This window comes from Paenibacillus taichungensis (assembly GCF_047302525.1).
In the GTDB taxonomy this organism is placed as follows: domain Bacteria; phylum Bacillota; class Bacilli; order Paenibacillales; family Paenibacillaceae; genus Paenibacillus; species Paenibacillus taichungensis_B.
Genome location: NZ_CP168020.1, coordinates 3,282,194 through 3,339,864 on the forward strand (window position 1 = coordinate 3,282,194; position 57,671 = coordinate 3,339,864).

General features: G+C 42.1%; 41 protein-coding genes and 4 pseudogenes (2 of these 45 running past the window's edge). 6 read left to right on the forward strand and 39 right to left on the reverse strand.

All coding sequences use genetic code 11. The features are described from left to right. Window positions 1–718, forward strand: partial view of a PIN-like domain-containing protein gene (locus ACDJ58_RS14730; RefSeq protein WP_413379122.1) — the final stretch only. The gene continues 773 nt to the left of window position 1, outside the view; only the last 718 of its 1,491 coding nucleotides appear in the window; the start codon falls outside the window, past its left edge; it ends in the stop codon at window positions 716–718. 57 nt (window positions 719–775) lie between these two features. Here ACDJ58_RS14730 and ACDJ58_RS14735 read toward each other — a convergent pair whose 3' ends face one another. The 21 genes and pseudogenes from ACDJ58_RS14735 to ACDJ58_RS14835 form a co-directional block, all read right to left on the reverse strand. Then, on the reverse strand, window positions 776–1,264 hold the full coding sequence (locus ACDJ58_RS14735) for a hypothetical protein (protein WP_413379124.1): 489 nt from the start codon (window positions 1,262–1,264) through the stop codon (window positions 776–778). Between the two features lie 283 nt (window positions 1,265–1,547). Next, window positions 1,548–6,110, reverse strand: a complete 4,563-nt coding sequence (locus ACDJ58_RS14740; RefSeq protein WP_413379126.1) for an NACHT domain-containing protein — start codon at window positions 6,108–6,110, stop codon at window positions 1,548–1,550. A 103-nt stretch (window positions 6,111–6,213) separates the two neighbouring features. Then, the gene (locus tag ACDJ58_RS14745; RefSeq protein WP_413379128.1) at window positions 6,214–10,287 is read right to left on the reverse strand and encodes a helix-turn-helix transcriptional regulator; all 4,074 of its coding nucleotides are present in this window, start codon (window positions 10,285–10,287) and stop codon (window positions 6,214–6,216) included. A 920-nt stretch (window positions 10,288–11,207) separates the two neighbouring features. Next, window positions 11,208–11,643: pseudogene (gene tnpA, locus ACDJ58_RS14750) on the reverse strand (IS200/IS605 family transposase). 442 nt (window positions 11,644–12,085) lie between these two features. Further along, window positions 12,086–12,571, reverse strand: coding sequence for a hypothetical protein (locus ACDJ58_RS14755; RefSeq protein ID WP_413379130.1), 486 nt, complete (start codon window positions 12,569–12,571; stop codon window positions 12,086–12,088). A 422-nt stretch (window positions 12,572–12,993) separates the two neighbouring features. Further along, the gene (locus ACDJ58_RS14760) at window positions 12,994–13,470 is read right to left on the reverse strand and encodes a hypothetical protein (RefSeq protein WP_413379132.1); all 477 of its coding nucleotides are present in this window, start codon (window positions 13,468–13,470) and stop codon (window positions 12,994–12,996) included. Then, complete coding sequence (locus ACDJ58_RS14765) at window positions 13,436–15,496, reverse strand: site-specific integrase (protein WP_413379134.1); 2,061 nt, start codon at window positions 15,494–15,496, stop codon at window positions 13,436–13,438. The genes ACDJ58_RS14760 and ACDJ58_RS14765 overlap by 35 nt, the downstream gene beginning before the upstream one ends. Window positions 15,497–15,499: 3 nt before the next feature. Next, on the reverse strand, window positions 15,500–16,627 hold the full coding sequence (locus tag ACDJ58_RS14770) for a tyrosine-type recombinase/integrase (RefSeq protein ID WP_413379137.1): 1,128 nt from the start codon (window positions 16,625–16,627) through the stop codon (window positions 15,500–15,502). A gap of 553 nt (window positions 16,628–17,180) precedes the next feature. Then, window positions 17,181–17,684: a hypothetical protein gene (locus ACDJ58_RS14775; protein ID WP_341177024.1), complete on the reverse strand. Its 504-nt coding sequence runs from the start codon at window positions 17,682–17,684 to the stop codon at window positions 17,181–17,183. 23 nt (window positions 17,685–17,707) lie between these two features. Next, entirely contained in the window at window positions 17,708–18,559 is an 852-nt protein-coding gene (locus ACDJ58_RS14780) for a hypothetical protein (protein ID WP_413379139.1), read from the reverse strand. 2 nt (window positions 18,560–18,561) lie between these two features. Next, window positions 18,562–19,182: a hypothetical protein gene (locus ACDJ58_RS14785; RefSeq protein WP_413379141.1), complete on the reverse strand. Its 621-nt coding sequence runs from the start codon at window positions 19,180–19,182 to the stop codon at window positions 18,562–18,564. Between the two features lie 257 nt (window positions 19,183–19,439). Then, the gene (locus ACDJ58_RS14790) at window positions 19,440–19,571 is read right to left on the reverse strand and encodes a hypothetical protein (protein ID WP_413379143.1); all 132 of its coding nucleotides are present in this window, start codon (window positions 19,569–19,571) and stop codon (window positions 19,440–19,442) included. A 457-nt stretch (window positions 19,572–20,028) separates the two neighbouring features. Next, complete coding sequence (locus ACDJ58_RS14795) at window positions 20,029–20,382, reverse strand: hypothetical protein (protein WP_413379145.1); 354 nt, start codon at window positions 20,380–20,382, stop codon at window positions 20,029–20,031. Between the two features lie 547 nt (window positions 20,383–20,929). Beyond that, the gene (tnpA, locus tag ACDJ58_RS14800; RefSeq protein ID WP_413372396.1) at window positions 20,930–21,403 is read right to left on the reverse strand and encodes an IS200/IS605 family transposase; all 474 of its coding nucleotides are present in this window, start codon (window positions 21,401–21,403) and stop codon (window positions 20,930–20,932) included. Window positions 21,404–21,617: 214 nt separating this feature from the next. Continuing rightward, window positions 21,618–22,094 (reverse strand): annotated as a pseudogene (locus ACDJ58_RS14805) (zinc-binding dehydrogenase); the annotation flags it as partial. Window positions 22,095–22,518: 424 nt separating this feature from the next. Beyond that, the gene (locus ACDJ58_RS14810; RefSeq protein ID WP_413379147.1) at window positions 22,519–22,923 is read right to left on the reverse strand and encodes a VOC family protein; all 405 of its coding nucleotides are present in this window, start codon (window positions 22,921–22,923) and stop codon (window positions 22,519–22,521) included. Between the two features lie 229 nt (window positions 22,924–23,152). Beyond that, window positions 23,153–23,548: a tyrosine-type recombinase/integrase gene (locus tag ACDJ58_RS14815; protein WP_413379149.1), complete on the reverse strand. Its 396-nt coding sequence runs from the start codon at window positions 23,546–23,548 to the stop codon at window positions 23,153–23,155. A gap of 25 nt (window positions 23,549–23,573) precedes the next feature. Then, entirely contained in the window at window positions 23,574–23,957 is a 384-nt protein-coding gene (locus tag ACDJ58_RS14820) for a site-specific integrase (protein WP_413379151.1), read from the reverse strand. A 617-nt stretch (window positions 23,958–24,574) separates the two neighbouring features. Continuing rightward, window positions 24,575–24,976, reverse strand: coding sequence for a DUF3888 domain-containing protein (locus tag ACDJ58_RS14825; protein WP_413379153.1), 402 nt, complete (start codon window positions 24,974–24,976; stop codon window positions 24,575–24,577). Between the two features lie 167 nt (window positions 24,977–25,143). Beyond that, window positions 25,144–25,500 carry a GNAT family N-acetyltransferase gene (locus ACDJ58_RS14830; RefSeq protein WP_413379155.1) on the reverse strand — a complete coding sequence of 119 codons (357 nt, stop codon included), beginning with the start codon at window positions 25,498–25,500 and terminating at the stop codon, window positions 25,144–25,146. Between the two features lie 602 nt (window positions 25,501–26,102). Then, window positions 26,103–26,867, reverse strand: coding sequence for a YheC/YheD family protein (locus ACDJ58_RS14835; RefSeq protein WP_413379157.1), 765 nt, complete (start codon window positions 26,865–26,867; stop codon window positions 26,103–26,105). A 203-nt stretch (window positions 26,868–27,070) separates the two neighbouring features. Here ACDJ58_RS14835 and ACDJ58_RS14840 point away from each other — a divergent pair, with 203 nt between their 5' ends. Together ACDJ58_RS14840 and ACDJ58_RS14845 are read left to right on the forward strand one after the other, a co-directional pair. After that, window positions 27,071–27,880: a DUF6492 family protein gene (locus ACDJ58_RS14840; protein WP_413379159.1), complete on the forward strand. Its 810-nt coding sequence runs from the start codon at window positions 27,071–27,073 to the stop codon at window positions 27,878–27,880. Window positions 27,881–27,897: 17 nt separating this feature from the next. Continuing rightward, the gene (locus tag ACDJ58_RS14845) at window positions 27,898–29,277 is read left to right on the forward strand and encodes a sugar phosphate nucleotidyltransferase (protein ID WP_413379161.1); all 1,380 of its coding nucleotides are present in this window, start codon (window positions 27,898–27,900) and stop codon (window positions 29,275–29,277) included. Window positions 29,278–29,747: 470 nt separating this feature from the next. Here ACDJ58_RS14845 and ACDJ58_RS14850 read toward each other — a convergent pair whose 3' ends face one another. The 3 genes from ACDJ58_RS14850 to ACDJ58_RS14860 all read right to left on the reverse strand — a co-directional run bounded on the left by ACDJ58_RS14850 (window position 29,748) and on the right by ACDJ58_RS14860 (window position 34,175). After that, entirely contained in the window at window positions 29,748–30,632 is an 885-nt protein-coding gene (locus ACDJ58_RS14850) for a tetratricopeptide repeat protein (protein WP_413379163.1), read from the reverse strand. Between the two features lie 644 nt (window positions 30,633–31,276). Beyond that, complete coding sequence (locus tag ACDJ58_RS14855; RefSeq protein ID WP_413379165.1) at window positions 31,277–31,999, reverse strand: class I SAM-dependent methyltransferase; 723 nt, start codon at window positions 31,997–31,999, stop codon at window positions 31,277–31,279. Window positions 32,000–33,344: 1,345 nt separating this feature from the next. Then, window positions 33,345–34,175: a helix-turn-helix transcriptional regulator gene (locus ACDJ58_RS14860; protein ID WP_413379167.1), complete on the reverse strand. Its 831-nt coding sequence runs from the start codon at window positions 34,173–34,175 to the stop codon at window positions 33,345–33,347. Between the two features lie 126 nt (window positions 34,176–34,301). On the opposite strand from ACDJ58_RS14860, the gene ACDJ58_RS14865 reads away from it, so the two are divergent. Further along, window positions 34,302–35,075, forward strand: a complete 774-nt coding sequence (locus ACDJ58_RS14865) for an SDR family NAD(P)-dependent oxidoreductase (RefSeq protein ID WP_413379169.1) — start codon at window positions 34,302–34,304, stop codon at window positions 35,073–35,075. A 33-nt stretch (window positions 35,076–35,108) separates the two neighbouring features. Next, window positions 35,109–35,352 (forward strand): annotated as a pseudogene (locus tag ACDJ58_RS14870) (IS30 family transposase); the annotation flags it as partial. Window positions 35,353–35,439: 87 nt separating this feature from the next. Here the strand turns inward: ACDJ58_RS14870 and ACDJ58_RS14875 are convergent. The 3 genes from ACDJ58_RS14875 to ACDJ58_RS14885 all read right to left on the reverse strand — a co-directional run bounded on the left by ACDJ58_RS14875 (window position 35,440) and on the right by ACDJ58_RS14885 (window position 40,055). Continuing rightward, window positions 35,440–36,399: an L-threonine 3-dehydrogenase gene (locus ACDJ58_RS14875; protein WP_413379171.1), complete on the reverse strand. Its 960-nt coding sequence runs from the start codon at window positions 36,397–36,399 to the stop codon at window positions 35,440–35,442. Window positions 36,400–36,436: 37 nt separating this feature from the next. Then, window positions 36,437–37,627, reverse strand: a complete 1,191-nt coding sequence (locus ACDJ58_RS14880; protein WP_413379173.1) for a glycine C-acetyltransferase — start codon at window positions 37,625–37,627, stop codon at window positions 36,437–36,439. Window positions 37,628–39,149: 1,522 nt separating this feature from the next. Further along, window positions 39,150–40,055: a LysR family transcriptional regulator gene (locus ACDJ58_RS14885; RefSeq protein WP_413379175.1), complete on the reverse strand. Its 906-nt coding sequence runs from the start codon at window positions 40,053–40,055 to the stop codon at window positions 39,150–39,152. 144 nt (window positions 40,056–40,199) lie between these two features. Here ACDJ58_RS14885 and ACDJ58_RS14890 point away from each other — a divergent pair, with 144 nt between their 5' ends. Next, window positions 40,200–41,219 (forward strand): alpha/beta fold hydrolase, encoded by a 1,020-nt coding sequence (locus ACDJ58_RS14890; protein ID WP_413379177.1) that lies wholly within the window; start codon window positions 40,200–40,202, stop codon window positions 41,217–41,219. 709 nt (window positions 41,220–41,928) lie between these two features. Here the strand turns inward: ACDJ58_RS14890 and ACDJ58_RS14895 are convergent. From ACDJ58_RS14895 to ACDJ58_RS14950, 12 genes and pseudogenes are all read right to left on the reverse strand, one after another. Beyond that, window positions 41,929–42,990 carry an alpha/beta hydrolase gene (locus ACDJ58_RS14895; RefSeq protein WP_413379179.1) on the reverse strand — a complete coding sequence of 354 codons (1,062 nt, stop codon included), beginning with the start codon at window positions 42,988–42,990 and terminating at the stop codon, window positions 41,929–41,931. An 896-nt stretch (window positions 42,991–43,886) separates the two neighbouring features. Further along, window positions 43,887–44,075 (reverse strand): annotated as a pseudogene (locus ACDJ58_RS14900) (alpha/beta fold hydrolase); the annotation flags it as partial. A gap of 817 nt (window positions 44,076–44,892) precedes the next feature. Beyond that, on the reverse strand, window positions 44,893–45,519 hold the full coding sequence (locus ACDJ58_RS14905) for a glycoside hydrolase family protein (RefSeq protein ID WP_413379180.1): 627 nt from the start codon (window positions 45,517–45,519) through the stop codon (window positions 44,893–44,895). A 94-nt stretch (window positions 45,520–45,613) separates the two neighbouring features. Then, complete coding sequence (locus tag ACDJ58_RS14910; RefSeq protein ID WP_236703501.1) at window positions 45,614–45,844, reverse strand: hypothetical protein; 231 nt, start codon at window positions 45,842–45,844, stop codon at window positions 45,614–45,616. 225 nt (window positions 45,845–46,069) lie between these two features. Further along, entirely contained in the window at window positions 46,070–48,364 is a 2,295-nt protein-coding gene (locus tag ACDJ58_RS14915; protein WP_413379182.1) for a chondroitinase-B domain-containing protein, read from the reverse strand. A 134-nt stretch (window positions 48,365–48,498) separates the two neighbouring features. Further along, window positions 48,499–49,629 carry a glycoside hydrolase family 88 protein gene (locus ACDJ58_RS14920; RefSeq protein ID WP_413379184.1) on the reverse strand — a complete coding sequence of 377 codons (1,131 nt, stop codon included), beginning with the start codon at window positions 49,627–49,629 and terminating at the stop codon, window positions 48,499–48,501. 21 nt (window positions 49,630–49,650) lie between these two features. Next, window positions 49,651–50,526 carry a carbohydrate ABC transporter permease gene (locus ACDJ58_RS14925; protein ID WP_053782204.1) on the reverse strand — a complete coding sequence of 292 codons (876 nt, stop codon included), beginning with the start codon at window positions 50,524–50,526 and terminating at the stop codon, window positions 49,651–49,653. A gap of 12 nt (window positions 50,527–50,538) precedes the next feature. Then, window positions 50,539–51,420, reverse strand: a complete 882-nt coding sequence (locus tag ACDJ58_RS14930) for an ABC transporter permease (RefSeq protein WP_413379676.1) — start codon at window positions 51,418–51,420, stop codon at window positions 50,539–50,541. 174 nt (window positions 51,421–51,594) lie between these two features. Then, the gene (locus ACDJ58_RS14935; RefSeq protein WP_413379186.1) at window positions 51,595–53,265 is read right to left on the reverse strand and encodes an ABC transporter substrate-binding protein; all 1,671 of its coding nucleotides are present in this window, start codon (window positions 53,263–53,265) and stop codon (window positions 51,595–51,597) included. A gap of 174 nt (window positions 53,266–53,439) precedes the next feature. Beyond that, window positions 53,440–55,794 (reverse strand): AraC family transcriptional regulator, encoded by a 2,355-nt coding sequence (locus tag ACDJ58_RS14940; protein WP_413379188.1) that lies wholly within the window; start codon window positions 55,792–55,794, stop codon window positions 53,440–53,442. Window positions 55,795–55,815: 21 nt separating this feature from the next. Further along, window positions 55,816–56,997, reverse strand: coding sequence for a polysaccharide lyase 6 family protein (locus ACDJ58_RS14945; RefSeq protein ID WP_413379190.1), 1,182 nt, complete (start codon window positions 56,995–56,997; stop codon window positions 55,816–55,818). A gap of 282 nt (window positions 56,998–57,279) precedes the next feature. Continuing rightward, window positions 57,280–57,671, reverse strand: the 3' portion of a protein-coding gene (locus ACDJ58_RS14950; RefSeq protein WP_413379192.1) for a metallophosphoesterase family protein. It continues 319 nt past the right edge of the window; only the last 392 of its 711 coding nucleotides appear in the window; its start codon lies off the right edge, out of view; the stop codon is at window positions 57,280–57,282.

Consider the following 57,671-nt stretch of genomic DNA (forward strand, 5'->3'; position numbering starts at 1 on the left):
AATCGTTGGTGAGAAGTTTATAATGTCAACAGGACAGAACCTATTTAGATATATTTCAAGTATAAATCAAATCGCAATCGATACACATCTAATGTTCCTTGAAGAAAACTCAGATGATTTAATTGAAGAATTGTTTGACGGAGAAGATTGGAGTATTATTCTCAATAATAAAAATGATCTGGATTTTTATCTGGTCCATAGTGGCGATCTTCAACCTTACATTGATGATGCAATCTCAGATGTAGAAATTATCGGTTACCCGGAGGATATCACCGATGTAGAGCTTACCGTCGAATCATTTGATTATCATCATGAAAAGGCATTTATTCAAGGAAGTTTTGCTACAGACATTGAAATTGCAGTTAGTTCATTCTTCTATGGTGAAGAAATCACATCAACAGAAGGGAAATGTTCAATTAACGGTAGTTTCTCAATCGAGTTCACTTTAGATGATACTGATGATGAATTGTCAATAAAAGAAGGAATATCAAAGTTCACAGTTGGTGGATTTGGTATTAGTGGATACAAGGAAACAAAAAGCTACCTGAATGACTATAACGATAGTTGCTCACATTGTAATTCAGATGTAGTCTATTACACGGATTCAGGGGATGGAGTTTGCGAAGATCACAAAGATTTATATGACTATTGCCCTGGCTGTAATACCTTATTCGAAAAAGGTTCCCTCCCTGGCGGTTTGTGCAATAGCTGTGATTAATTAAAACAAAGTAAAACCACGACCATTTTAAATAGGTCGTGGTTTTTTACAACTAGACTATACTTCAACATATACCGGACGACATGCGCCGGTTCTGGCATTAAAATTAGCGTAGTTTACCTGGATCGAATGATTACTAAACAATTCATTTAGTATTGTCGAAATATGAAAGACCAAAAATTCATTTGCAATCATACGTTGAGGCTGATGGGGCTCCAACCCACAATTATGGGATGGAGGAATCAAATCATTCTTATCGTTGGGGTAAATTGAATCCAGCGGGGCAAGAATTTCTTTTCCGTTTTTCTTCATGCCTACAACCACTTGGCCAGAATACCCACTCTCCGAACTCTCTTCTCTATCTTTTTGGCTCCACGACTCTCCTTCAGGAACATAAACACCCTCAATACCGGCATCGATATAAATCAGATCATCGGTATTCTTAAAATAGTCATGCATAGTAGTTTGAACGATCTCCGATTTAGAAATTTTCGGTAGCCACTTTAAATTGGTATTCCGTTCCAGGTTGTGCGTTCTTAATGCCAAATTCAGATCCTGTTACATCCGCTCTATTGCACTGTTCATCCGTGATCCAGTACCGCATGCTGTTTTATCTATCTTCTTCCCAGCCCAGCGTCATTTCTGTTTCACCGACCGACTTCACCTCTAATGATGCTGGTCGTACTGGCTTAGTCAAAAAGTGGAATGATGTTGTCTCGCTCCATCCGGAACTTTTCCCAGCTTGTATCGTTCCGCTATACTCTGTACACCTTGAAGTGGTGAGAAAACGTAGTTTCAATCATTTGTCAGGTTATTCGCATTATCCTCCCTAACGACGATCCCACTCTGCAAGGACACCCTGGGCATGCATGGAAAAAGAATTCATTAATATATCGAATATATCCATTGCTCGGTTCTGTAGGACCTCATCTGATAAGGGATCTGTGTAGATGTTTATTATGGCAAGTATTAAGTTTTTTGAATCAAGGTACCAATTATCTCTATTACGAAGATGCTCATTACCCATAATCTCACTGATAACTAGAAGGGTCCACTCTGGATAATCGGTAGCATGTTGCCATAAGATTGCACCTAATTTTCCTCCGTATGTCATTGATCTTGAGCCTGCAAATGCCATAAGTATCGTCCGAATTTCTTGTCTTAGTTCTTTGCAGTTTTTCTTAATATCGAGCAATAAAAAACTAATCTGACGCTGAACTTCTTCGTCCTCATCGTTCATTAGCTGGAGTAATCCATCCACAAGAATAGAGGAGACATTATCCGGAAAATTATATGAAAGTATTCGCGCAACACCTCGACGATGATAAGGATTACCATTTATCGTTTTTGTTAGTAAGGTCATAACTTGCTCTTTAACATATTGACTCTCAAAGAGATTCTCAGAAATTAAAGATAAAGCAACAAGTTCAGCTCCGCGTTGTTGAATCTCATCCTTCTCATCAGTGATAAATGCGTCTAACTTAGAAACGAGACGTTCAAATGGCTGCCCCATTGCCCAATAACAAAAATCATTTGTATAAGCTATACGATATAACTGAGGATTCCCTTCAATTGCTTTCTCAAATAAATCTAATGAACGTTCACGATCTATTCGAATCATATATATCAATTCATAAATCGCACCAGCCCTTAAAGAAATATCCTCGCAACCGACAGCATAATCAAGAATTTTCCACTTTTCCTTTTCCTTCTCACGATATATCTTCATCAACGCATTCATGGCAGCTCCACGAACTGAATTATGATAACCTGATACCGGGTCTTCAGTATAAGATTCTTTTATTAAGGATGTATCGTAAAAATAACTAATTAAGAGGCCTATAATCCGTTCCGGTACTTCTTCATCTGCTCGTTTTTCAACAGCCCAAGCTATAGTCCTTCGTATACTTCGATCTTCATAATCTTCGAAGAGACTGATAGCAGCAAAGAATTCACTTCCTGAAATGGTAGATTCCGTTAGTCCATTTAACACTGCCTGCACATAGTTGTGGTCAAACCCATCTTTATTTACTGAGAAAAAGTTAATAAACCGTTCAGGTTCTTTCCTCACTTGCTCCTGCAGCAGTCGAGCCAGAGATTCAGCCCCTCCCTTTGACCAATCAGAATGTCTGACTCCTCTTTGGTATTTAGCCATCGCCTTTTTCCATTGCTGATTTGTCATTTTCCTCACTGCCTCAGCATCGATAGGCGATCCCACTACTCCACCTCTAATCAGGCGGGGGTTATCAGATGCTTGGTACTCTGGAAATTTCCTCTCCAACTCCATTAATCGTTGTTTTCCATGCGAACTGAGGTATTCACTAGATATCGAATTTAGAATTCTATACTGACTAAGGTCATGATACATATATCCATCTAGTTTCCACTTTTTATTTAAGGGCAAACGGGTTATTATGAAATCTTCTAATTCCTGACGTTCTGATTCCTGAAGATAAGGCATAATTGATTTAATCAGATACCTACTTTCAAAATCTTCATTACCAATTGTTAATCTACGCGGATCAGCTAAGATGAAATTAAGAGCTGTTATGGAATGTTGTTCTGGTACCTGCCGCAGTATATGCGCTATTAGAAACTGTATAGAATCATGAGGAATGTTAGACAGATAGTTAATATTCTCCACAAATATTTGCGGGTGTTCTTTGGCTAACAGAATAAAACCTTTTACCAAGGTATCATTCAGTACAACATCAAATTCAACTTGGATCCTGTCATACCAATTACGAAATAGAGAATCAGGGATAAAGTCCTCTTCCGTTTCTGGAACCTCGTAGCTTTCAATCTTTACCGCTTCTATCAGCCAAGGAATGATAATTTCCAAGAAGTACAGTGCCGATTTGTTCACGACAATTTGAAGAGCTTCATCCATCAATGTTGAACCCAGTTTATTCATTTCTTTATTGAGAGAAATAAAATTAAATTGATACGATTCTGTTTGAATTTGATTTCGCTCTTCTTTTTTTCTTCTATAGTTCTTTATAGCCTGGTTCATAAAATTCCGCAGAATACGGCAAAATGCCTTCGAATCGTACTGGGCCAGTTCCTTCCAACCAAGGTATGAAACGCGGTTGTCAAGTTCACTTTTCTCCATCACAACTTCAAATAACTTCACAGCTTCCTCGCATTTCCACGAGCGAATCTGCAAAACTAGATTTTCAACAAGTTGTTCTAAACATTGACTTTTGTTGTAATAAGGAAGAACTAACTCTATGATTTCACTTTGCCGCAAATCAATCATTGAAGTTAAATAGCCGAATACTTCCTCTAAAAATCTTTCATCTTGCCCATCCATTATTTCAGGGATTACTTGAGTTCTCCAATATTCGAACCATCCCGGATTAAGATATGAGAATCGTAAGAGCTGAGAGCGCATATTCAAGTCTGCTGACGTCCGCTTCATTAATCTCCATTCTTGCTCTGTAGGGGAAGCGAGTGCAGCAAACCAACGGTAAAGATGATTTTTCAAATGGTATCGCAAATCGTCAGATTTTAAGAGCGCATTAAGCTGCATAAAGTAGGAACGTTTATCATCCTGCCCTCGCAAGAATGATAAAACTTGCACCAATTGTGGCCGCTGAAATAAGCCTTGTGGAGAGGCGACTAAAACATCAACAAGAGAGTAACCCTGTTGAACGAAGTTTCTGGCATAGCAATAATCAAAAAACGTTTGATGAAAAAAACTCAGTTCTTTACCTTCATTAAGTATAATTCCTTCGCTGGATAACCAGTGGAATGCGCGTTCTAAAGCGTTTGTCTCCTTCTGACTAAGAAGAAACTTTGGCACCGTAATTCTTTGCTTATGGTCCATATATTGTGCGATAAGGAACAGAGCCCGTTCGCGTTCCCAAGCAGGTGGGGCATCGGCGTGTTGCTTCATAATCACGCAGACCCATACAAGCTGGTACAGTTCTTGGAGGCTTGAAAGACTACGGTCTTGCAGCAACTCTTTACTTCCGTCTGATTCGTAAGCCATTAGGAAGAGATTTAGATGTAAGGGGATTCTCAACAAATTCTGTGTTGTGGGTAGTAACTGTTTGTAATCCACACCCACATCGCATAGAAAATTCCCGACTTCTTCATTAGAAAACTCTTCAAGAGAAAAAGCTTTACAATTCTCAAGATTTTTAAGACGAGGATCACTATCAAAATCAAATTTACGACAACTGATAATGATACGCACGCCTGGGATGGAACGCAGTCTAGAAATCAAATCTAATGCCAAATTTAATGAACCTTGATCATGGGCCATTGATAGGGAAAGAGCGTCAATTTGATCAATTAATACAACAAATCGCCCCTGTTTAGCTAACGTATCTGCGAGTCTTTCCACTCGCACAGGAAGATCCAATTTGCTTTGTACATCCTTCAGGCTCTGGGCATCTAATAGTTGCTGATCTGCTTTGATCGCCAGAACATCGACTTGCCGGCTCTCTAATTCCTCGAGGACCTCTTGAATAACAATCGTTTTTCCTGTACCTGCTTGATCCAAAAGTATTCCTACAGGCTCCTTGTCTGAAGTTTCCAAAAGCCACTTAGAGATATCTTTGTAGTTATCACGCAAAAGCTTTTTCCCCGTATTCCCTATTGTGTTCTTCTGATGTCTTATAATAGAACTACAGGAATAGACAGCAGAACGCAATTCTGAGAGTGATACTGATTCAGATATTACAATCTGATTGTCTTGCAGCCACTCCTGGAGACTTTTAAGCGTATGTGATCCTCTAATCCGAGCATCACCCCCTACTTTATCCCGAAGGATTGAAAACAAAACAGTAGGTGACAAATTAGATTCTGGTATCCAGTATCTCATCTTATCTTTCTCAACTGTCTGCCTAGGCTCTATTTTTACATCTATGCTCATAAAAAATTGTAATATTAAATCATTATTCTCTTTTAATTCTAAAGATAAGAATTTGCTGAGATGTTCAAAGAATACGAGCTGATTTGTCGTAAGCCTTCCTTGCCATTCCTCGTAACTTTCGCAACTTGAAGCTCGTTCTACTAAGTCCTTAGCATCATATATTTCATCCTTGTATGTGCCACAGATTAATTGTAATCTGTCTTTCCCCTTTTTGAATGAAGGATGGATAAACTGTATCTCAAAATCCTTCCACAATTTCCCCCATGTACTTTCTGCACCATTACCTTTAGAGATAGATTCTTTGGCTTGGATGTACCACTTTACTTCATTTGAAAATGTAATTACGATATCATCAACACTCTCAGGAGCCTCTACTCTAACTTTAGCCACTTTCTCAGATTCAGAAAAAGATCTTGAATCAAGCATTCTACCTAAGTATAACGCTGCGATGGCGTTTTGATATGAAATTCCTGCCTGAGTTGTTGGTCCTCCGGATTCAGCAATTGCCACATCTCTCCCCCCTTCCACTTCCTTTTAAAAAATTTAGACCTTATATTTTCAATTAATTCAATAGTTGGTGTTGACGTTTGAAAAATGTTGTCACTAACAATAATTATTCAAGCAAACGTCTACTCACCCCTGCTCGTTCATCTTCCCATATAGCATCACGCTCATAGGACTTGGCCATTTGTTTATGAATCTCAGCGACGTATGGATAGCTGAATTCTAATGCAGAAGCCCATTGCAAATACTTTTCAGCCAGATCCCTCTCTGCGTCACCACCTTCACTACTACTCCAATGTACACCTCGACTGTTGTAAAGCCCCGTACATATACCTTTGGCAAATTTTTCTGTCCAGATTCGCTCAATGACTTCACGAACAGGTTCACAGGGCCAAATGTCATCTTTACCAACTGGAGCCTTAGAGAATAGGGTTCCTAAACAATTATCGCAAATATCTTTACGAGATAGCTCGCCTGCTAACTCACGAACTTTTTGAACCCACTGCTCAATTAGTTCTGGGTCCAGTTCCCCATTATTGTCGTGTCCCGGGATTGAAGACAACTTTTCCAAGAGGCGATATCCTCCCTTTGCGCGTTGCTCTCCTGTTCGTTGATCTGGTGCTTGCAATTCTTTAGGGTCCTCTCCCCCATCACCTCTTCTATACGCCATGACTAATGCTTGTACAAAAAGTTCTGGATGAGCCTCGACATATTTCTCGAGATTTGGGATACTTGCTTCTTCTCCAGAAAGGGCCTCAATAAATTGAAATTCTAGGCCTGCCATTTGATCAACAGGTATCTCTCCACTAGCTGTCAATACTTTAAATGCCTTTTTTAAGTGATAGCTATCAACTAAGTAGCTTCCCGTAGCTTCATCATTAGTAGCTATAGCCGCCACAACTCTATATAAGAGCTCTGGTGGAACTATATCCAAACAATACTGTATTGATCTAAAGGCAGCTCTAGGCCGGTTAACACTGATTAGATGATCAAGGGCATATTGAATATAATCCTTCTTTTCATTTCGAAAGGAAAATGACGGAGTGATTTTCTTCCAGTAGCTCTCCTTTACTTCGGAACCCACTGTTTCGATAATATCCCAAATTTCTTTAGAAAAGGGTGCCTGAAGCAATAAAGATACACTCATTTCATTATCTTTGGGATCAATCAATTCGTGGATAAGATCAGCTTGTCCTTCATTTACTAAACCTAACATCAATCCTGAAATTATCAACTGGCGAACGTGCGAATCGTCCAGTATCCCACTCGCAAGAATATTCTTGCATAAATCGAGCGCCTTACGATGATCGCATACAATTTTGAAAAGTATGTCCCCAATGAGATATGCGGTTTCCCCACGGCCTGCAAGTTCTAATACTCCATCTAGTCCTCTCTCACACATTACTGTCTTAATTGCTTCTAATCTCAGAGCCTCAATTCTGGTAGAATATGTGTTATAGTCAAACTCATCACTTTCCATTTCAGCATAGGATTCTTCAACCCACTGATTCTTAAACAACCATTCGTGACGGACGACTACATCTTTGGGTTCTAAGATATGGTATGCTTTTCGCGCACGTAGTTCCAAATTGTTTTTGTTCATCTTCCCACGTCGCGTGAAAGTGGTTGTCCTAATTTTTTCTCTAAGTATTGCCTTTTCCTCTTCATTCGCACCACCACTCCAGGCTTCAACAAGATTCCAGATTTGCTCCTGATACTCATGAGGCAGGTGTCCACTTCGAGATACAAGATCTCCTAATGTATCTACTGAATGGGACTCCCACCCAATTGCACATTCAAGTGATATCAAAACAAACTCGTTACTTTCATGGTACTGTACCGGTTGCCCAGCGCCATGAGCGCCAGTTCTCCAACGAGGCTTATAGCTGTACGAACCAATCTTTGAATATGAACTAATTTGCTCCATACACAGAGGCCATGCAACCTTAGGATATTTTCTAACCAAAAATTTAAATGCTGCAATTCTTGCGACTATAGGCGCAGTAGTCTGGGGCATCCAGCTACGAAAGATGGCACCAAGACTGGCAATTGGTTTATTGGCCAAATTATCATTCAATTCTGGCTCCGAAAGTTTTCCTAGAATGTCGACAGTTCTTATAAGATACTCTGGTGACCATGCAACACTTTCTAAGGCCCAGAGTAATCCAGTCCTTGAATGCCGCCCAAAAAATCCTGAATTTACAGGTTTCATTAGTCTAAGAGACTGAGGATCTTCTGATCTTAAATCATTCTCAAGAATTTTAAGGAAAATGTCTGGAGCTGCTTCTGCATAAGTAGGTAGGTCACTAGAGTGCGCTTCTAATTTGCGTACTGTAAGAGGACTGAGGAGTGAATTAATGAGTTGGCAGACTTCAGACTCAAGATCATGTCCTAATCTTCCTCGAAAAAGTGCCTCTCCATGGACAGCTAGGAGCACTAAAGATTCACTGATCCCTTTTCTTAATCTGGATGAAATCTCTCGTGTTTTCCCATAAATACTTGCCGCCCACTGCTGTTCCTCAGGGAGATCTAATGATGGATCATCCTCGGAAAGAACTAATTTCGCTATCTCTAAGAACCGCTTGATGTCTTCCCATACCAACCTTTTATTAGTAGCGTATAAAGCATCAAGCTTTGAGACTAAACCACGCATACGACCAATAGACCAAACGGGGCTATCATTAAGTGCGAGAAGGTCAGCAAATTCTCGCATAAGTTCGGGATACTCTAAATCATCACCCAAAAGTGAGAGAATTGCTCTATCCGCCTCATTAGATTCATCCCATACTCCCGCAAAGAGAAAACAAGAGAGCATCGAAGTGATTTTTTTATCTGACGCCCATTCTGGCGTGCGAACGCCTTCCAGACTGGAAAGCCTGCGCCTCAAGACGGTCAGTGATCGTCCAGACTCATGACTCAATTTATTTATTTCATCGTCATTGTATCCCATAGCATTTAACGATTTACGAAAAGATTCATAGCTTAACGGTTCTAAGATAATATCTGGCTCCGTATTTGTACTATTGCTCGGATATATAATGATAGACCTCAAGTCTTTTTTGTACGGGGCAAATTCCTGTTCCACTTCACGATTGGGAATTACAGCTATAAAATCTGCCGGCTTTGTCGCCAGCTTTGGTAAAGTGTCGGGTGTTGTAAATATTGCTACTCGATCACGAAATTGTGCCAATTGAGAATTATTAACTGCAAATAAACAGTTCAAAAACGCTAACGCTTCAACTGTGGAATCGCTCCAAATCGTAATTGGCTCGAAATCCTTTAATTTTTTTAGCACAGTGGACTTCGATTTTTCCACCGCCTCTTCAAACAATGACTCTGTCAGAGCAGGCTCAGTATCTACGACCCATTGCTCCCAACACTTATCGAGAGATTTTACACCTTGAGCAGGAACAGCAATTTCACCTGAAAACCAAGCCTGCCCAGAAATCGACTGTTCAAGCCATTGTTCAAGGTCGCTGGCGTCAAAGACCAGCACGTCCTTCCAGTTCTTCTCGTTCAACCTTTCCTTTCTCCATGCATTTTTCTTATCCCATCGTCTCGGTGTAACAAACACAAAAGTAATGTTCATTCTTTCTTCAATTGCAGTTTGCTCAACGCTCTTCTTATAATCTTTATCCGCCTTTTGTTTTGGGTCATTGTTAATGCCAAATTCCCAGCCAGACAGTCCAGTTGGTATCCAAGGTGTTCCATCCTCAGCCTCTAGAAATCCGTCCCAACCTGGACGTTCAGCATCATCATTTCCGGGAAAATCAATTCTTTTGATTTTTTGTCCTGTTGAGTTTATCAAGGTTCGAAGAAAAACTGCAAAGCGGGTTCGAGCTTTAATCGTAGATGCCCATTGTTCTATATCGTTAGCTTTAAACTGCATAAAAGGAGGTATATAAGCCTTTGTAGAAGCAGTAACGCCTTTTTCCTGAGCATGCTTTGTATCATTCATTGCTTGCATATCCATCAACTCATGAGCATTAATCCCAAATGCTCGCTCAATACGTGCAGCCATGTCAGCAGAAAGCGAAGCATTTCCGTTAAGAAGATTAGACAACGCTGGACGCCCAACACCTAGTAGCTCTGCTGCGTCTTTTACAGTCATTCCTTGCGGAATAACTGTTTTTTTAATGTAAGAACCAACTAATTTCTTCCCGTTCTCAGGTTTTGTAACCATGACACACCTTCCTTTGGAAAATATAGGAACACCAATGAATATATTACAGTGTATCGTGTAGCGCTACACAATACAAAGACTATTTATTAGGGTATTGTTCTTCATACTTGATATCGTTAATCCAGAGTACTCCGTTACTCTTCATAGTTTCGCCCTGCTGCTTTAAAGGTTCAAATGAGTTTGGTTCCCAATCTGGAAATTCACAGTGTATAGCTTTCTGAAGTAGAGTCACAAAAGCAATAGGATGCGTGCCTAATAGACCCTCTCCTAAAAGTAGAACCAGTACTAGCAATGAAACTCCTAAGATCTTCAAAAATCTGCGGGGCTTTTTATTAGATAAGTTTTGTTCGTCTGATTTTAATGTTAATACACCTTCCGTATTTCAACTATGTCCCTTTATACTTTTTATGTTGGCCAACCAAACTGCTGGATCGTTTTAATCTTCATACATATGCTGCCGTTTGAAAATGTCTTGTTTTCAAGATAAGTTTTAACATACGACTGACCAAAACAGGCGATTATATTGTCGTCATTGGATATTAGCTGAAGCAGAATGTGGTATCTCGATTGAAGCAACAATCGATTCATAAATAGATCAGTTAACTAACTAGATCCGCGAAATTTTCATTTATAGCTACAATATTGACATTCAGTTATAAAGTGCATCAATCAGTGACTCATATCCTAGCTCCGAATTGCGTTTGACCCGGTTCTGGTATAATTCTGAGGCCAATATGTTTTAAAACACACTAGTTGCAGTCTAGGATAGGAATATACGATATCAGGACCACCCGTCCAACGGGTGGTTTGCTTGGGGTATAACCCCCTGTTGCCAAACTCCGCCTAAAGACGCTAGCCTGACAGCAGGGCTGTTTAGGCTCATTGTTATTTGTCTCTTTCACTTACCAGTTAAACTGGCTTTACTTCTTTTTGCTCCGATTACTGCTGAATGGATCTTCGTATTCTTTTACACTCAGCTTATCTAGCGCCTGATCATGTGCTTCTTGCTCACGAATATACTTTCTTAATGTTGCTTTCATTTAGACCCACTGTGCTCACATAGTAACTTTCTGACCAAAACTTTCGATTTCCGTATTTATACTTGAGCTGCTCATGTTTTTCGAATATCATGAGCGAACTTTTTCCCTTCAGATATCCCATAAGCGTTGAGACTGCCATTTTAGGTGGAATCGCTACCAGCATATGGACATGATCGGGCATCATGTGACCTTCGATAATCTCTACTCCTTTGTACTTACACAAACGTTTGAAGATTTCGATTAGATCTCTTCTCACTTGATTATAGATTTCTTTCCGTCTATACTTCGGGGTACACACAATGTGGTATTTACACATCCACTTTGTGTGAGCTAGGCTGCAGCTCTTATTTGCTACCCTTGACCATTCCTTTCATTTGAGCCTGAACATCTCAATTGTATTGGAATGGTCTTGGTGGTCAAAACCCTCGATCCCTCCACCGGGATAGCGGGTGGTTTTTTGTTTCGCGCGTTTCACGCACTCAACTGGCTAAAGCCATAATAAAAAAACTCCATCAGCTACAAAGCTGAGGAGCATTAAATCTAAATGATTTCTTTGATTAATTCTTCATGGTTATTCCGTATATTGCAGACTGAGGAGTCAACTTTGTATGCACGAATTTACTTAGCTACATGTGACCGAAGTAAATCCATAACCTTTCTGAGTCCACGTTAGGCCATTCTCCTTCATCTTTAAGCCCAAAAACAATCTCAGTTAGTTAAGAATAAATCAAAAGGAACGATTTATGAACTTTTCGTTATCATATTATCTTCTGGAAATTTCCTAGTGACGTACTATTTACAATCCATTGACTTTTAATATAAGGTAAGCAACAATGCAACCCATCCTTTTTCATATCGGCTCTTCTCTTTATTATGTGTTCTAGAAGCATATTATTATTATCAAAATAGTCAAACCAGTCAAATTTATAAACAGTACAATACTTTAATGGGACTTTTAAATGAAATATAATATCCCCATCGTTAAAATTAAAACCGCAAAAATCTTTGTTTTGAATGTGTTGTTGTAATGGTTTAGTTGCCACGAAACAAAAAATTGGTTTTTCAACTTCATTCTTGATCTTTTTGGATAAGTACATGGCCATATTTTTGTAGTTTTCAACTAAGTCTGTAGCTAGATAACCTGTAGCAATATATTTTTTTTCATTGTTAAGTATACCCAGTACACTGGGATGTTGAACTGTGTATAGCTCTATCTTATTTGAAAATAAATCTTTGAAGGACATTTTCCAAAGCCACCTCTTTTAGATTTTATAGTTTTCATATCTTGACGTGCATTACATTGCACGCCACTTAACGGATTCTGATTTCATTTGAATCATCAATCTTAATTTTAACACAGCAAAAACAACGTTATCTAAATATTAAATTAATTTAAAAAATAAAAAGCAGCTATAATAGCGATTTTCAATGAGACTAAGTTCTAGCCCTTCGACAATACTCATATCACAGATTAACGGCTTTAAAACTTAACCTTTTCACAGATGCTTCAACTAATTTTTGTAATACTTTCTTTTAAAGATTCTGGTTGCTTCTTATTATTATCATCTCAACTAATGTTCTAAATGGTATAATCTTATTATTTAAACTTCAAAGAATACTGCTTGTTCTTTAGTTTTATTATTAAATAAAGAGTAGTACCTTATAGCTACTCCTTGAAATTCTCGAATTGTGATACAATCCATTTTTGATTGTTTTCTGCAATATATTGCTCGGCATTAACTAATAATTCAATAAGTTCATTTTTTTTATATTTCGCAAATCTTCTTCTAAGAGCCTGTATGTCTCGATCAGGCTTGATTAAATTGTAATTCTTTGCTGACAAATCTGATTTAAAAGATGAATTTAGTGATTTTCTGACTGTAGTTTTAGTTTTAGCATTTTCTTTATAATACTCATAAAGTTCAGGATTGCTTTTAATGGAATTAGGATGAATGCCTTTATTCTCAGTATCAATTTTTTTAGATAATTCAGCAATATTCCTGTAAGAAATTTTTATATCCTGTTTTATTAATTCGTCTATAGATCTTTTGCCCAGCTCAAAAGTTCTGTTTTTACGTTGAAGATATATACTATCTAACCATGGTTTTTTAGTTTTCTTTCTGGAATTGAATGTTTGGCTCATACGATTCATCCTTTATATACATCTCAATACCTTCAATTTCTTTTAATTCTATTTTAGCTCTCCTCATAGCTAGTTTCATCTTCTTTGCCTCTACTTCTAATCCTAATTCTACAAAGCGCTTCTCACTTTCTTGTGCCCAGGCATGATACTGTTCAATTTCGTACTTGAATTCAGGTTGCGGCACCTTAGCTGCACAACCCATGCAGGCCATTTTTGTCGGACATACTGAATCAATTGTACATATGCCACCAACTACTTTTGAAACAGTTCCAACCTTTTCTTTGTACTCTTCATAGATATCTTTAATCTCTTCAGGGCTTCTCTGAATCCCTTGTTGAATATCAATATAAGACATCCAATTATCATGCAAAGATTCAATTGTCCCTGAGATTTGAATATTGGTTGGTGCAGCATAGTAACTTGTGACACTTTCATCTTTTTGATGTAATAATTTCCGAACAATGTCGATAGGTAGTTTTTCTGTTTGAGCTGCATGAGTGGCAAAAGCATGACGCAGAAGATGAGTTTTAAGAATAACTTGCTTGCCTTCTTCGGTTTGTATAATTAATCCATGTGTTAAAAAACGAATTACAGAATTCAAGGTGAACTGATTTATATGTTGGTGATTATACTGAAAAACAAATTTTCTTTTCTTATTCATCAAGTGTTTTCTTGAACTAATACTATAGTCTACTTCTGGTAATATATTTGAATTGTAGTGACTCTTTAATTCTTTGATTATCATTAATATTGTTTGAAAAACGCTCTCAGGCATATAGTAATTCTCTAATGAATCTCTACCTTTTGGAATTAATCTAAGAATATAATTTCTTTTCGTAGGTTTTATACTTTTATCCTCGGTAATAATGCAACATTCAGGATCATAACTAACTTGTAGAATCTCATTTATTCGAGCACCTGAATAAGATTGAATATCTAATGACAATATCGCAAACATACAAGCAATGTACAATGGCTCTACATTAATAAAAAGTCGTGAACTATTATATTGCTGTTTTCTGGTTAGTTGAAAACCCTGAGTCAGTACTCCATCATTCCTTGATTGAAATGGGTGTATATTGGCTGAAATATCGTGTCCCCACTTTTCTAAAAATGAGATACCTTCAGTCTTTCTTTCATCTGATGCCTGATTCGACCATGCACCTAAAAGACGATTATTTAAAATTTCAAAAAACCATAATCCTTCTCCGTTAGATCCATCTACAAGATTTATAGATTTAATAAACTCCAAATAATATTCATCGTCTGAATTCTTATTTAAAGTAAAGTAAAGTCTTTCATTTAAATATTCAGATTCTTCATAATCAAAAGAAAAAGGTAAAAAGATTTTCTCATTTTCAACTTTTGCGATCATTTTATTTGTAATTTCACGTAGCCGCTTTATTTGATTCCATCTAAAATGACTTTGTGCTCTAATATCTGGAAGCAATGGAGTTACAGCAGAAGTCTCTTCTTTTCGTTTTTTTTGCGCTGAAGATACTGCCAAATCCCTAGCTTTATAATCTCTATTATCAAAAGGAAATTCCGGAAATAAAAATTTTGAGAAATGTTCTTGATGCTCTAGTTCAATTCTGTTTTTTAACCATTTGGATACATTATACAAGAAAGATTTATAATAGGAGATCAACATTTGTCTTTGTCTGTTCGAATGATCTTCATAAATTTGACCAGATAAGTATTGATGAAAGTGTGTGTAGTTTAGATCTTCAATGTGCACCAAATCAAATGCATCAAAAATTTCCTTAAGGCGTTTGTTTAGAATGGACATCATATTGTTTATAGAAGCAGGGGATAATTCACGATCCGTAGCACATAAAACTGCTAAAGAAAATTGATTTAACCAGGGGCTCTCCAAACAATATTTGTAAATGTAATTTAAGCTTTGCTTATTTAGTATATCCCAGAGGTAGTCATCATTAACATTTTTTAAATGAAGTATTTCCTTATCAACAATTCCAAACAGTTTTTTATACCAGTCTTTTTCGACTATATTCTCAGATGCCATTTCCTATTCCATCCCCTTATAAAACTCATTAATCCATTCAATCTCTTCTTTTGGTAATATCGCTTTAGTTGGTAAAACCGAATTAGATAATTGTTCACCTTCACTGGAACTATGAGAATTTTTTAAATATTCTTGTTCATATTCCTGCATTTTTTTAGCCATGTTTTCATGTATCTCTCTGAACAAGGCCTCATTAAAGTAATGTTCATATACTTTTATAGTCTCAGGATCTTTCCACTTCATATAATTTATTAATTCATTTTTCTTCATTTCGATTTCCCCGCCATCATTAGCAGTATCATAAATATTTCTAATCATATTAGTGACAAACCAGTGTCGAGTTTTGTGTATGTTCATTTTTATTTTAGCTTGAGTAATGATTTTAGACCATTGTGAGTAAAATGCATTATAGTTGTATGGATCACCTCTCCTTGTAAGAAAAATCACTTCACTATCGGAAAGTTTTGTAAATGATTGTTTATCATGAGCGTATGTCTTTCTCTCACCATTAACATATCTGATTAATAGCTTCAAAGTGTCTTGAGAAAACCTAAGAAACTTAATTCTCCTTTTCTCACTTCCTTTATTAAGGGTAGCTATCTCATATTGATTTATCCGTTGCCGATAATCTCCAAGTGTTAACTCAAGGATTTCATTTATTCTAGCACCAGTTTCAAAAAGCATTCTTATTACGACTTCATCTCTTAAAGACCAACCAATCTCTGAACCAGCTCTGTAAATGATATAAGGAAGATCATGATCTGCAATAATATTTGGTTTCCAATCATTTGCTACAAGTTTAAAATAGGAATCTGATTGACTGCGATATGAAGAATCAGATGGAATCTCTGTTCCTGCTATTTTAGGTAATCGTGGTTTATTCTCACGCATGCTTGTAGGACTAAAACTCCCAATAGAAATACTATAATCAGCATCAACTAAAGGATTTTGAAATTCGTACAATTTTAGATGTAATGCAGTTTTATAGAACGATTTTATGGCAGCTAGAAAGTGATTAATAGTCTGGGGACTTTTTTTAGTCATTATTACGTACTGGAAATTTTCTTTAGACCTTAACTTACAGCCCATCTGATAAATCAGGTAATTCTCGACCGCTGTTCTTATAGCCATGTGACTATCAGACCACTTGACTCGGGTACCTTGGTAATTACTACTTTTTGCAAGCCATGAAAAGAATCTCTCCAAAGTTATTAAATAAGATAAAGCTGAACTCTCACTAATTCTTTTCTGTTGATAATAATAGAACTCTGTCAAAGGTAAAAACAGCTCATTTTCTCTATTAAATACGAGAATTGAATACTTACTCTGAACGTTCATAGGACACTTGATGTGATAATAATCGCCCGCTATGAATAGCCCCCCCTAATGTGACACAATATATAAGATTGTTATAATTTTATATGTAATTAAGAATAATATCTACTAAATATTACATAGTATTATGTGAAATAGTACTTAGACTTAGTATAAGTATAAATACTAAAGCTACGCATTGATTTGAAAACAAATTCTTGATCATCGGCTAAGGACATGAGTTTGTATTATCAAAATTTGCTCTTAAAAAAGCTGTAAAGACCGTTTCCCAAGAACACCTTGGAAAACGGTCTTTTTTCACCACCCATTTTACTTGATAGGAACTTTACTTAAGCTCTCATGTTCTGACTTAATAAGAAAGATTATTAATGGTTTTTATAAAATCTTCTTTCATCTTTGTATCATAAGATTTAGGCAGGTTATTCAGCAATTCATCCACCTGTTTTTTGAATTGATTGATTTGTTGTAAATCATATTCTCCTCGTACATACGAAGAAAGCACCTTAAACATGGATTCATTAACCATCGCCACTTTGTCATCAAGGATTGAGGATTCTAGATTCGTTGAAGCCATAGAATTCTCAAATTTAATATAAGAATTCATTGCAAGGTTTAACCGCTCTTTTGCATTAATAAGAATATTCGTATTTTCAGATTTAGAATTTTCAGCTTTTAAAGTACCTATCGATTCACTAAAATAAGTCAATCCATGAATAAAGGTTCTATAGGCTGAAGGATCTCCAGATGCATAATCACGTTGTTTATTTAAATGATTGTTATACGAGAGAATAACGAGCAGTACATTCAGAAAAATGGATGCAATCAGAACGAGTTTATAGGAGTTTTTTCTCATTTCTACAGTCCAATCAAATAAATTTAATTTATAGTGTGATTAAAGTAAGCTGTATTACTTGAAGCATAAATTGTTGGAAAATATGAACCTCCAAAAGGAACAGGATGTATGGAGTATTTTATTTTTGTTTGGGGGGTCACAATAACTCTCTTACTGCTGCTAAACATATCATATGAGAAAGAAGCAGTCACACCCTTTTCTTTCCCAACTCCCTTAGTTTTATAGTCTGCTTCTTTATAGCTAATGCTATTTGGTAGTGAAGACTTGTCCGAATCAGGCAACTTAAACTTAACAGATTGTATAGTCCCTGTTCCTCCAGAAGTGTCTGTACCTTTTTGAACTTTAATATTATTCATAACCATATCAAATGGAGCTGCAATGATGTCAGATCCAGGGATAGCATAATTCAAAATAGTAAACATCATACCCACGCCTCCAGTGAGATAAGGGTTTACTGTGTATTCTGTTATGTTATGCTTTGGTACTGTACTGTAGATATCAAAATCGGTTGATAAATCCATAACCCGAAATTTCACTTCAATTTCATTTACTTGTGCCGGATAGTATAATGGACTTGGATAAAGTCTATTTATTGTATCTAGACGTGACCAGGCTGTTATACTTTCCTTGCCACGATCGATTTTAGGATTGTAATTAGCCTTCGCAGTAACTACTGCTGTGCTCAATGAAGTATCGTTAGAATTCACATTGCTATTATCCCAGTGGAGTAAATTTGCATATGATTCACCCTTATACCAATATTCTCCGTCTGAACCTGAAGAAGCAGCATGAGAGATATTACTAAAAGGAAGAAATAAAGCACTGACAAGAGCTACACTGAGTCCCAAAAAACTCAACTTTCTAAAATTATTCATACTTAACCACCTGCGTTCTCAAGTTGTATTTTTTGTATCTCTTCATTTAGGAAGCTCGTATCTCCAAATGTTAGATAAGTTAGTTCTTTGTCTCCCAGATTGCCCATTGTCAAACTAAAGTACCTCTGACCAGTTTCAACAATAGCTCCTATCCCTATAATAATATCTTTTGTTTCCCCAGTTCCAAGTGTCATCTTAGCATCTAAAGGTCCATATACAAAAGTTTCTCCTGATTCCAGTTTAGCCTTAGAAATTATAGACTCATTTAAAGTTAACTTACTTGTTTCTCCTAATAAAGTGATACTGCCAGATCCTTTGACAGAGAAGAATTCGCCTTCTGGTGTCATTGTGAGCTGAAGGTTAATATCATTATTATTAGTGACCATTGTTCTCAGAAATGTTCTCTGATTATCAATTGTCTCTCTATTCAATTGTTGGTTTAGATCGTTTTTGAGATCATCAGGGAGAGCATCTACGTACTCCTCAGTTGCATTCATGGTAATTTCGCCATTACTTTGAACTTTCGTTCCAGTTTCATCACTGAATCCCGTCCCTATTATCACCGCAAAACTAATCATAAAAGATAAAAATATTAAAGCGCCAAGAAACTCCTTCTTCTTCAACAAAAATCCTCCTAGAAAAAAATTAACGCCATTTAAAGTGTTGAGATAGAATATGTATTCACTCCTTTTTATCCAGAATCTTTTAAAAAGACGTGAATAAGAATTTAACATATCAACTAATTACAAGTAAAACGTAATTAATACCAAAACAGATGATTTACCCCATTTTATTCATTGTAAATCCGTTCCCGCTAACTCCTGCGCTGCAAGCGTAAGACGCCTATTCCTCACGTACTGAGTTACGGTCACACCAGTTACTACATGAAACATGCGCTGAAAATGATATTTGAACTCATTACTAACCTAGCACTGTCCTCAATCTCAATCGGCAAGTGCGGATGTTGTTCCACATAATCAATGGATTGACGAAGCAACTTAAGCATCTCCAAGATCTCGCATCTCCTTTCTTGTTGTTCCATAACATGGGGATATTTTCATGTATTATGGTACTTAATGAGGCTTTAAGTGTACCTGCTGAATATTTAGATATACATCTAATCGGTAATCGGACTATGTTCTTGTCCATTCCGGCAATCGGTACAAGTTCTTGTCCCAATAAACTCTTCATAACTGTACATTCACTCACTGTCTCCCCTTTCATAATCTCCAAGGACTTCTAGGTTTCTGTTTATTCCAATCGCAATTCTTGAAATTAAGTACTTTATCTCTAGCGTGACATTTTTATTATGTATTTTGAACTTAGATATGCATCTAATCGGTTATCGGAATATGTTCTTGTCCATTCCGGTAATCGGTACAAGTTCTTGTCCTTCGACAAATTTGCATTTGAATTGTTCCATCTTTTTTAATAAAAAAACGCTGGGTATGACCAGCGTCAACAAATTATCACTTCACTCTTTCGGAAATATTTTCACTTATTTCTTCAGGATTATCAACACCAATGATCAACTTTGATATTTCGAACTTACCAACTTTAAAGTTATTCAAATCTAAATGAAGAGTTTTAAGCTCATTTTCAAAAAAGTGTAGTTGATAACCACTATTTGATCTAAATAACCCATTTCTCATTTCTCCTAATAAAGCACCATATAGTTTAAAAGCATTTGGTATCGGTCTACCTGTTGTTATTCCTTTGATTGAAGAGTATGGAATTTGCAACCCTTTATCTAATTTTAAAAAGGGTGAGTTTCCAAAGTCGATATTTACGTAGGTTTCCATTAGTTGAATTTTACGTTCCATATTTTGATTCCCCCATTTTCTTTTCAAATAATCCATTTATTTCACAACCCATAATTACATATAATACCACAAAAACCTCTTTTGTTCATGAAAGTCTAAGCACTGCCATCCGCGCCTTCGCGGGTTACGTCCTCCTTTTTATATTTCATTTCCAATCACCTAATAAAGAACCTACGCGTGTAGCATGTAGTGCTTAAACAGGGACTTATCTTTAACCTAAACACTAAGAAAATACTATATTTTCACTGGACAATTAGTTTATTTTTCCTACACATTTGTTAAATGAAATTGCATGAAACTTAGTTGGATGTTTATCTAATCGGTAATCGGCTCATGTTCTTGTCCTTTTCGGCAATCGGTACAAGTTCTTGTCCTCGACTCGGGACAAGAACTTGTACCGATAAAATCATGACCACCCGTCCAACGGGTGGTTTGCTCTTGGGGTATAACCCCCTGTTGCCAAACTGCGCCTAAAGACGCTAGCCTGACAGCAAATCTGTTCAGGCTCAGTGTTATTTGCCGCTTTCACTTACCAGTTAAACTGGTTTTACTTCTTTTTGCTCCTATTACTGCTAAATGGATCTTCGTATTCTTTTATACTCAGCTTATCTACCGCTTGATCATGTGCTTCTTGCTCACGAATATACTTTCTTACCGTTGCTTCGTTTAGACCCACTGTGCTCACATAGTACCCTTCTGCCCAAAACTTTCGATTACCGTATTTATACTTCAACTTAGCATGTTTTTCGAATATCATGAGCGAACTTTTTCCCTTTAGATATCCCATGAACGTTGAGACTGCAATTTTCGGTGGAATCGCTACCAACATGTGGACATGATCGGGCATCATGTGACCTTCTATAATCTCTACACCTTTGTACTTACACAAACGTTTGAAAATTTCGATTAAATCTTTCCTTACTTGATTATAGATTTCTTTCCGTCTATACTTCGGGGTAAACACAATGTGGTATTTACACATCCACTTTGTGTGAGCTAGGCTGTAGCTCTTGTTTGCCATCAATGACCATTCCTTTCTTTTGAGCCTGAACATCTCAATTTTATTGGAATGGTCTTGGCGGTCAAACCCTCGATCCCTCCACCCGCATAGCGGGTGGTTTTTTGTTTCGCGCGTTTCACGCACTCAACTGGCTAAAGCCATAAAACAAAAAAGCCGCTAAATTAGCGACTTCAATAGGAATATGTTCTTGTCCCTCGACAACTACTCATGTTCCCTAAATAGAATAAACCTTTTCTGGATACATGATTACCTTGCCGATCAGTTCTTTTCTTTCCATTAAAAGCTCAAACATTGCTGGACCCTCTTCAAGTTCTTTACCTGGGAATGGTGCGGATACACAACTCCATGATCCCCACACGGTTAACTCACTTCTTAGCACTTTCTCAAAATAAAATCTTTCCATCGCAACGTCTGCATACGGGATACCTAGGAATACAACTCCGCCGCCTTTTTTGGCGTATCCAAACACAGTTGCTGCTGTTTGTGGCGTCCCAGCTGCTTCAACTACAATATCTGCATTCATGCCATCCGTATACTCAGCAACCTTTGTCAGAATTATCTTCATTCAGAGAATTAATCGTATAATCAGCGCCTAATTCCTTCGCAATTTGAAGTTTTTCATCGTCATATCAACCGCGATTACTTTTTTCGCACCAAATATTTTTGCCCATTGAACAGCAAACAACCCAATGGTCTGAATCAGTTTAAGCTAAAGCTTAAGTTGTCCATTATAACCAGTAGAGTTCCTGTTTCTTTCCATTTTTCCAGTTGCAATTTGATAAGCATCTGCCCCCAAGAAGAGAAGTTTAGGAGGACTTGAATCTTTTATACAGTTAAAAGATGAGTAGTGAGAAATATGTCCCTAAAGGTATACAAAAAAAGGATCGTCAACATTTCTGCAACGATCCCTATTGTCAGCCGCTAGTTGAAACAGCAGTTGATCACTTTGATGCCTTCTTATTTTTATTGAACTAATGTTTCCCGTTAGTTTAGTGAATCAAAGGAGCCTCCTCCCTTCTAAACAGATAACCTTTCTAGGTACCGCGCTACAAGGGCCAGTCTCAATTTCACACTGAGTGAGGCTATAAGGAGAGGCAAAGCTGTTTCCCCATGAGTCACCCCCTACCGCTGAACCTTTTGATCGCTTCCTCGGTCACCGGCTTGAAGAGGTTAATGAGGTTGCCGTCGGGATCACGGAACAACACAGCACGGTTCCCCCACGGCATCGTGGTCGGTTCCTTTACCCACTCGTCGACAAACGGCTTCAAGCGCTCGTATTCGGCATCGACATCATGGACGAGGAACTCGAGTATGACAGTGCGATTGTCGGCCGCCACTGCGGAACCAATGCCGAACAGCGGCACAGTATGGGAGTGACCGATCGCCAGGGTGCACGATGGCACAACGAGTTCGGCAAAGGCTGGCGCGGGACGTTCCGCCGAAACACCCATGACTCTCTCATAGAACTCAACAAGACGATCCACATCGTCGGTAATGATACGTACAGAAGCAAAATTCATAAAATACCATCCTTCCTATAATAAATGATACAGTATCATATCATTTTTTGGGCAAGAACAAGCTCTCCACCCCATTATGTTTACCTAATCGATAATAAACTAACGCTACTGACAACGGTATGTCAGTAGCATTTTGACATTTTCTCTGCTAAAGTTGTTACCCGTTTATATATTCTGCCTATTAGTTGAATAACGGCCGATCTCTAAAGGAGAATCCACCACTAACCAGTTAAAAAAATCGGCGATAAAGTTCTCTCCGTCGCTCCCCGCGCAGTTGAGCATAAATTTGTGTGGTTGATGCTTTTTCATGCCCTAGCATGCCTTGGATAAAATCTAAAGGTGCTCCATTATCAAGCAACTGACAGGCATAGGTATGACGAAAACGATGAGGATACACATTTGCCTCTACTGCTCCGCGAGAGGCTAAACGCTTCAATGCCCATCTGAGCGTTGGAATGGCCATTCGCTTCACTGGATGGGTATCTGTTACAAATAAGGCTTTACACGAGTCTTCGCGACTGTCTAAATACTTTTTTAACCATACTTTACACTCCGTGGTGAAATACACTTCTCTCTGCTTCGCCCCCTTACCGTTTACAATGGCAGAGCAGTTTTCCCAGTTCAAGTCCTCAACGTTTAACTTCTCTACCTCACACTGTACTATATAGAAACTCAAGCAGTTCTCTCAGATGAATAACATCTTCTTCCATCAAAAACTTAGGTACTCGTTTCTCCATTTTTGATTCACGCAGTTTCAGTGAAGGATTGTTAGGCAAATAGGTTTCTTCATATGCAAATCGAAATAAGGATCGAACAAAGCGGATACGGTGCCCTAAGCTGCTTGGCTTCAAACGATCCGATTGTTTAACTAAGTATTCTTTCAAGAGATACTGAGTTACCCTTGAAATACCTACATCCCCGAGATCTGTAACCAGCATCTTCAGTTGTAAAGCATAAGCTCGCAACGTATTCGGGCTAAACCCTTGGATTCGTTTATCTGCCTCATAATGATGCCAAAGTTCACTTGAAATCATAGTAAAGCCTCCTATTAGAGCAATTAATTCTAGTTTGCTTCTAATAAGAGGTTTTAGACTGGGTCTATTCAACTAGAGTTTTCCGTTAGCGTAATCTTGTTTCTAAGTAGTAATCACAGTAATATCATCTACCTTATAGCCATTAAGACCATCTCGTCGAAACGTCATTTGAACTGTTTCTGGCCGCTCTCCTTTCATCACTGTCATTTCTAAAATAAAATTAGCCTCCAGATTATCCGAACCTTGGATTGGTAACACGTGGACGTTCGCGTACAAAAAGTTGTCGTGGTACTTTTGACGAAGAGTACTCATTATTTGAGGATTTAATTCAATTATCAATTCCTGCTCGATTAACGAGCATTGCGTTGTGTGTGTTACTGAAAGAGTTTCTTCGCCTGAAGCTGGAATTTTGATTAGCGAAGTTAACCCGAGCGCTAGAACGATTGTCAAAATTAGCTTTATCAAATACAAGCACCTCGTAGTTGGGATATTTTATTTTCCCCAAAATGAAGAGTTGAATACGGTTTTGAACTATTAGTCCATTACATCAACAAAGGCAACCAATCATGTAGATCGGCTGCATCCTTGGTTTTATTGAGCTGTAGCTTCCCGTTAGTTTAACGAGTTTTAATAATTCCTTGCCAGTTAGGAGGCAAGTCATAATCCCTAATGTGCTTATACTCAAGAACCATTACTGATCCGGAGTTATCTAAACTAAACTTCATCGAGTCGAGTCCAACATCCAAATGAGGTCCTACGTACGGGATTGTTATAACCTGAACATCAATATGCGAAGAATGATATTTAACGTCTACATCAGTTCCATCCAAAAAAGGCGTAAACGTAGGTGATACAGTTAATTTATTTGTATAGTATTGGTTAATCTGTTCCTGTATTTTTGGAGCTAACAAAGTAAGTACAAGCCGTTTCAATGGTTCATCGTTTGGCCTTGCACAAACGGGCTGTATTGTCATCAAGAAAATGATGACTGTTAGCAATGATCCGATAAATATTTTCATTTCTGAAACCCTCATCCTCAGCACTTTTAAGGGTATTTTTCACTAAATGAAGAGAATTTATTATTGTCCGTTAGATGAAAAAAAGCAGCCGATCAGATTGGTCAGCTGCTTTCTTAGTTGTATAGAGCTATCGTTTCCCGTTAGTTGAATAGAAAAATGATTATCAATCAGCCAATTTTAATAATCTTATCAAAGCTGTATGAATCTTTGTCATAGCCATTATGCTCGTAGAAAGCATAGGCACCAGTTCGTTTCATCCCGGTACATAAAATAATGCTGGATATTCCGCTGTCTTTCGCATAATTTTCAGTGTATCGTAGCAGTTCAGTTCCTACTTTATGACGTTGAAAATCATTATGAACAGCAAGTCCGGTTATATGCAGATAACCATTCGCAGACCCTACTGCTAATACATGGACTATAGATATGAAACCAACAACATCATTCCCAAGTAACGTTAGCTTAATGAAACAGATAAAATATTCTAATCGACATTGATACCATGTTCCCAATCTTTTCAGCAATGGAACTGAGTTCTTGCCTTCAGAAAGCGAATTGTGCTTTTATCTCTCCACATAAGTTCTGTCATGATAATATTTAGATAACAATCTAATCCGAAATGACACAATATTCTTGTCCTTTTCGGCAAAGGAACCAAGTTCTTGTCCTTAGCTTGGGACAAGAACTTGGTTCCTTAAAACAAAAAAGCCGCTATAATAGCGACTTGTATGGAACAATGTTCTTGTCCCGCGACACATTTACAATTTGTTCGTAGAAATAATCTAAGTGATCCTCAATTATCAAAGGAGCCTCCTCAGATATATTAATATTTCTTATAAATCGCCCTGCGAAATGAGATGCAGAACGCCCCCCCCCTTCCTTACTGTATATGCTGCTCCTCATTATCACAGATTGCAATATTGAACATGGGGGAACATCCGCCTTTCATCGATATCGACTCTGAATTTCACTCTCGAATATACTATTTTAGCATAGGTTTCGGAGTCGAATTGGGATGAATTGCATTATTCAGACCCTAAAACGCAGTTCAAGCTCAAAAGTCGCCACATTGGCGACTCTTGAGCTTGAAACCTTCTCCATCCATTCCTATGAAAAATCCGGTCTGTTATTCTGTTTTTTTGGGCATAGCACGGCGGTAATATCGTATTACCTTGCGATACATCGTCTTGTCCTTTAATTGATTGAATATAAATGGGTCCGGTTTGACATTCACCTCTATAATCCAGGGTTTCAGACTGTGGTCAAGGCCGATATCCACACCGATTTGCATTAGATAAGGGTACTTTTTTTTCATATGACGAGCTATGCGCAGGCTAAGCTCATTCATCTCCTGAACCAGTTCATTCCTGCGTTTTGTGGATGCATGCGATTGTAGCAGCTTGTGAATATCCATCGGTGTACCACCACTATGATAATTGGTTACGATTTTCTTTGGATGACCCAGTCGGCCGATGATTCCGGTAGCTTCCCAATGTTTGGTCGGGCTTAGCTGTATCATGACTCGGATGTCAAAACGTCTGTTATTGTGCTTAAGCAGATGGATTCCTCTCTGAATCAGATAACTTCTTTTATGCACCAAACGAGTCAGACTGCTATAAAACGATTCAAAGCTGTCAAACGTCAGGCGTTTTTGCTCTATCTGATAGACAAAATGTTGATGACTGTCCATCTCGGCCTTAATAACACCCATCCCGAAAGTACCTCTCTCGGGTTTGACATAGACCATTCCATATTTGCTGATCATGGATTTCAGATTCGTTTTGTTATATTTCTGTGTGTCGGGGATAAACGGTTTAATTGATTCATTATTAATGATCAATTTTGTTTTTAACCACTTGCTTCTTAACGGCTGCAATTTATCAACTCCCATGTCGTAAACTCTCCCTTCAGCAACCGCATCAAAGCTCGCTGTTTGATCAAGATCCTGCATGCATTATATGTAATACCGATAAAGGAACCCTCAACAAAAGCCTCTATTCGTAAAAAATGTATAATTGCACATGCCCTGACCAAAACACTTTTGCACACATACCATATAATAAGTCATCACGATTTGTGCAAGGAGTTGAGAAGATGTCCGTCCAGCGTGGACTCCGGTTGAATAATGCCCCTAAGATTGATGTTCTTATACCAGCGATCGAGAAAGATTTGGCTACCCTTCCCCTCGTCATCGATAACATTCGCCGTTATGTAAAGCATCCCATTGGAAGCATATATATTGTTTCTCCGGTCAGCACCAAAATCAGAAAACTTTGTTCCCGTAAAAACTGCATTTTTGTTAATGAGCGATCCGTCCTGCCTATAACCAAAAACGAGATACACTACCAGTCCTCCCGATGGAATCGGTCAGGCTGGTTATATCAGCAGCTGCTCAAAATGAACGGAGATTCCATTGTGAAGGCAAAGTACTTTCTAGTCATGGATGCGGATACCGTACTGATTAAACCTCATTCATTTAATGTAGAAGGCAAAACAGTATTTTACTGTCGTGACTGGAGCCAGCCGGAATATTTCAATACCTACAGCAAGTTGTTAGGCATGAAAGCTCCGCGTCCCCGCTCTTTTGTCACCCATTATATGCTGTTCGACAAATCTAAACTCTCTGCCTTGAAACAGAAAATTGAAGCGGTTCATAAGCTGCCATGGTACAAAGCGATCATCTCCAATATCAATAAGAAGAAGCAGTTTGGTTTCTCCGAGTATGAAACGTATGCCAATTTTATGTATACGAAGAACCCAGGCAGCATGGTCCTTAGAAGTTCCATGAATAAAAGTCTGAATGTGAACGCTTCTTCGTTAAAAGAGCAACAAATCCGTAATCTGGCTCTTAAATACCGTTCTCTTTCCTTTCATAAACGGAAAATCTATAGTAAAGCTCCCTGAGCTTAAGGAGGAAGCCCATGCATATCGTACTGCTGTGCGGCGGCTCTGGCAAAAGGCTCTGGCCGTTATCCAATGAGCTTCGCTCCAAGCTGTTCATAGATATACTTCCATTACCCGCTGGAGGTAGGGAATCCATGATCAGCAGAGTATGCCGCCAGCTTGACAGTTCATCCCTAACGGATTCAACGCTCATTATTTCACATCAGGACCAGGCTAATATTACGGCTCGACATACTCAAGGCAAAATACCAGTCATCGGGGAACCTTATAAACGAGGCACTTTTACTGCGGCGGCCTTAGCGACGTTATATCTGCAATCCTTCCGGATGGCCAAAGATGACGATGTGATCTGTATCGCGCCAGCTGATGTGTTCGCAGGTGAAGATTTTTTCGGCAACTTCCAATTACTGCCGGACATATTGAAACATTCTCAAGCCGATATCGCTTTAATTGGGACAAGGCCTACACATCCTTCAGAACAGTATGGATACATCCTGCCGGGTGGGGAAGAACGTAATGCTTATGTGCCCATAACACAATTTATAGAAAAACCCGAAGCCACCATTGCTGAAACTCTGCTACAACGTGGGGCACTATGGAACTGCGGTGTGTACGCGTTCACCGTCGCGTTTATGATATCCCATATTAAAAAAATGGGGCTGCCGGTTCATTATGATCAATTGTCGTCCCTGTATGAAGCGTTGCCTGAACGCAGTTTTGACAAGCATGTTGCAGAAAAGGCGCAGCGGGCCGTAGTCCTACCTTATAAGGGAGTATGGCAGGATATCGGAAGCTGGGATACGCTGTGTGCACAGTTAGATTCCCATGTATTCGGACACGGTGGAATCTCGGGCTCTTCCTCCGATTCCTATATTATTAACGAGCTTCCCTACCCCATCCAAGTCATTGGCGTGCCAGGTATTATCGCTGCCGCAAGTCCGGACGGCATTCTCATTGCCAACAAAAATAATTCAAATGAAATTAAAGCGCAATTGGGCAGCTTGCCATTAAAACCGATGTATGGTGAAGCAACCTGGGGCAGTTATCGTGTCATTGAGAGTTCGGTAGAAGATGAAAATACAACTGTAACCACATTAAACATAACAGTTCTACCGGGCAAACATATCGGGTTGAAATGGCACCGGGCAGGATGTAGAGCGTGGACGATACTTGCAGGCAGCGGTCAATTGCTTATCAACGGACAGGTCACACAGATGACTCTGGGCACTCAGTTCGCGATGATCTCGGAGAGCGTCTATTCTATTTTCGCTGAAACCAGGTTGGTCTTCCTTGAAGTACAGATCGGCGAACCCGAGGATGAGAACAACATCCTTTTTGAAGAAGAAGACTGGAATATAATCGTAGAACGCGCAGGGTCGTATAACTATGGAGTATAAATTGAACCGTTCAAATCTTAGCCCCGTCCATTCGTGGGGGCTATTTGCTTTGCGTATCGATCGAAACATGGGGTAAAACCAAATATCAGTGTGCTAGGGGAATATGTTCTTGTCCCTCGACATTTTTGTACATAAAGTTATTATATTCGGGTTGCTCATACATTCGCCTCTATTCTTAGAAATAAATGATTTCGAATTCAGTTTATCTATCTTTACATATGAAGAAAAAGCCAACATTTAAGCGCTGGCTTTTTATTATAAATCGTTTTAAACTTCTTCTTATCTGCTGCACGATCTCCAGTTGAAGCTTTCCAGCCTAAATAAATGTCTCATAAACTCGTTCAACAATTTTATGATCTGATAATATGACTATTCCCTCGATGAGATTGTTAGCCATTGTACTCGTTCAGTTTCTTCCATCGTTTCAATACTTTATCGCAATTTATTTTTTTGCAATTATATTTTCAGGGTCAATTTTTAAGATGCGGATGTAACAAGCCTCTTTCCTTTTCTTTTAAATGGATCAAACTATAAATTTGAGCTAATAGTAACAAAATATCTATATCAATCGGGTCTAATGAAGAGGCATGTTCTAATAGTTTGATTGAGGCCTCATAATTGCCTTGCCTCTCAAGCAACTTACCTTTGAAATAAAGCGCAACAGTATTATTTGGATCAAAACTTAATATTGAATCTAAATAATATGCTGTTAATTCAAATTGATTTTCTTCAAGATAAATTTTTGCGATTTGTAACCTTACATCGTAATCTTCAGGTTCTGATATTAGGATCTTTTTAAAATCGATAATAGCTTCCTCTTTTTTTTCCATATGCTTTAACACTAATGCTTTGTTATACATTGCATTAGTTGATGACGGATCTATCTGTAAAGCCCACTGAAATTCGTCGAGCGCTTCTTGATTATTGCCCAATTCATGGAAAATCAATCCTAGGTTAATGTGGGCCTCTTCTTGATTAGTATTAAGTGCTAATGATTTTTGATAGTATTCTATTGCTTTCTTATATTCCTCCTTTTTTTGATAACAAAGGGCAAGATAATACAAAGCATCTTCAGAATTTGAGTTTATCATTACTGCACGTTTACAAAAAATTAGTGCATCTTCAGTATTGCCTAATTGTAAATAGACATAACCTTTATTGAAGTATAATCTTTCCCATGTAGGGAATAGTCTAATTGCCCTGTCGTAAACTTCAATTGCGGCATTATATTCTTTTAACTCTGTAAGACATCTTCCCATATAATTCAGTGTATCTTGGATATCTATATTATCATTGAGAGCTTTTTTAAAGTAAACTAATGCTTCATCATAGTGAGTCTTAGTACTAGAGGTCAATAAGCTGTCCGAGTGGAGCAGATCTGTCAGTTGCTTACCAATATCGGCTATCCGTCAATAATATCTCGATTCAACAGGGTAGTTGAATCATTATATATTTCTTTTCTAATCATCCGGCTTTTTTATTTTACTCGAGGTGCTCTAGGGAACTGAGCTGCTCCCTCTACTTCTTCTGCTTTACAGCTCTTTTCTGAGTCATCCTGCTCAAAAAACACTTTGATAGTTGTTCCTTAAGTCACTGTCTACTCAACAGAAATATGCGAAGGACCAGTACCTTTCCAAGAACATTTGAGCTATAAAAAGACAAGAATCTTTATCCCTCGAATCATATTGAATGAAATAATTATTGGATTTTATTATTTACCGTTAGTAACCTGATTGTTTCCTTTCGGAATTTCACAAAAATCAAATCTCGAACTTTCGAACTTAGGCTTTGGCGAACGATAAAAAACGTGAGGAATTTTAGATCCGATAGCCCGTTCAAATGGTTTCGACGGTACCTTTCCACGAAATAAATGAACTTCAAAAATTTGTATCATTAAAAAAGCTGACGATTCTTTAATTCAAAAACCGCGTTAAATCAACGACTCCAGTCTAATTCTTTATTTCCACCGAACATTTAGTGTTATCTATATTGTGCTGCTTTAGACAGTTTTGGACCCTATCCCATACTGAAAGTACTTAGGGGTGCAATGGACATGCAATTCAATTCCCACACTAGCAGCAATTTGCTCAATCTCTTTATCGCCAAAGAAATTCTTTACTATAGTAGCATGATCACCATTATTAAGCTTCCGAACCATCGTTTGCCCAGATGTCCCCACTACATGAGACTCACGGGTTCCTGCTACTTCTCGATCATCGATAAAGAACATTTTCCCTCCGGGCTTCAAACAGCGTGATACCATGGTGAAGAAGCTCGCCAGTCTCTCTCTGGGTAAATGAGATATCCAAAAAGTAAAAGCAACTGAATCGTATAACTGATCCGGAGACCAACTGAAAAGATCTGCAATGATCGTTCTTACATTGAGTTCAGATACTACCGGATTATGCGAAAGCATTTCTTCGGAACCGTCTACAATGGTCAATATAAGGGCTTCTTTTAAGAACAGACTACTCCAAGTGCCAGTCCCCGCCGCAAGTTCAAGAAAGTCACCATGAAAATGTTCAGCTTTAAAAGCATCCTTAATCGTACTGATCTCATCGAACCAGATTTGATTGGCTTCGTCTCCTTGATTAAATGTGCCTCGACGGTACCACCAGTCATCATACTCTGGGGCTCGTTCTTTATAATATTTCAACTGATCCTGAAGCTGCTGATCTGTCACACTTTCGTACGAAGCACCGTTGGTTTCCTTGCTGTTCACGCAAACATCTTTCCTTTCTCTTATCAGGGCTTAAGTCAATGATTTTTCCATTAATATAAGTCCTAATAAAATTAAATTTTCACATACTTTCGTTGAATATCTCCTCGCCAGAATTCAGCTTCCTACATAGTAAAACCGGTCAATTGGAAGCAAGCACTTCTGGTTCGCGTTTGACCCGTTCTCAAGGTAACGAAAACGAATTATCCAGAACACTCTCTGCTTCAATTCCCTGCATTAATACTCTGTGTAGTATTGTTTATATTATAATCATAGATACAACATTTATATGATTCATCAACTTTAAAACTTGAAATTATTTATTCTAAAATCATTATGTAATTCGCATTCAATATAGATGTTCTAACGTTGTTTCTTTAGGTAAAGTTTTGATTCTTGCTATATAAGTTGAACTAAAGATTAGAAAACTATGATAAGGATTTCGTGGCTACTTGTCGACGTAGCGACTTTGAAAGGAACAATGTTTGTGTCCCGCGACAACGAATGATACCCAGTAGCAATCCTAACAATGTTTCGTCCAATATAGTTATACATCCCCCCCCATCCTCTTGCCAATAGACATAATATAATGGGCATAAACCGTTCTGTAAGTAAGTTGAAGTATAATTGTACCGTTCTTCCTGTTCGATCCATTGTCGCTCTGTGTAGAGCGTTTGAATGGTTCTACAAAGTCACTTCTACTAAGCTTACAGCATGTAAGATAATCAGCATCACCTAAATTACCGATCGGACTGCGGAAAATAAAAACGTCACCTTGCCGGGCAACACCCAGCGCTCTACTTGAGCGCGATCTTCTTCAAGCTTTCGGTGACTGACCAAAACCAGACAGCTTGGCCGAATGTCGTTATCCCGGCACAAAATCAAGCGATGCTTGTTCAAAATAATAGGTGAGACACAACTAGCACTCCCTTTAACTCCACCAGATTCACAAGGCCAGTTCTGAATGTCAACCCGGCAGCACGTTTGGGTATTTTCAACGTAATTGGCAGGACGACGATAGCCATAGCGTCCCTGATGTTCATCATAAATGGAGTCTATACGGAGTTTCAGGTCTGCTTCGGAGCCGAGGATATCAATCAGCTTAATCTCGTTCCCCTCATTGTCCGTCCAATCGGATCGTACAGAAACACATTATTGCGGTTTTTTCAATGTGCGTAAGTGCATCAGGATTTCGTTTTCAATGTCTATAGGGTGGATAGCTGGTGCCTTGATCCAAATCAATTTTGATTATATTGATATTATAATTCACCTCTAGTACAGCATCAGTCTTTGAATTGTGAGCAACACGGGCTTTTAATATTGCAGGATTTCTTAAGTATACCAAGGCCTAAATGCTCAATATCAAATAATTCTCCAGACGAGATTTTGTTGCCGTATGCGGCATATAGATCATGATTTTCCTATCCGGGTCATTGGGGAATTGAAGGGTAATATGTTCAAACTCCATTGCACCAAGAGTAGGATGACAAAGCTTCTTATAACCGTCAAGAGTGCTGGACGCCTCATGATGCTGCCACATCCTTACGAAATCGGTACTTTCTCTCTTAAGATCGTCGATTAACCTCTTAAATGAAACATCCTGAAGATAGCGGGCTCTCGATGTGCGGAACTCGGCAACGATTCTCTGCGAGACGTATTCCCAATTCTCTAAGCCTTCTCTCCAAACAGGGTCAGTGAATTGGCGCCACATCAAATTGTAATCATGTGGCGGAGACGGCTCGGAAATTGTAAAAACAGCTTCCGCCGCTCTATTCCAAGCCAGAAAATCCAACTTTCTTCCGATCACATAGGCCGGATTAGGGTTGAGTTCGTCCAGCATCATCTGGACGGATGGGCTGATTATCTCTTCTGCACCATTCAATTGAGGAGGCAGCGACTCTCCTGAGAGCAGAAAGAGATGGCGTCGCTCATTGGGCGTTAACTTGAGCGCCGAAGCTAGACTCTCCAGCACACTCACTGAAGGGCTGCTATCACGTCCTTGCTCAAGCCGCGTATACCATGAAGGGCCTATGCTGGCGAGTTGAGCGACTTCTTCACGGCGTAAACCTCGTGTCCGGCGACGACTGCCGGTTGGCAGTCCGACATCACGCGGAGAGATAGACGATCTTAAATTTCGCAAAAAACTACCTAGGGCTAACCGGCGTTCACTATCATTCAACTGGAATCCTCCTTATCCTATCACTTCGAAACCTACCATAAAGCGGGTTCTCGTCCTGAGTTAATAGCCAAAGTATACTCAAGGTGATTAATGATATCAATATGCCTAAGGCAAAGGAGAATCAACATGGAAAATATTTCAGGACAATTGTTAATGGACAAAGTGGTAATGGTTACTGGCGCCGGACGGGGGATCGGAGCTGCGGCAGCAAAACTATTTGCCGAGGAAGGAGCTTCCGTGATGCTCGTCTCGCGAACGGAATCAGAGCTGCGGACAGTCAGAGATGAAATCACGGCAACTGGCGGAAATGCAGATTATTTTACAGCCGATTTGTCGGATGCAAGCAGTGTCGAAGAAGCCGTTAAGGCCACAGTGAGACGGTATGGCCGCCTTAATGCCGCTTTCAACAACGCAGGCATCGTAGTTACGGTGGCCTCGTTGGTCGATGAAAAAGAAGAAGATTTTGACCTGATACAATCTGTGAACTATAAAGGAGTCTGGTTGTCCATGAAAGCCCAGATTAAGGCTATGTTGGAGACCTCGGGATCAGGAGCTATTGTTAATAGCAGCAGTGTAGGCAGCTTAAAGGGAAATCCGGGCTTGGGGGCGTATGGAGCCGCCAAACGTGGGGTTAACAGCCTAACTCAAACGGCTGCCATTGAGTACGGACCGGCGGGCATTCGAGTCAATGCAATTGCCCCTGGCACGACGATGACGGATATGATTCAGCAATGGGTTTCCATTAACCCTAAAATTATTGAGCAAATCAGCGCCAAGACGCCCCTTCGGCGTCCTGCCGAACCGATTGAAGTCGCTAATGCTGCGGCCTGGCTGCTTAGCGATCAAGCTTCCTTTATTACAGGGGTAATCCTGCCAGTAGACGGCGGTCTGAGCGCATAAAAGTTGCCCATCCCCTTCCCATATGTTCCGTTCGACCGTGGGAAGGAGTTTGCCTGTTATGCCAATCTGGAAGCCACACCTGTTTTACAGGTGTATTTTGCAGCCCCTATTCCTCCTGGCAACAGGCTCAAATGAGAATGCCAATGGTCTTTTGCGAGAATTCATTCCTAAAGGCACGGATTTCGCTCAAATGACAGACGAAGCTTTATGCCGTGTTCTTTATCTGATAAGCCACAGACCACGGAAATGTCTGGGCTGGAGGATGAAAAAAGAAGCTGCAACAAAAGGTCCGGGTAACGCCAAACCTCTTGATGCAGCTTCTTTTGTATTTCTACTCGTTTTGCACAGCGAATTCATAATAACTTTAAGCCTTGCGAAGCATTTGTCTCTCGGTTAGCTGTGAAAGCATATCCTTCGTCATGGCCTTCAGGTCGTAGCGGGCATGAAATCCCCATTCTGTTTTCGCTGCCGTCGCATCAATGGAATGCGGCCAGCTATCGGCAATCGCCTGTCTCTTCGGATCAACGTCATAATCGAGGATAAAGCCGGGAAACTCATCCCGAATCGCTGCAGCGATCGCCTCCGGATCCACGCTCATTGCGGTGACATTAAATGAATTTCGGTGCATCAACCGGGAAGAATCCGCTTCCATCAATTCGATGATAGCGTTCAGGGCATCCGGCATATACATCATGTCCATGTTTGAGTCCTTGGCGATATAAGATGTATACCGGCCAGCCGTCACGGCTGCGTAATAAATTTCCACCGCGTAATCCGTCGTTCCTCCGCCGGGAGGCGTCATATAAGATATCAAACCCGGGAATCGCAGCCCCCTAGTATCCAGGCCGTATTTGTGAAAATAATAATCACAAAGCAGTTCGCCGGACACTTTGTTCACGCCGTACATCGTATTGGGCCTCTGGATCGTATCCTGCGGGGTATTGTCTTTCGGAGTCGAAGGACCAAAAGATCCAATGGAGCTTGGAGTGAAAAATTGGCAGCCGAGCTCCCTGGATATTTCAAGTGCATTCATCAATCCGCCCATATTCAAATTCCAGGCAAGCAGCGGTTTCTCCTCTGCGGTAGCCGACAGCAGCGCAGCCAAATGGATGACGGTATCAACTTCGTACCGCTTGGCGATTTCGAACATCGCCTTATCATTCGTCACGTCCAGCAGCTCGAATGGCCCGGATCGGGTAATTTCGTGGGCTGATGACCTGAGATCCGTAGCAACGACGTGATCCGCACCATAAATTTCACGTAATTTAACAACTAACTCAGAACCGATTTGGCCCAGTGCTCCGGTCACCAAAATCTTGTTCATAAGACATTCCTCCCGAAATATACTCCCGCGAATGCAGCTAAATCAGCTTCATTTCCTTGCCAACTTTCTCATAAACGGAGATCACCTGGTCGAGCATCTCCTTGGTATGGGCAGCTGTCGGCATGTTGCGTATTCTTCCGGTTCCTTTCGGAACCGTCGGAAACACGATTGCCTTGGCGTAAACGCCTTCTTCATAGAGTCGTTTGCTGAACTGTTGGGTGGTTACTTCATCGCCAATGATACAAGGTGTGATCGGCGTTTCGCTTTGGCCTACATCATATCCAAGCCGGCTCAAGCCATTTTTCAAATCATTGCCGTTCTCCCACAGCTTCTCGATCAGTACTTTGTCATTCATCAAAATGTCGACAGAAGCGCTGCAAGAAGCGATTGCAGCCGGAGGTAGCGATGTCGAGAACAGAAACGGACGGCTTCTCAGCTTCAACCATTCGATCAGTTGTTTTTTACCCGCCACATAACCGCCGACAACGCCGATCGCCTTGGAAAGAGTACCAATTTGAAAGTCAATGCGGTCGGACAATCCAAAATGCTTCACGGTTCCCGCACCTGCTCCGAGAACGCCCGAACCGTGGGCATCATCCACATAAGTAATCAGATCGAATTCTTCTGCTATTTTCACGATTTCGGGCAGCTTTGCTATATCACCATCCATGGAGAAAACCCCGTCGGTGATGACCATAATTTTATGGTACTGACCGGATTCCTTGGCATCTTTCGCCTGCTGTCTTAAATCATTCATATCCGAATGCTTAAAGCGAATCACCTTGGCTCTCGACAGGCGGCAGCCATCAATAATCGAAGCATGGTTCAGCTCATCTGATAAAATCGCATCATGCTGGTCCATTACCGCGGATATAGCAGCCATATTGCAGTTAAATCCCGATTGATACACGATAACGGCTTCCGTTTTTTTGAAACGGGCCAGTTTTTCTTCAAGCTCAATATGAAGATCCATCGTACCATTAATTGTTCTCACAGCCCCTGCGCCTGCCCCATATTTCTGCGACGCCTTAACTGAAGCATCAATCAGGCGGTAATCTGTTGCCAGTCCCAAATAGTTATTGGAAGACAAATTGATTAGGGACTTTCCGTCGATACGAATAACAGGACCATTTGCACCCTGCAGCGTATCGATGACGTTATATAGACCTTTAGTCTTTAGATCTTCGATGTTCGAACTTAAAAATTGGTCCAATGCTTGACTTGACATTCCATTCCCTCCTCGATATACGTATGTCCTCGTACAGGAGACATAGTATTTCTCCAAAAAACCCTGTTATAAAAGGAATTAAACTAATTTCAATGTATCATCTTTTTTATTTTTTGTACACATGTGGAGGACAAAAAATAAAAATATCCGCAAAAAACATAGCGATTGTTTCCCCCATTCCCGGAAGCAATCGCTACTAAATCTTTGCTTATATCTTTTGCTGCTCGGTAACTTCTTGTGCAGCCATTATTTCTTTTGCTTATTCCTTTAAATCAATCGATTTACCCCGCTTCAAACGGGATTCTTCCGCGGCAAACGCAATGAGATGACTCCGTACGGAAGCACTTGCCGAGGTCAGGCTCTCCTGACCACTATAGTTCCATAGCTACAAACTCCTTAAGGTGCTAGTATTACCATGCCAACAGCGCTGTTCGGATGATCATGTTCGCCTGTAGCAAAAGCTGCCTCTTCAATATAATAGACACTCGTTTCTTCCGAAAAATGTCGACGCCATCATGCGAGAAACGGGTGGCCGCGGAGTCGATGTCGTGTTCGACACCATCGGCGGCAACACATTGTCGCGAAGCCCCGACACGCAAGCACTCCTTGAACGAAGCTATTTTTCAAGCCCTTGCGCAAAGGGATACTGCCTTAGCAAAAGAAATCATGCATCAGTCCCAATGGAATATCAATGAAGGTGTCGTCAGCATCGCGAAGGGCTGACAACGGCGAAGCACTTATACGCTCATTATTATTCATTAATTTTACAATGAAGTAACAGCTCTTTCCTGAAATGGTGAAAAAAAGACCTACAACATTTAAAATGTACCCTATAAGATGGACTTTTTTCAAAGTGTCCATCTTATAGGGTACATTTTATCGGATGAGCGGTCTTTTTATTTTACTTCTTATAACTGATTGCCGTGTTAATCCCCACTTCTTGGTTTAAGGATCATCGATTGAATTTCTTATTTAGCATTTTCATACTGATTAAAGAACGGTTCTTTTTATTTAAAAGTTAATACTCAATGCTACTGGATGAACTGCGCTCATCAAAGTTGTATTTGAATGCAACATCGGAAGAAGACTGATCCTTCATCTGCTCAATTTCTTTCCAAGATGGTACGCTAATTTTTTTGCTCTCTTCCCTGCTACCTCTAACCAAGAACAGAAGAAATTATCACTGAATTGCATGACTAGTTTTTCAAGAACCCAGGAAAGAATCTCCACATCAAGCCTTTGGTGGATTTTCATTTGGTAACTGACAACTTGATCAGAGAAATACTCCAGATTATCCCTAATAATTAGTGGTGCAGCATGAAAACTAGTCCAGATTGCCTGAATGAAATACCTTTATTTCTTCAGGGTCATCCTTAACTCGACAACAAGAAAGTATTGTTGTCCTACTGGTAGGACAAACATGATTCAATTTGAGATCATGAAATACTAGAAGAATGGGTGCTACTGCCCTTAACCACGTGTGCGAAACGGTGCCTGCTTTATGCCTCATCTATACATAGGCTTACAGTTTATTCTCATTCTGTAAACGAAAAACTTCCCTTGCTGTTTCTATAAAAGATAACATGATTGGTGAAAGCCACTTGTCTTTATGCCACAACATCTGTGTATACACCCGCAAATCCGGAATTTGCCATGGAAGAACAACAAGTTCCCCGCGTTCAACTTCGGCTTCTACAACGATTTCAGGAAGAAAACCGATACCGATTCCCGAGATCGCACATTGTTTAATGGCCTCGGCACTTTGAAACTCTAGATACGTGATGCTATCAATGCCCTCTTTCTCAAATGACCGATCAAACATCGTTCGATATGGACAACCTTTTTCATTGGTCAGGAACACTTCTTCATGAAAATCTTCCAATTGCAGCACAGTTCGTTTGGCGAGTGGGTGATCTGGAGCAGCTAACAATCGGAAATTTTCTTCCAGCAAAGGTTCCACGGAAAGTCCACTCGAGCGAATGGGTTCATCCAACATATAAACAATATCCGTGGTTCCCTCAAAGAGCGTTTGCTTGAGCTCTTGATTCGGAACTGAGCGGAAGATTAGACGAACTCCCGGATGCTGCGAACGAAACCGTTGGAAGACAGGTGGAAGCCGGTAGGAACAAATAACCTCATTCGCACTTATCGTTAAGGTACCAGTTAGTTTTTCATTATCATGGACAGCACTACGAGCTTCGTCCATTTTTTCAAGAACGCCTTGGGCGTGTGTTAAAAAGCGTTTACCCGCAGTTGTGAGCGCGAGTTGCTTGCCCAACCGATCAAAGAGGCGAACACCTAGCTCATCTTCCAATGCTTTAATTTGCATCGTGACGTTGGAAGGAACGTAGCTCAGCACTTCTGCTGCCCGCGTGAAATTCAATGTTGTTGCAACCGTACAAAACGTATTCAGTTGACGCAATTCCATCCGATGCTCCCCCTTCATCTTTCAATTTTATTGAATGCTATCTTGAATTCTATTCACTTTTATTGAGAGTATCACAGCTCTATACTGAGCACAAGAGATCACAGTGAACATGTGGTTTTTCATTTTGAAGGGAGCGACTATACGATGGACTATGAAATTTTTAATTTGGGTGATGTACTCTTACAATCAGGAGTGACGTTAACAAATGCTTTTCTTGCTTATAAAACATACGGAAAATTAAATGAACAGAAGGATAATGTTATTGTCTATCCAACGGCTTTTGGGGATCAGCATGTTCAGAATGAATGGCTCATTGGCAGCGAGATGGCACTCGATCCAGAGAAATATTTTATTATCGTTCCCAATTTGCTGGGCAATGGGCTATCTTCCTCTCCCAGTAACACGCCTCCTCCATTTGATCGGGCTAACTTTCCACAGGTAACCATCTATGATAACGTTCGATTCCAGCACCAACTGCTGACCGAAAAATTCGGTATTCAAAAGATTGCTCTCGTCGTCGGGTGGTCGATGGGCGGCATTCAGGCATTTCAATGGGGGGCAAGTTACCCGGAGATGGTCAAACGAATCGCACCTTTCGGAGGCATCGCCAAACCTTGGCCTCACACATATGTAGTGCTGGAAGGTGTAAAAGCCTCACTGCTATCTGCAGTCGGCTTCGACTCAAGTAAATTAAACCAACTAAGTTCTACAGACATGCGTGCCGTTGGTCGGGTGTATGCGGGATGGGGACTATCACATGCGTTTTATAGAGAAGAGCTTTACCGTGAGATGGGATTTGACACATTGGAGGATTTTGTAGCTGGTGTCTGGGAAAATAGCTTTATGAATATGGATCCGCATAATGTTCTGTCCATGTTATGGACAGGCCAGCATGCAGATATTAGTGCCAACCCCTCCTATAACGGAGATTTCGATAAAGCACTTCAGAGCATAAAAGCTCTTGCCTGTATCATGCCGGGAAGCACGGATCTCTTCTGCACAGCGGACGATAATGAATACGAAGCTAAGCGTATACCTAATGCTGTCTTGAAACCAATCCAATCGATCTGGGGCCATTTTGCCGGTCGTGGAATCAACAGTGCCGATAATCAATTTATTGATGACAATCTAAAACACTTGTTGTCACTTAGCACTAAAGAATAGATCGTCACTTGCATTGGATGTCTGTCAGGCTTAGCAAGATTCCCTGTTCTTTAGCCCGGTTATATCTCTCATGAATTCATAACCTAACCGATCGGATTTGAGGTCACCAGAACTTACTGGTTCGACCTCTTTTTTCTGCGATCGTACTTCCTTTAACGAATTCAGTGAACACTGAAATTCTAATTTAATCCAAATTGAATGACGTTAAGTTCTGTAAACAAATGACTGTAGCATGTCTTAAATTTCAAAAAAAAACTTATTTTTTATCGTTCGCATACTTTGAAGTATGTTCACAAAATTCAACAATCCTGCCATTAAATGAAGATATTATTATGTGAGCATGTTTTTCCCTCGAGATAGGTTTCTTCATCAAACAAAAACCTTAAATTTATTTTTTCGATAACTTTCAGATTTCAATGTTTAGGATTCCATCTATTTTCTCTAATTCCCTTTTAATTGTATTGTCAATTTTGGTAATTGGCACAAGTTCTTGTCCTCAGCTCGGGACAAGAACTTGTACCCATATAATAAAAAAGCCGCTAAAATAGCGACTTTGAATGGAACAGTGTTCTTGTCCCGCGACAATAATCGAGCGACGTCTCTGCATATGCCTTTACATCTTTGTATTTATTTAGCTACACAGAATTCCATTATCCTGCCCGTTAGCTTAATTAGAAAAACTAACTATGACTTCGGTAAGATTGATACCCTACCTCTTCTTTTTAACAATGATGCTGGCTACGATAGCAAGTAAAAATAATATTCCGACTCCAATGATTGCAGGATTCATGAATGCTGACTTCTCTGTTTTGTTCTTATCAATATAGTCTGATGTATTGTCAGATGATTTACTACTATCTGCATAGTCTGTTGTATTCTTAGAGGTTTCATTACGATCACCATCTGTACGAGTTGTCTGACCAAAGGAATTATTTACAAAAAGCAGCAGTTTGTCGGCTAATGCTATACGCTCTTGTTTTAGTTTAACAGTCGAATCCTCCTTGGAACGCTTGGAATAACTCCCCTCCTCAGATAACATATCTGTACCATGTTCACTACTATGCAAAATGTTAAACTGCTTTTGTTTTGAAGCAGATGCCTCATAAAGAGCCTTTACTTCATCATAATAACTTCCGGTAGGATCTTCTTCTGATACCGCGAAAAAAGATGGTACTTCTACCTTTTTAACAGCCTCCAGCGCGCTTATTGGCGGACTAACACCAAATTGTCGTGGTGAAGATAATATCCCTAAGCCTACTAATTCCGGTATATTTGGCGCAGCGACAGCTGTAGAAGTACCACCAATGGATGCTCCCATAGCCAAGATTTTAGTTGCACCGCGCTCTCTTAAAACCTGAGCAGCAGCCAGTACATCTAAATCTCTACGATAAGTTGCTTCTCCAGATACCGAATCAGAAGGTTCATCATTTCTAAATGCCCAAAGAATCACCATATACCCTTCCTTTACAAGTCGTTCAGCAAAAGGAAGCCAGCTATCAACCATCCATCCATTTTCATGACCAAGTGTGATACCTTTATTACTATTACCTAATACATAACCCGTTAATTTAACTCCATCTTGCGTAACAAACTCAACAGCATTAGCAGGGTATTTCTCTGGAAGACTTCCTAGAATACCACCTGTAGGTACATCTTTTCCAGTTGCTACAATGATGCTTGTTTCATTTTTATCTTCAGCAAATACAACGGTAGGTAAAAACATCACCACTAAACAAAGTATTGTAATAAGATGCATAGCTTTTCTTTTCAACTTAATTCATCTCTTTCTTCTCGTATTCTGCATGGTGAAATATTGCATATAACGTTTCATATTAATTCTATTATTCTTTAATATCTTATCAGATTGTCGCACTGAGAGATGCGTTTTATGAGAATAGCCTTTAGCTGGAGAGATGTCAAATGTCCTCATTGATCTATATTTTCAATTCACGTAAGGCACCTCTTCGTCTTCAAACTATAACCTGGAATGAGTCAACTGAAGTTTGCTCGTTTCACTGTCTCGTCCATGAGTGTCGTTTGCCGCTTCATTCTCATGAGTCCCACAACAAATATAGCAGCAATTGCGCATGATGTGGCTAACGTCCCCATTTCCAAGCGACTACCGTTCTCTTCTTCGAATTAGAGAAGCATACCAATATTTATCAGCGTATGGAAAGAGGTGGCCAAGAAAAGTTTCCCCTCCCTAACATCACTAAGGTTTGTTTATCCCCTTTGTTCAAGGAACAGGCTGGAGATTCTATTATGGAAACATTGATGAAACATCGGTTGAAGCAAGCCGAGAAATTACTTTTTATATACACTGTGACCTATTGCAGAGATTGCTTTGGGGGTTGGATTCAATACGCCGGACTATTTCTCCCTTCGTTTCACCGGCTACTATGGTCTCAACCCTACGAACTATCGAAGGAAATTTAAAGAAGGAGTGTATGGATCTCAGAGTTAAGAAATTTATGTTCACGAGCGTATTCGAATAACATCTAATCAGCAAAAAGTGTTCTTATCCTGATTTCTGAGCAAGAGTTCCAATTCATTAGAGTTGAAAACAAAAAAATCAGTGTCATCCTATGTAGTAATTTTTCTAATTAAGCAGAGGGATTATCTCACTTCCTGAGGCGCGCGTAGTATCTTATCTGGATTCCTCTTTCTGGTACTCGTTCTCGCACTTCCACCGTGCCCACGTTGATCTAAAGCTAAAACGCGGTATTTTTCTCCTAATGAAGCAGCCACTTGATCCCATGATTCTGCACTTTCTCCAAGTGCGTGAAGTGCAACAATCGCTGGTGCAGACGGTTCCCCGCTCTCGCGATATTGAAAAGTGAGACCATTCAATTCAATTCAATTCAATTCAATTTGATTCATCTGTGTTTTCATTTTTTAATCATCTCCTAAGGGAGGGCGTCATTTGAAAACGCCACTTTATTGGGTATCCATACCTATATATTTCAGCGATAAGTGAATATTTCCTTTTCTCTTAATAAAATACCGTTAGAGAATAAAAACTTGTTTGTACCCATACCGTTAAACTTGCCGAACGTACTGTCATGAAAGTCATGGCTTTTACATTGCTATAGACTCGTTATGAAATTACAAGGATTGATCCGGTACAACTGTATTTTTGTTCAACACTTCGCAGGAACGACTTTAATTTTGCTTAGCATAAATTTCATTACTTTTTATAAAAGAACTAGAAACCATAAAAAGTCTCTATGGGGTACAGTTTATATTGTCTTGACTCATTTTGTTGACACCTCGCTCACTACTACAACATCCACCTGATGACTTCTTCACGCAACTCAACTCCGAGATGCAATTTTCCACCGTTACTTATGGTATAGTTCCCCGCGATTGATCTTAAACTATCCTACCCGTTAGTTTAAATAAATTAGCAGGCGAAAATTAATTAGGTAGATGTCTAATCGGAAATCGGACTATATTTTTTCCATATCGGTAATCGGTACAAGTTCTTGTCCTCGACTCGGGACCACGCCACCCCTGCTGTCGCCATCAGGCCCCATGTCGATAATCCAATCCGCCTGACTGATGACGTCAAGGTTATGCTCGATAACGATGACTGTATTGCCCTTAATCGCCGGCCGCCGCAGCGGTTATAGGTCATCGTCGCATAGCGCTCGCTTGACGCCACGTAGTTGAATCATTGCTTCAAAGGTATAACCATGTTCCACGTATCGGAAGCGTCCTTAAACCCATCACTGCCGTCCGAAACGGCCGCGAACAAATGAGTCGGCTTGCCGTTCTGGAACAACAGGAACGGCCGCTCCAGATTGCCCAGCGTCTGTACCGTGCCGTCATCCCAACGCACCGTCCGGGAATAGCCTTGCGGCTGCCCATGCAAGCTCCATTTCAGCCCGTCCGGCGACTCGGCGAAGATGCCGCCGTATTTTTCTCCACATAGATGCCCTTCCATATCTTTGGCGATCAAATGGTATCCTTCGTTTGTTTGCCAGATGAAAGGGTCTTCAATATGGAACGACTCTGGAGGAAACACCGGCTCGTCACTCAGTACCCGGTACAGCCCCTCATAGTGATCCGCATACGCAACGCCAATTGTCATGCCGCCATGCAGGTTGCCTTCGTAGTGACGTGCCTTGTAGATCAGCAGCACGGAACCGTCCTCCCGGACACACGGAGCCGGATTGGAGGTCAGAAAGCTATCGAATCGGCCGGGACGTGTGGGCAATATCGGTTCGTCCGCTCTGCGCCACGGGCCCAAAACGCTGTCCGCTATAGCCAGACCTACCCGTTTGTTCGCCCGCGCCACGATGCATTGAGGATCGGTTAACCCGAAATTCCCGGGCGGCTCTGGATCGCTTAGCGGATGGGTCGAACCCGTATAATAAAGCAAATATTTGTTGTTATGCTTGACGATATGGGGGTTGTGCGTGCAGCGTCCGTCCCAATATTCCGCTCCCCTCGCCGGAAGCGCCACCTCGCAGAATCGGTACGGTCCCTCGGGGGTATCCGAGTCTGCCCTGACAATCTCTGAAGCCGTCATCCAGCCGGGATGCATCGGCAGTGTCTTCGGCCAGCGCGAGGCAAACATATGGAATTTGCCGTCCTCTCCCTGCACGACGGAACCGCACCACACCCAATAACCTTCCATACGGAAGCCGCCGCCACGCGGAGCCGGCAACATTGTGCTAGTATGCATGTAAAGTCACCTCGTTTTTTTCCGCTGCTCCATCATTGCTGTGAAACATGGTCTCCCATCCTTCCAAATGAAGTGAATCACAGGACTGCTCCATACATCAATGGATCGACATAGTCATGCCGGCGAACCAACCGCCGGCATGCTTGCACATATATCGATTCTAATGCGTATTCAGCCCCACATCGTCGGCCGCTAGCGGGCGATTCAGTAGAGGCGCGCCGGAATATTCGTCCGCCCCCCCATCTGCTGTCGCCCGCATTTGACCGTCCATATCCGCCAGCACGAACGCGTATGTCCCCATAGCTGCATCAATTGCCGGGCTGCTCGCGGACAGTTTCTGAATGCCGCTCACCGTAATCAGCAGCGGATTGATATTTCGGATCTGCTCCGAGCTGCGCGATATGTTGCTAATAGTGCTGCCAAACCCGATGTTGCCTTGGAACAGTGTATTCGTTGTCGCCGCCTCGTAATAAAGCGTGCCGGTGCTGTTGTATACGATATTGTTCGCCACGACGGAATCCTGCGGAGCATACGCTTTGCCCGAGCCGATGACGATACCGGTTTTGCTGTTTACAATCGTATTGTTGACGATAAGCGCCCGGTAAACTTTCCATTGTTTGCGCAATTCCTCGACCGTAGGACTTGGAGGGGAGCCTCCAGTACCGCCGTCGAAGTCGCCGTTAGGCAAGTAAATTGCTTCGCCAGTCAAATTCTCAAAGTAGTTGTTATAAATCTTATGGTCATTGCCGAACATCCGGATGCCTTCCTGATCCGACTCCACGCCGTCCCCGAGGAAAAAGTTTCCATATACGCTGTTGTTATGGCCATGCCGCAGCGTCAGACTGCCCTTGGATGTGCGGAATGTATTGAAGCGCACCGAATTGCTGCTACTCTTGACCGATATGATTTCCGGCTCTCCATCGCAATTCTGAAATACATTGTATTGTATCGTATTATAGCCGTGGGAGAGCGTAAGACCGGACAAGCCGAGACGAATTGTCTCTTTGCCGTTAGCTACCCACGGGCCTACATCATGGAAATAGTTGTATTCGATAATATCATATTGCGAAATTTGCCCTGAGCCGTTCTGTCCTTCGTAAGCGATCAGCGGTTCGGTGTCGCTCTTCAGTCCGAAGTCGTTCCGGTCGATGCGGTTATGATGGCTGTTCGTGCCCCGCACTTGCAGCCACATCAGGCCGCTCCCCGAGCTTGGAAGCGCAAAAGTATTACGGGTCAGTCGCACATGGTGCGAGCCTTCCAACACCACTGCGCCATTGCTTGTGTTCGTAAACTTTAATCCGTCCAGCACCACATGCGAGGAGTTCTCGACGCGGAAGCCTGACGGTCCCGAGATGATAGCCTGACCGCGGTTTTTCGCTTTAATGACGATTGGCGCGTTGGCAGTGCCGTTTTTGTTCTGAACAGCAAACGGGCTTGTACGCGAATACGTGCCGTTTGCCAACACAATCGTTTTACCCGCCGTAGCGGTTGCAAGCTCGGCAGCCAACTGCGTGGAAGTGCTAACTTCGACGACCGTCCCTTCGCTACCGCTGCCGCTTGAATCGCTACCATAAATTTCGACCTCGGCAAAGCTGTTCCAGGCGTTCACCGAGTTGCCGTGGCCAACAATACGAACGTAGCGTACGGGGGCAGCATCGGCAAAATCAAACGTCTGCAAGCTGTTGCTCAGACTGCTGACCGCTCCCGAAAGCACTGTACTGAAGTTGTAGCCATCATATGAAGTCTGGATATCAAAAGCGAAAGTTCGCTCCACCCCGTTGGTGAAGGCGATCTTCACGTATTCCACCCGCTTGCTCGATCCAAGGTCGTATTGGACCCACTCCCCCTCGCCACTCGCTGACCAGCGCGTGTTAAGATCGCCGTCGATTGTATACGCGACGATATTGCCGTCATCTCCGCTGGCCATAAGTTGTGGCACGGTAATCGCCAACTTGCTTGCGCCTGGCGGAGGGCCGCTCGCTGTGCCGTACAGTTCAACTTCGGTATAGCTGTTCCACAAGTTGGAGGAATTGCCGTGCCCAACGATCCTCACATAGCGAGTAGAATCGACATCCGGAAAATCGAACGTTTGCAGACCTTCCACAAGGCTGCTCACAACTCCGCTGCTGACGGTCGTAAAGGTGGAACCGTCCGTAGACGTCAAAATATCAAAAGTAGAGGTGCGGCTTGCCCCATTCAGAAATGCAATTTTGATGGAAGACACTTTCCGGTTTACGCCCAAATCGTACTGAATCCATTGCCCGTCGCCATTTGCCGACCACCGTGTGACGAAATCGCCGTCCACCGTGTTGGCCGGAACGTTGCCGTCATGTCCGCTCGCCGTCACGTCGGAGCTGCCAATTGTGAACTTCGCATCGGCCGCCCCCACTACTCCAGGCATTAACGCAACCAACATACAGAACAAAATAATGCACGTCATACTTTTGGTTCCCATAATTCATTTTCATCCTTTCCATTATGAAATGATGGTTATTGAATCATTCCCTTCGTTAAGTCCGGCACTTTCTCTCAAGAATACGGAAGTTGGGAGGAGCTTCCTGTCCTCGCGGCCTCGTAATTGCAGTCCACTTAAAAAATGTGCTGGCTCCAGCCTTTGCTCTTCGCCAAAGCTTCAATATAATAGTAATCGCCGTAAATCAGTGATACGTTGATGTTGGTATTGACTGGCTTATGTCCGGTTGCGCAGAGCAGGATGCCTTCATACTCCGGCTGGTCGAGCGCACTGTAGTTGTTCGACAGCGATCGAAGAATGCGCGTGGCCGCGCGCTGATATAAAGTGGCTTCCTCAGGAGCCACCTGCGACGCGATATCGATCAAGCCAGATGCTGCGCAGCTCGCCGCCGAGGTGTCGCGTGGCTCGTCCGTCAAGTCGGTCGCCGCACGGAAATCCCAATGCGGCACATCGTCTTCCGCCAACGCGCTGATGAAATAATGCGCCACCCCCTTCGCCGCATTCAAGTAACGCGCTTCTCCCGTATAGCGGTAAGCGCAGCTCATCCCGTAGAGCGCCCAAGCTTGGCCCCGCGACCAGGACGATTGCGGCGCGAAGCCCTGTCCGCCGTCATAACGCTCCACTTCGCCCGTCTCCGGATCGAAGATAACGATATGATGCACTGAGCCGTCGCCTCGGATGAATGAGCGAAGCACCATATCTGCATGGGCGACCGCAATATGCTTGAAGCGCGGATCATCGCTTTCTTCACTCGCCCAGAACAGAAGTGGCAAATTCATCATCGAATCGATGATCGACCAGCCCGTCTGGTTGCGGGGCCAGGCTCGAATGAACTGTCCTGCCGGGTTGTACCTGCCCGCCAGATAGTTGGCGGCGAACAGCCCGCGCCGCCGAGCGTCCGGGTCGCCGGTCAGCTTGTAGCGGATAACGGATGTCGGCAGGAACTGAAAGCCGACATCGTGGTGGAAATGGTTGTCCCGCAAGTAACATTTCTCCATGCGTTCGTCCCAAGGCTCGGCCTCCTCCCGATATCGTTGCTCGCCGGTCATATCGTACAGAATCCACAGAATGCCCGGCCAGAAGCCCGAAATCCACTGATCCACTTTGATCTGGTCATATTTGCCCGCCGCCGAAACATGCGGCGCTTCTGTCCAGTCCGCTTCGATCATATGATCAACTTTAATCTTCACTTTATCCCACCAAGCCGTCAGCTCGGATGGTTTCAGTTTCACATTTTCATTGCTCATCTCTGAATTCCACCCTTTCTCCTAACCTTTAATGGCACCGATCAAGGCGCCTTTCACGAAATATTTTTGCAATAGCGGATAGACCAGAAAAATCGGAAGGGTCGCTACCATTATCGTGGCGTATTTCAATGTCTCGCCCAATATGATGATCTCATCCTGGGAGGCTCCTTCCGCCATGGAGTTTGCATCGCCAATAATCAAAATTTCTCGCAGGATCAACTGCAACGGATACAGCGACCGATCCTGAAGGAAGATCATGGCGTTAAACCAGGAGTTCCAGTGGCTTACTCCGTAATACAGCCCTACCACTGCAAGCGCGGGCTTGCATAGCGGCAGGAAGATGCGGAACAGAATGCCAAAGTCGTTAGCGCCGTCGATCTTGGCCGACTCTTCCAGCGCATCCGGCACTGCCTCGAACGATGTTCGCATGATAATGAAATTAAATGCACTTATTGCGGTAGGCAGGATCAGCGCCCACAGCGTGTCCGTAATGCCCAGCCCTCTGACCAGCAAGTAGAACGGAATTAATCCACCGCTGAAAAACATGGTAAACACGATAAACAACGTAAGCTGCTTGCGATATTGCAACGTTTTTCTGGACAAGGCATATGCGGCAAAGGAAGTAAGCAGCAAATTGAGAGCCACGCCTACAATGACAATAAATAACGTGTTGCGGTAGCCGAGCAGGATCATCGGGTTGCTGAATACCGCCCCATATGTTTCAAGCGAGAAGCCCAGCGGCTTCCAAAGAATGCCCTTATGCGCCATCATCAGCGCTGGTTCGCTGAATGAAGCAAATGCCACGTATAGAATGGGGTACATTGTTACAATCATGAGCGCGGACAAAAACAGCGTATTGCAAACCCGGAATATGTGTTCACCCAAGCTTACTCGCATGCGAACCCTCCTCTACCACAAACCCGTATTGTTCAACTTCCGGCTTATCCAGTTGGATCCGATAACAAGCGCGAAGTTAATCACGGAGTTGAACAATCCGACAGCGGAGCTGAAACTGAATTGAAAATCTTGAAGCCCGATCCGGTACACATACGAGGAAATGACATCCGCTGTCACATAAGTGGTCGGGTTGTACAACAGAATAACTTTCTCGAAGCCAACGCTCATAATTCGGCCAATGTCCAGGATGAGCAATATAACGAAAACGGGGAGCAGACCGGGTAGAGTAACATGAAGCATCTGCTTCCAGCGTCCACCCCCGTCGATCTTGCAAGCTTCATATTGCTCGAGATCGATCGCAGACAGCGCGGCCAAATAAATAATTGTACCCCAGCCTATATGCTGCCATATATTCGACGAAACGAAGATTGTACGGAAAAAAGACGGCTCCAGCAGCATCGTAACCCGATCACCGCCGAAAAATGCGATAATATCGTTGATGACGCCGTCACTGCTCGTAAAATCCTTGATCATACCGCAAATAATGACAAGCGAAATAAAATGCGGCAAATAAGTAATCGTCTGAACCGAACGCTTGAACAGCGTATTTTTTACCTCATTAAGCAACAAGGCGAGAATAAGCGGAGCGGGGAAACCGAAAATGAGATCGTACAAGCTAATCATCAGAGTGTTTTTAAGCACCCGCCAAAAATACATCCCGCCAAAAAAGTCTTTGAAATGCTCCAGTCCTACCCACGCGCTGCCCCCAATTCCAAGCCGGGGGTTAAAATCCTTGAACGCAATAATCGAACCGTACATCGGGAAATAATGAAAAATAATGAAATATAACAAAACAGGAGTAAGCATCATGTACAAATACTTGTTCTTAACCATGTCTTTCGCGATATTAAGCGGCACACGACCGACATGCGTGACTTTGCTGCGTCCCAGCTTCAACTGAGCCATCTCCTACTCCTCCTATCCACATCCAGCATCATCGGCAGGGGATCTGTACCATTCCCTTGCCCCCACGGCAGCCTGCAGCCAGCCGTGGGACACTACATGGAGTTATCTGTTGTTGTAGCGTTCCAAGGCGCCTTGATAGATGTCGATTACATCACGAATCCCCATATCTTCCAGCTGCTTCACAAAGCTGTCGAACTTGTCGAGCGGCTCGTTGCCCATTACAAATTTGATGAACATTTCTTCCAGATACGTGTTGATTGCCGTCATCGTCTGCGCTACCTTCTTGCTCTCATCTACAGTAGGCGTAATAAACGCGGGCAAAATATGTTTCGCCGCATCGGTCTTCGACCAAATCTGGACCGCCTCGTCCTGTTGCGGGAACGTGTTGGTCGTTTTTTGCTCATGCATCGGAAATGGACCGTTCGGAACCGTATACTGCGCCAACATCTGCTGTGAAGTGTACTTATCGTTTTTTACGATCATATCGGTAAATTTCGGAACGCCGTTGTCCATCGTGTAGCTTTCGCCTTCAACGCCGAAGTTGTACATCATGGTTCCTTGCTCGCTAAATGCGAAGTCCAGCCATTTTACGATCGTTTCCAGATCTTTCGCCGATGTCGTCACGGCCGCGCTTGCTTTTGGGTTATATTTGAAATCGCGCTGTCCGGTGAACGGTTTTTCGCCAGCTTTCAATACCGGATAAGGAGCCGCTACGAGATCAAAAGCCGGATTTTGGGCTTTGCCGGACTCCAGCCATTTGCCCATGCCACCGCCCAGCAGGAAAACAGTCGCGCCGGACTCGCCGTTCAGAAGCCGCTTATCCAGCGTGTTGCGCTCGACGATCGGGAAGTCTTTATCAATCAGCCCTTCGGAATACCACTGGCGAAGCAACGTCATAACATCCTTGTATTGCGGATCTAACGGGCCGTATTTCACTTTGCCTTGGTCGTCAATGTAGAAGCCCTGCGACGTTTTGTATGCGCCGAAGAACGCGTCCTGCAAATTCATTTTGTTCGCGTATAGCGCAGTCAGCGGTGCTACGGCGCCTTTTTTCTCTTTGAACGCCGTCAGAACCTTATGCCAATCGTCTATCGTTACAGGCAATTGCAGCCCTAGCTCATCTAACCAATCTTTGCGCAGCATTGGTCCGCGGAAAACTAATCCTTCCGCGTTGCGCACCATCGGGAAGATGTAATATTGGCCGCTGTCGGTTTTCACCATTTTATCCAGCTCTGGATTAGCTTCCAGCATCTTTTTCAGGTTAGGCGCATATTGGTCGATCAAATCGTTTAGCGGTACGATAACCCCGTCAGAAATCGCCTTCTCCGGTCCACCCGGATAAATACTCCAGTCATACTCCAGCACATCCGGCAGCTTACTGGAAGCCAGCAACAAATTAAACTGCTCTTCAGCTTGACCGTCGGTCGGGTGGATGTAGTTCACTTTCACGCCGGTTGCTTCTGCAATCGCCTTCCCGATCGGCGCTTCCGCCAGATTCGTTGTAAATGTAATCAGGTTTCCGTTGATTGGAGCCCAGTACGAGAAAGTATCTTTCGTATCCAGCGGATATACCGGAGTATCCGATCCCTCGTTGCCTTTGCTTACGCCATCGCCGCCCTTATTGCTGACGGCGCTTTGAGTCGGCTCTGTCTTATCCTTGTTCCCAGAGCCCCCATTACTGGAGCATGCGGTTAACAACAATGAAAGTACCATTACGATCCCCAGTGTGAGCTGCAGCCTTTTACGAGTCTTGCCGTTGCGATTTTCTGCCATTGTTCCCCTCCGTTCTTTTCGTCTCGAACAAGTTGGTTTGATTACGCTTTCAACATAACGTTAATTCCGTGCCGCAAACCATCGTTAAAACCTAAAATGTACTACAATTTCTCAAAAATGAGGGTAATAAAACCGCATGTTTACCACTTTTTCTTGAAAAGAAAAGCCCGAGAGCTACTTGACTTCCCTGTAGCGCCCAGGCGTTATCCCTTCAAATTTTTTGAATATGCGGTGGAAGGTATTCACATCGTTGTAACCAACCTTCAGCGATATTTCGCTGACCGTATATTTCCCGTCGGTAAGCAGCAATTTGGCCTGCACCAGCCGCGTCTTGTTAATATAATCGAGCAGAGATTCGCCGGCAAGATCCTTGAACAGTTTGGACACATACGACGGCGTCATGGAGAAGGCTTCCCCGATCATCGAAATGTTCAGGTTCTCGTCCTGATAATACTCGTTGACATATTTCATGACCTTATCGATTAGCGGATTGCTGCAGTATTCGCGGTTATTATTAACGTAGCTGCACAGAAGCTCTAGCATATCGTAAAGCTTGTTGCGCATCTCCCCTACCGTCTGACAATGCATCAGGCGTTCGATGGCGCGCACTCCGTCAGGCATATCCGGCTTGCCCGTGATGCGGATTTCACCGATTACTTTTTGCAGCGTAGCCATTAGATCGAACATGAGACATTTGGCTGTATGAAAGGGAAACGGCTCCGCCGTCACATTTTTCTGAATGATCTCCCCAACGAACGCTTTCGCCTTATCAAGCTGCCCTTCGCGAACCATAACGATCAATTGCTGCTCGGCCTTGAGGGGATAAAAATAACCACCTGGAGCAGCCCCTAGGTTGTCGTTACCGCTTAGGTCCCCATAATGAATAATACCCCCGCTGCCTGCAATGATACGGTATTCCATCGCCTCGATCGCTTCCTGGAACGCCTGGAAAATGCCATATTCGCCCTCCTGTTGCGCGCTGATGGCAGCGGTCAACTGGACATGGGCATGACTTCCGATGAACGACATCGTTTCTTCCGCGATGTGCCCCAGCTCCCCCCGCTGCTCCGCCGGCGATGCAAGCTGATGGTTGACGATGCAGGCGAGCAACTCCTGGTCCAGCTCTACCGCATAGGCGTTTACTGACTTTCGCGCGACCTCCTCGACCACGTTGGCGATCAGGAAGTGCAGCAACCGCTTGTTATGGACCTGATCCTCATCCTTCCGATGGAACTTGCCGAAATGCTCGATGCGCAGCAAAATAACAGAAAATCCGCCCAGCGGGAAACGCAGATCATAGGCTGAGAACGATTCGTGCAAAGGGATATGGCTGTCGAGTTGCCCCTTCAGCAGCCGCTGCAAAAAGTGCGATCTGAGTGTATTGTTATGCTGATTCAGCTTGTAATGAAGCTCCTCCTTCTCATGGAAGGTGCTGCTCAGCGCCTGCTCCAGAAAGGAGTATTCATTGGAGCCGCGATCAAAGGTAAAGCCCGCCTTGAACGACAAGCTCTGGATCAGCGCATGGATCGGCAGGTAGTTCCGCTTGAGGAGCCAATACGTCACGCCACCGCCAACAATAAGGCAAAGCAAGATGCTGGCGATCGTCAATTGCTCTACCACGTTCATCTTCTGGTGATATACGTTCGCCGGCAGCGTCATCACATATTTCCATCCCGTAATGGATGAGGTTGTGTAGGATGCAACAAGCCGGCGACCGGCAGTCTCGATCTCAAGTTGTCCCGATTCTTCCGGCATATCGCTGTAGTGTAGAGCAGGTTCCGACAGCGAGTCGCCCGTAGACGCAATGAACCGGTTGTCTTCATCCAGAATAAAGATCGTACCTTTCTCAGGCGCCGAAGCTTGCTCCAGCAGCTTGCTGCGGTCAATCATGAACAGCAAGACAGCTCCAGGTTGATTCATGATTGTTGAGTTCACATTTTGGGCATACATGACCGTAGGCCGCCACTCATTCTCTTCAGGCACAACAACGGAGTGGTAGCCTTTAATGTACCATTGGTCAAAATATTCTCGAAACGACTGGAACGGCATATGCTCTTCAAGGCGAATATGGTCGTATAACGCTTCGATGTTCATACGGTTGTTGCGGGCGATGACCGTATCGCTATTTTTGTAGTAAATATAAATGCCTTCAAGAAAATCGTTAGCGATTTCATATACGCGCAAATCATTAGCGATTTGGTATATATCGTAGTGGTCCGAATCAGAGAGATTGGTATCGGCCGAAATAAATGCTGCGATTCGCCTGTTGAGGCTCACCTCGAGGCTTAGATTCTCGATTCCTTTGAACTGGCTATCTATGGCTTGCTCCATCTGAAGAAGAATAGATTGGTTGGCACGGTTAATTTCAGCCTTTACAACGTTCAGCGTCGCGCCGTATATAACGCCGCTGATCAGAATGGGCACGAGCAGCACCGAGACGTAGGAAAGCATCCAGGTCAGGAATACGCTGCGATTTTTATGCCGGATCTGCTTCAGATAGATTGTCCACCGGTTTCGAGTTTGGGCCATAGGTTCTCCTCCATGTTAGCTTTAGTCGGAGTCGGGACCGACGTCAATTCTTGTCAGAATAGCCGGACAACGAATATCCGCGACATCCGCTTTATGATTGTTAATGCATACCGCCGGAGACGGCCGGTATTCATAGATGGCCGCCTGCTCCTTGCCGCATACTCGATTGTAAGCGATTACACATTGCTCCGGCGCATAAGGAATCCGCTTGCCGAGCGTAATACCGTGACGACAATTGACAATCGTATTATTCACTACACTGGCGCGATAGACGCGCCAATGTTTCCTCAGTTCCTCCTGCGTCGGCGCCTCGGGATAGCCGTCCGGTCCGCCATCGTAGTTGCCGCCGTCAATGAGCAGCGCATCCAACGTCAAGTTTTCCATATAATTATCAAAAATGTGATGGTCGTTTCCGTAAATGCGAAATCCGCCCATTTCTTCCTTCACGCCATCGCCGATAAATACATTATTATGAAAGCGATTTCCATGTCCGTGACGCGCTGTCACTTGGCCGGCGGAGTTAAGGAATGTGTTGTACCGAACTGTATTATAGCAGCTTTTTACCGATATAATCTCGGGCTCTCCGTCGCAATTTTCAAACAGGTTGTGTTGAATTGTAATATAGCCGTTCGAGAGAGAGATGCCGGACAGGCCGAGCCGGATCGCTTCAAGCCCATTGACGACACGCGGGCCTATGTGATGAAAATAATTATATTCAATGACATCATGCTGCGAGATTTGTTCACCGTCGCCATCAAAAATAACGAGCGGTCCGAGGTCGGCCTTTGGCCCGAACTCGTTGCGTTCGATCCGGTTCCAGCCGCTGCCGCTTCCCATCACAGACAGCAGACTATACTCCGCCCCAACCTGTCGCGGCTCAAATCTATTCCGCGCAATCCTCACATGCCGCGAACCGTCCAGAATGATATATTCGCGCTGCTCGACCTGGAAATGCAGCCCCCATACCTCTACATAAGCAGAGTTCAAGATGCGTATACTTGATTCTCCAGCTATCGTCGCTTTTCCTTTATTTACAGCGCGAATGCTTAATATTGCGGTGTCCGATCCCACTTTGCCTTCAATAATATAGTCTTCATTCCGGTCGTAAACGCCGTCTGCCAACAAGATCGAAGAACCAGGTTCTGCCCGGTCAATGGCTGCCGCCAACTCGTCGCTACTCGATACCCAATAAATAGTAGTCATTTTCCCACCTGCTTCCTATAGAATAGGCGGATATGATCCGCAGCCTCTGCAAGATCATATCCGCAACTTCACAACCTCTATTATGAAAGATACGTTTCCCATGCCATAGTGTAAAAAAATGAAGCAATCATAAAAATGTAAACTGAGGCGCAAAATGAGCGGGAATTATCGCCTTGCAAGCTGTAAATCGCAACCTGCCGGTGTACAATAAATGAGAAAGGACGTATCCCGACATCAGATCGTGGATACATCCCCATTGTTGTTGCCTGCTCTCCTGCCCGCTTACCCGAAAAAGAAGTATGCAACCTTCAGCTCTTCTTCTTTCAACGGCAACTTTTGTGCCGCTTCGAGCAAAGACGTGCGGTCATAGACAAGACTTTTCATCGCTATTTTGCCATCGGTAATCGTGAAATAGTGCGCTTCTTTCGACGGATCGTCGCGACGGCGGTAGGACACGCTTCCCGGATTCAGCCACAAACTGTCGTCACTCAAATAATGAATGCATCTGCGATGTGTATGTCCGAAAATAATGCGGCGATCTTCTTCCGCCCCAATTGTCCTGCCGTTGCGTTCCGCCCAGAAAGCATCGTACTTGGGCAAGCTATCAATCGTCAAATAGTTTTCGTACAGATGCTGCATTGTATAGCTATAGCCGTCCATCTCGAATGTGCGGT

What these genes read in the sequence shown, in the direction of transcription:
- ACDJ58_RS14745 (WP_413379128.1), bottom strand. Translation starts at nt 10,287, where the DNA reads ATGGTTACAAAACCTGAGAACGGGAAGAAATTAGTTGGTTCTTACATT.
- ACDJ58_RS14755 (WP_413379130.1), bottom strand. Translation starts at nt 12,571, where the DNA reads ATGTCCTTCAAAGATTTATTTTCAAATAAGATAGAGCTATACACAGTT.
- ACDJ58_RS14760 (WP_413379132.1), bottom strand. Translation starts at nt 13,470, where the DNA reads ATGAGCCAAACATTCAATTCCAGAAAGAAAACTAAAAAACCATGGTTA.
- ACDJ58_RS14765 (WP_413379134.1), bottom strand. Translation starts at nt 15,496, where the DNA reads ATGGCATCTGAGAATATAGTCGAAAAAGACTGGTATAAAAAACTGTTT.
- ACDJ58_RS14770 (WP_413379137.1), bottom strand. Translation starts at nt 16,627, where the DNA reads ATGGCTATAAGAACAGCGGTCGAGAATTACCTGATTTATCAGATGGGC.
- ACDJ58_RS14775 (WP_341177024.1), bottom strand. Translation starts at nt 17,684, where the DNA reads ATGAGAAAAAACTCCTATAAACTCGTTCTGATTGCATCCATTTTTCTG.
- ACDJ58_RS14780 (WP_413379139.1), bottom strand. Translation starts at nt 18,559, where the DNA reads ATGAATAATTTTAGAAAGTTGAGTTTTTTGGGACTCAGTGTAGCTCTT.
- ACDJ58_RS14795 (WP_413379145.1), bottom strand. Translation starts at nt 20,382, where the DNA reads ATGGAACGTAAAATTCAACTAATGGAAACCTACGTAAATATCGACTTT.
- tnpA (WP_413372396.1), bottom strand. Translation starts at nt 21,403, where the DNA reads ATGGCAAACAAGAGCTACAGCCTAGCTCACACAAAGTGGATGTGTAAA.
- ACDJ58_RS14810 (WP_413379147.1), bottom strand. Translation starts at nt 22,923, where the DNA reads ATGAATTTTGCTTCTGTACGTATCATTACCGACGATGTGGATCGTCTT.
- ACDJ58_RS14820 (WP_413379151.1), bottom strand. Translation starts at nt 23,957, where the DNA reads ATGATTTCAAGTGAACTTTGGCATCATTATGAGGCAGATAAACGAATC.
- ACDJ58_RS14825 (WP_413379153.1), bottom strand. Translation starts at nt 24,976, where the DNA reads ATGAAAATATTTATCGGATCATTGCTAACAGTCATCATTTTCTTGATG.
- ACDJ58_RS14835 (WP_413379157.1), bottom strand. Translation starts at nt 26,867, where the DNA reads ATGGGAGTTGATAAATTGCAGCCGTTAAGAAGCAAGTGGTTAAAAACA.
- ACDJ58_RS14840 (WP_413379159.1), top strand. Translation starts at nt 27,071, where the DNA reads ATGTCCGTCCAGCGTGGACTCCGGTTGAATAATGCCCCTAAGATTGAT.
- ACDJ58_RS14845 (WP_413379161.1), top strand. Translation starts at nt 27,898, where the DNA reads ATGCATATCGTACTGCTGTGCGGCGGCTCTGGCAAAAGGCTCTGGCCG.
- ACDJ58_RS14865 (WP_413379169.1), top strand. Translation starts at nt 34,302, where the DNA reads ATGGAAAATATTTCAGGACAATTGTTAATGGACAAAGTGGTAATGGTT.
- ACDJ58_RS14875 (WP_413379171.1), bottom strand. Translation starts at nt 36,399, where the DNA reads ATGAACAAGATTTTGGTGACCGGAGCACTGGGCCAAATCGGTTCTGAG.
- ACDJ58_RS14880 (WP_413379173.1), bottom strand. Translation starts at nt 37,627, where the DNA reads ATGTCAAGTCAAGCATTGGACCAATTTTTAAGTTCGAACATCGAAGAT.
- ACDJ58_RS14885 (WP_413379175.1), bottom strand. Translation starts at nt 40,055, where the DNA reads ATGGAATTGCGTCAACTGAATACGTTTTGTACGGTTGCAACAACATTG.
- ACDJ58_RS14890 (WP_413379177.1), top strand. Translation starts at nt 40,200, where the DNA reads ATGGACTATGAAATTTTTAATTTGGGTGATGTACTCTTACAATCAGGA.
- ACDJ58_RS14915 (WP_413379182.1), bottom strand. Translation starts at nt 48,364, where the DNA reads ATGGGAACCAAAAGTATGACGTGCATTATTTTGTTCTGTATGTTGGTT.
- ACDJ58_RS14920 (WP_413379184.1), bottom strand. Translation starts at nt 49,629, where the DNA reads ATGAGCAATGAAAATGTGAAACTGAAACCATCCGAGCTGACGGCTTGG.
- ACDJ58_RS14925 (WP_053782204.1), bottom strand. Translation starts at nt 50,526, where the DNA reads ATGCGAGTAAGCTTGGGTGAACACATATTCCGGGTTTGCAATACGCTG.
- ACDJ58_RS14930 (WP_413379676.1), bottom strand. Translation starts at nt 51,420, where the DNA reads ATGGTTAAGAACAAGTATTTGTACATGATGCTTACTCCTGTTTTGTTA.
- ACDJ58_RS14935 (WP_413379186.1), bottom strand. Translation starts at nt 53,265, where the DNA reads ATGGCAGAAAATCGCAACGGCAAGACTCGTAAAAGGCTGCAGCTCACA.
- ACDJ58_RS14940 (WP_413379188.1), bottom strand. Translation starts at nt 55,794, where the DNA reads ATGGCCCAAACTCGAAACCGGTGGACAATCTATCTGAAGCAGATCCGG.
- ACDJ58_RS14945 (WP_413379190.1), bottom strand. Translation starts at nt 56,997, where the DNA reads ATGACTACTATTTATTGGGTATCGAGTAGCGACGAGTTGGCGGCAGCC.